Origin of the sequence: Pandoraea norimbergensis, assembly GCF_001465545.3 — a bacterium.
In the GTDB taxonomy this organism is placed as follows: Bacteria; Pseudomonadota; Gammaproteobacteria; order Burkholderiales; family Burkholderiaceae; genus Pandoraea; species Pandoraea norimbergensis.
Window position 1 is genome coordinate 860,504 of sequence record NZ_CP013480.3, and the last position, 57,671, is coordinate 918,174.

At 63.7% G+C, this 57,671-nt stretch carries 51 protein-coding genes (2 of these 51 running past the window's edge); 24 read left to right on the forward strand and 27 right to left on the reverse strand.

What is annotated here, in order from left to right:
- Together AT302_RS27920 and AT302_RS03900 are read right to left on the reverse strand one after the other, a co-directional pair.
- A protein-coding gene (locus AT302_RS27920) for a patatin-like phospholipase family protein (protein WP_058377301.1) crosses the window boundary here: on the reverse strand, positions 1-290 show its 5' end (the start). 763 nt of this gene lie to the left of the window's left edge; 290 of the gene's 1,053 nt are visible here — the first part of the coding sequence; it begins with the start codon at positions 288-290; the stop codon falls past the left edge of the window.
- Positions 291-529: 239 nt separating this feature from the next.
- The gene (locus tag AT302_RS03900; RefSeq protein WP_058377302.1) at positions 530-910 is read right to left on the reverse strand and encodes a winged helix-turn-helix transcriptional regulator; all 381 of its coding nucleotides are present in this window, start codon (positions 908-910) and stop codon (positions 530-532) included.
- Positions 911-1,069: 159 nt separating this feature from the next.
- Here AT302_RS03900 and AT302_RS03905 point away from each other — a divergent pair, with 159 nt between their 5' ends.
- Entirely contained in the window at positions 1,070-2,071 is a 1,002-nt protein-coding gene (locus AT302_RS03905; RefSeq protein ID WP_058377303.1) for an LLM class flavin-dependent oxidoreductase, read from the forward strand.
- A gap of 99 nt (positions 2,072-2,170) precedes the next feature.
- On the opposite strand, the gene AT302_RS03910 is transcribed toward AT302_RS03905, so the two are convergent.
- A complete protein-coding gene (locus AT302_RS03910) occupies positions 2,171-3,439 on the reverse strand; it encodes an NAD(P)/FAD-dependent oxidoreductase (RefSeq protein ID WP_058377304.1) in 1,269 nt (422 codons plus the stop codon).
- Between the two features lie 142 nt (positions 3,440-3,581).
- On the reverse strand, positions 3,582-4,415 hold the full coding sequence (locus tag AT302_RS03915; protein ID WP_058377305.1) for an aldo/keto reductase: 834 nt from the start codon (positions 4,413-4,415) through the stop codon (positions 3,582-3,584).
- Positions 4,416-5,038: 623 nt separating this feature from the next.
- Here AT302_RS03915 and AT302_RS03920 point away from each other — a divergent pair.
- Positions 5,039-5,608 carry a cytochrome b gene (locus AT302_RS03920; protein WP_064675174.1) on the forward strand — a complete coding sequence of 190 codons (570 nt, stop codon included), beginning with the start codon at positions 5,039-5,041 and terminating at the stop codon, positions 5,606-5,608.
- A 43-nt stretch (positions 5,609-5,651) separates the two neighbouring features.
- Here the strand turns inward: AT302_RS03920 and AT302_RS03925 are convergent, their stop codons facing one another.
- The 3 genes from AT302_RS03925 to AT302_RS03935 form a co-directional block, all read right to left on the reverse strand.
- Complete coding sequence (locus tag AT302_RS03925) at positions 5,652-7,745, reverse strand: TonB-dependent receptor family protein (protein ID WP_058377307.1); 2,094 nt, start codon at positions 7,743-7,745, stop codon at positions 5,652-5,654.
- Positions 7,746-8,040: 295 nt separating this feature from the next.
- The gene (locus AT302_RS03930) at positions 8,041-8,538 is read right to left on the reverse strand and encodes a DUF2946 family protein (protein ID WP_058377308.1); all 498 of its coding nucleotides are present in this window, start codon (positions 8,536-8,538) and stop codon (positions 8,041-8,043) included.
- A gap of 269 nt (positions 8,539-8,807) precedes the next feature.
- A complete protein-coding gene (locus AT302_RS03935; protein WP_058377309.1) occupies positions 8,808-9,515 on the reverse strand; it encodes an OmpW/AlkL family protein in 708 nt (235 codons plus the stop codon).
- Positions 9,516-9,788: 273 nt separating this feature from the next.
- Here AT302_RS03935 and AT302_RS03940 point away from each other — a divergent pair, with 273 nt between their 5' ends.
- Positions 9,789-12,320 carry a penicillin-binding protein 1A gene (locus tag AT302_RS03940; protein ID WP_407668840.1) on the forward strand — a complete coding sequence of 844 codons (2,532 nt, stop codon included), beginning with the start codon at positions 9,789-9,791 and terminating at the stop codon, positions 12,318-12,320.
- Positions 12,321-12,567: 247 nt separating this feature from the next.
- Positions 12,568-13,491, forward strand: a complete 924-nt coding sequence (locus AT302_RS03945; RefSeq protein ID WP_058377310.1) for a LysR family transcriptional regulator — start codon at positions 12,568-12,570, stop codon at positions 13,489-13,491.
- 13 nt (positions 13,492-13,504) lie between these two features.
- Here the strand turns inward: AT302_RS03945 and AT302_RS03950 are convergent, their stop codons facing one another.
- Positions 13,505-14,488, reverse strand: a complete 984-nt coding sequence (locus tag AT302_RS03950; protein ID WP_058377311.1) for a quinone oxidoreductase family protein — start codon at positions 14,486-14,488, stop codon at positions 13,505-13,507.
- A 102-nt stretch (positions 14,489-14,590) separates the two neighbouring features.
- On the opposite strand from AT302_RS03950, the gene AT302_RS03955 reads away from it, so the two are divergent.
- The 3 genes from AT302_RS03955 to AT302_RS03965 all read left to right on the forward strand — a co-directional run bounded on the left by AT302_RS03955 (position 14,591) and on the right by AT302_RS03965 (position 17,334).
- A complete protein-coding gene (locus AT302_RS03955) occupies positions 14,591-15,415 on the forward strand; it encodes an AraC family transcriptional regulator (RefSeq protein ID WP_407668821.1) in 825 nt (274 codons plus the stop codon).
- Positions 15,412-15,918, forward strand: coding sequence for a GNAT family N-acetyltransferase (locus AT302_RS03960; protein WP_058377312.1), 507 nt, complete (start codon positions 15,412-15,414; stop codon positions 15,916-15,918). The genes AT302_RS03955 and AT302_RS03960 overlap by 4 nt, the downstream gene beginning before the upstream one ends.
- 210 nt (positions 15,919-16,128) lie before the next feature.
- The gene (locus AT302_RS03965; protein WP_058377313.1) at positions 16,129-17,334 is read left to right on the forward strand and encodes an NAD-dependent formate dehydrogenase; all 1,206 of its coding nucleotides are present in this window, start codon (positions 16,129-16,131) and stop codon (positions 17,332-17,334) included.
- Between the two features lie 158 nt (positions 17,335-17,492).
- Here AT302_RS03965 and AT302_RS03970 read toward each other — a convergent pair whose 3' ends face one another.
- From AT302_RS03970 to hppD, 4 genes are all read right to left on the reverse strand, one after another.
- On the reverse strand, positions 17,493-18,212 hold the full coding sequence (locus AT302_RS03970) for a glutathione binding-like protein (RefSeq protein ID WP_058377314.1): 720 nt from the start codon (positions 18,210-18,212) through the stop codon (positions 17,493-17,495).
- Between the two features lie 195 nt (positions 18,213-18,407).
- On the reverse strand, positions 18,408-19,607 hold the full coding sequence (locus AT302_RS03975; RefSeq protein ID WP_058377315.1) for an amino acid aminotransferase: 1,200 nt from the start codon (positions 19,605-19,607) through the stop codon (positions 18,408-18,410).
- Between the two features lie 184 nt (positions 19,608-19,791).
- Positions 19,792-21,177: an amino acid permease gene (locus AT302_RS03980; RefSeq protein ID WP_058377316.1), complete on the reverse strand. Its 1,386-nt coding sequence runs from the start codon at positions 21,175-21,177 to the stop codon at positions 19,792-19,794.
- 187 nt (positions 21,178-21,364) lie between these two features.
- On the reverse strand, positions 21,365-22,438 hold the full coding sequence (hppD, locus tag AT302_RS03985; protein ID WP_058377317.1) for a 4-hydroxyphenylpyruvate dioxygenase: 1,074 nt from the start codon (positions 22,436-22,438) through the stop codon (positions 21,365-21,367).
- A 330-nt stretch (positions 22,439-22,768) separates the two neighbouring features.
- On the opposite strand from hppD, the gene AT302_RS03990 reads away from it, so the two are divergent.
- Positions 22,769-23,242, forward strand: coding sequence for an Lrp/AsnC family transcriptional regulator (locus AT302_RS03990; RefSeq protein WP_058377318.1), 474 nt, complete (start codon positions 22,769-22,771; stop codon positions 23,240-23,242).
- A gap of 22 nt (positions 23,243-23,264) precedes the next feature.
- Here the strand turns inward: AT302_RS03990 and AT302_RS03995 are convergent, their stop codons facing one another.
- Positions 23,265-24,560 carry an MFS transporter gene (locus tag AT302_RS03995; protein WP_407668822.1) on the reverse strand — a complete coding sequence of 432 codons (1,296 nt, stop codon included), beginning with the start codon at positions 24,558-24,560 and terminating at the stop codon, positions 23,265-23,267.
- Between the two features lie 449 nt (positions 24,561-25,009).
- On the opposite strand from AT302_RS03995, the gene leuA reads away from it, so the two are divergent.
- Positions 25,010-26,722, forward strand: coding sequence for a 2-isopropylmalate synthase (leuA, locus tag AT302_RS04000; RefSeq protein WP_058377319.1), 1,713 nt, complete (start codon positions 25,010-25,012; stop codon positions 26,720-26,722).
- 203 nt (positions 26,723-26,925) lie between these two features.
- Here leuA and pcaF read toward each other — a convergent pair whose 3' ends face one another.
- From pcaF to AT302_RS04015, 3 genes are all read right to left on the reverse strand, one after another.
- Positions 26,926-28,128 carry a 3-oxoadipyl-CoA thiolase gene (gene pcaF, locus AT302_RS04005; protein ID WP_058377320.1) on the reverse strand — a complete coding sequence of 401 codons (1,203 nt, stop codon included), beginning with the start codon at positions 28,126-28,128 and terminating at the stop codon, positions 26,926-26,928.
- A 99-nt stretch (positions 28,129-28,227) separates the two neighbouring features.
- A complete protein-coding gene (locus AT302_RS04010) occupies positions 28,228-28,878 on the reverse strand; it encodes a 3-oxoacid CoA-transferase subunit B (RefSeq protein WP_058377321.1) in 651 nt (216 codons plus the stop codon).
- 24 nt (positions 28,879-28,902) lie between these two features.
- On the reverse strand, positions 28,903-29,580 hold the full coding sequence (locus AT302_RS04015) for a 3-oxoacid CoA-transferase subunit A (protein WP_058377322.1): 678 nt from the start codon (positions 29,578-29,580) through the stop codon (positions 28,903-28,905).
- Positions 29,581-29,970: 390 nt separating this feature from the next.
- Between AT302_RS04015 and AT302_RS04020 the strand changes: the two genes are divergently transcribed.
- Positions 29,971-30,771 carry an IclR family transcriptional regulator gene (locus AT302_RS04020; protein WP_058377323.1) on the forward strand — a complete coding sequence of 267 codons (801 nt, stop codon included), beginning with the start codon at positions 29,971-29,973 and terminating at the stop codon, positions 30,769-30,771.
- Positions 30,772-30,843: 72 nt separating this feature from the next.
- On the opposite strand, the gene AT302_RS04025 is transcribed toward AT302_RS04020, so the two are convergent.
- The 3 genes from AT302_RS04025 to AT302_RS04035 all read right to left on the reverse strand — a co-directional run bounded on the left by AT302_RS04025 (position 30,844) and on the right by AT302_RS04035 (position 33,919).
- Positions 30,844-31,056 carry a DUF2783 domain-containing protein gene (locus AT302_RS04025; RefSeq protein ID WP_058377324.1) on the reverse strand — a complete coding sequence of 71 codons (213 nt, stop codon included), beginning with the start codon at positions 31,054-31,056 and terminating at the stop codon, positions 30,844-30,846.
- A gap of 57 nt (positions 31,057-31,113) precedes the next feature.
- Positions 31,114-32,862, reverse strand: a complete 1,749-nt coding sequence (locus AT302_RS04030; RefSeq protein WP_058377325.1) for an FAD-dependent oxidoreductase — start codon at positions 32,860-32,862, stop codon at positions 31,114-31,116.
- Between the two features lie 97 nt (positions 32,863-32,959).
- Positions 32,960-33,919, reverse strand: a complete 960-nt coding sequence (locus AT302_RS04035; RefSeq protein ID WP_058377326.1) for an MBL fold metallo-hydrolase — start codon at positions 33,917-33,919, stop codon at positions 32,960-32,962.
- 293 nt (positions 33,920-34,212) lie between these two features.
- Between AT302_RS04035 and AT302_RS04040 the strand changes: the two genes are divergently transcribed.
- The 8 genes from AT302_RS04040 (at position 34,213) to AT302_RS04075 (ending at position 41,410) form a co-directional block, all read left to right on the forward strand.
- On the forward strand, positions 34,213-35,043 hold the full coding sequence (locus AT302_RS04040; protein ID WP_407668823.1) for an IclR family transcriptional regulator: 831 nt from the start codon (positions 34,213-34,215) through the stop codon (positions 35,041-35,043).
- Positions 35,040-35,864 carry an IclR family transcriptional regulator gene (locus AT302_RS04045; protein ID WP_058377328.1) on the forward strand — a complete coding sequence of 275 codons (825 nt, stop codon included), beginning with the start codon at positions 35,040-35,042 and terminating at the stop codon, positions 35,862-35,864. The genes AT302_RS04040 and AT302_RS04045 overlap by 4 nt, the downstream gene beginning before the upstream one ends.
- Positions 35,865-36,109: 245 nt before the next feature.
- Entirely contained in the window at positions 36,110-37,462 is a 1,353-nt protein-coding gene (locus tag AT302_RS04050) for a histidine-type phosphatase (protein ID WP_407668841.1), read from the forward strand.
- Positions 37,463-37,536: 74 nt separating this feature from the next.
- Positions 37,537-37,962: a T3SS (YopN, CesT) and YbjN peptide-binding chaperone 1 gene (locus AT302_RS04055; protein WP_058377330.1), complete on the forward strand. Its 426-nt coding sequence runs from the start codon at positions 37,537-37,539 to the stop codon at positions 37,960-37,962.
- A gap of 106 nt (positions 37,963-38,068) precedes the next feature.
- Positions 38,069-38,818 (forward strand): RNA polymerase sigma factor, encoded by a 750-nt coding sequence (locus tag AT302_RS04060; protein ID WP_058377331.1) that lies wholly within the window; start codon positions 38,069-38,071, stop codon positions 38,816-38,818.
- Positions 38,815-39,504 (forward strand): hypothetical protein, encoded by a 690-nt coding sequence (locus AT302_RS04065; protein ID WP_058377332.1) that lies wholly within the window; start codon positions 38,815-38,817, stop codon positions 39,502-39,504. Before AT302_RS04060 ends, AT302_RS04065 begins: the two co-directional genes overlap by 4 nt.
- A 254-nt stretch (positions 39,505-39,758) precedes the next feature.
- Positions 39,759-40,544, forward strand: coding sequence for a hypothetical protein (locus AT302_RS04070; RefSeq protein ID WP_058377333.1), 786 nt, complete (start codon positions 39,759-39,761; stop codon positions 40,542-40,544).
- A 56-nt stretch (positions 40,545-40,600) separates the two neighbouring features.
- On the forward strand, positions 40,601-41,410 hold the full coding sequence (locus AT302_RS04075; RefSeq protein WP_058377334.1) for a DUF4852 domain-containing protein: 810 nt from the start codon (positions 40,601-40,603) through the stop codon (positions 41,408-41,410).
- Here AT302_RS04075 and AT302_RS04080 read toward each other — a convergent pair whose 3' ends face one another.
- Positions 41,411-41,887 carry a GNAT family N-acetyltransferase gene (locus AT302_RS04080; protein WP_058380085.1) on the reverse strand — a complete coding sequence of 159 codons (477 nt, stop codon included), beginning with the start codon at positions 41,885-41,887 and terminating at the stop codon, positions 41,411-41,413. It abuts the gene before it with no gap.
- 222 nt (positions 41,888-42,109) lie between these two features.
- Here AT302_RS04080 and AT302_RS04085 point away from each other — a divergent pair, with 222 nt between their 5' ends.
- Positions 42,110-43,072 carry an alpha/beta hydrolase family protein gene (locus AT302_RS04085; RefSeq protein ID WP_064675030.1) on the forward strand — a complete coding sequence of 321 codons (963 nt, stop codon included), beginning with the start codon at positions 42,110-42,112 and terminating at the stop codon, positions 43,070-43,072.
- A 192-nt stretch (positions 43,073-43,264) separates the two neighbouring features.
- On the forward strand, positions 43,265-43,627 hold the full coding sequence (locus AT302_RS04090) for a MarR family winged helix-turn-helix transcriptional regulator (protein ID WP_237172156.1): 363 nt from the start codon (positions 43,265-43,267) through the stop codon (positions 43,625-43,627).
- Positions 43,628-43,647: 20 nt separating this feature from the next.
- Here the strand turns inward: AT302_RS04090 and AT302_RS04095 are convergent, their stop codons facing one another.
- From AT302_RS04095 to AT302_RS04105, 3 genes are all read right to left on the reverse strand, one after another.
- Entirely contained in the window at positions 43,648-44,106 is a 459-nt protein-coding gene (locus AT302_RS04095; protein ID WP_058377335.1) for a hypothetical protein, read from the reverse strand.
- Between the two features lie 261 nt (positions 44,107-44,367).
- Complete coding sequence (locus tag AT302_RS04100; protein ID WP_058377336.1) at positions 44,368-45,747, reverse strand: MFS transporter; 1,380 nt, start codon at positions 45,745-45,747, stop codon at positions 44,368-44,370.
- A 369-nt stretch (positions 45,748-46,116) separates the two neighbouring features.
- A complete protein-coding gene (locus AT302_RS04105) occupies positions 46,117-47,661 on the reverse strand; it encodes a glucan biosynthesis protein G (protein ID WP_058380087.1) in 1,545 nt (514 codons plus the stop codon).
- 276 nt (positions 47,662-47,937) lie between these two features.
- On the opposite strand from AT302_RS04105, the gene bglX reads away from it, so the two are divergent.
- Positions 47,938-50,268 carry a beta-glucosidase BglX gene (gene bglX, locus AT302_RS04110; RefSeq protein ID WP_058377337.1) on the forward strand — a complete coding sequence of 777 codons (2,331 nt, stop codon included), beginning with the start codon at positions 47,938-47,940 and terminating at the stop codon, positions 50,266-50,268.
- An 11-nt stretch (positions 50,269-50,279) separates the two neighbouring features.
- On the opposite strand, the gene AT302_RS04115 is transcribed toward bglX, so the two are convergent.
- Positions 50,280-51,248 carry a LysR family transcriptional regulator gene (locus AT302_RS04115; protein ID WP_058377338.1) on the reverse strand — a complete coding sequence of 323 codons (969 nt, stop codon included), beginning with the start codon at positions 51,246-51,248 and terminating at the stop codon, positions 50,280-50,282.
- Between the two features lie 113 nt (positions 51,249-51,361).
- On the opposite strand from AT302_RS04115, the gene AT302_RS04120 reads away from it, so the two are divergent.
- Positions 51,362-52,462, forward strand: a complete 1,101-nt coding sequence (locus AT302_RS04120; protein WP_058377339.1) for a tartrate dehydrogenase — start codon at positions 51,362-51,364, stop codon at positions 52,460-52,462.
- On the opposite strand, the gene AT302_RS04125 is transcribed toward AT302_RS04120, so the two are convergent.
- Positions 52,429-53,817 carry an LLM class flavin-dependent oxidoreductase gene (locus AT302_RS04125; protein WP_058380088.1) on the reverse strand — a complete coding sequence of 463 codons (1,389 nt, stop codon included), beginning with the start codon at positions 53,815-53,817 and terminating at the stop codon, positions 52,429-52,431. The two genes, AT302_RS04120 and AT302_RS04125, sit on opposite strands and share 34 nt — an antisense overlap.
- A 219-nt stretch (positions 53,818-54,036) precedes the next feature.
- Here AT302_RS04125 and AT302_RS04130 point away from each other — a divergent pair, with 219 nt between their 5' ends.
- Both AT302_RS04130 and AT302_RS04135 read left to right on the forward strand, forming a co-directional pair.
- Complete coding sequence (locus AT302_RS04130) at positions 54,037-55,191, forward strand: ABC transporter substrate-binding protein (RefSeq protein ID WP_157125676.1); 1,155 nt, start codon at positions 54,037-54,039, stop codon at positions 55,189-55,191.
- A gap of 80 nt (positions 55,192-55,271) precedes the next feature.
- The gene (locus tag AT302_RS04135) at positions 55,272-56,291 is read left to right on the forward strand and encodes a GlxA family transcriptional regulator (protein ID WP_237172056.1); all 1,020 of its coding nucleotides are present in this window, start codon (positions 55,272-55,274) and stop codon (positions 56,289-56,291) included.
- Between the two features lie 9 nt (positions 56,292-56,300).
- Here AT302_RS04135 and AT302_RS04140 read toward each other — a convergent pair whose 3' ends face one another.
- Positions 56,301-57,419, reverse strand: coding sequence for a DJ-1/PfpI family protein (locus AT302_RS04140; protein ID WP_058377340.1), 1,119 nt, complete (start codon positions 57,417-57,419; stop codon positions 56,301-56,303).
- 90 nt (positions 57,420-57,509) lie between these two features.
- Positions 57,510-57,671 carry the final stretch of a LysR family transcriptional regulator gene (locus tag AT302_RS04145; RefSeq protein WP_058377341.1) on the reverse strand. Its footprint extends 762 nt past the window's final position, so 162 of the gene's 924 nt are visible here — the last part of the coding sequence; its start codon lies beyond the right edge, outside the window — the gene reads right to left on this strand; its stop codon occupies positions 57,510-57,512.

A 57,671-nucleotide genomic window follows, 5' to 3' on the forward strand; every position in this document is an offset into this window, starting at 1 on the left:
CGCAGCGGGCTGAAGCGGCCAGCGTGTGAAACGTCTCGCCAGAATTTCTCAAGCGCGCCGCGAGCGGCATCGGGGCCGCCGCGAGCGAAGCCTGTTGCGAGGACGGCCGCATTCATCGCCCCGGCGGATGTGCCGGAGATGCCTTCGATACGTAGTGATGCGGTGTGGGTGGTTTCTTCGAGCAACCGGTCGAGCACGCCCCAGGTGAACGCACCGTGGGCGCCTCCGCCTTGCAGCGCGAGGTCGATGGGAAGTGGCGACGGGGTACTGTCTCGTGGAGCGCGCGGCATGATCCCTCGGCGATGCGGCGCCGCGCTGACGGGCGCTGGCCGCGTGGGTCGGAACGAGAGTACGGTTGCAGACGCTACGTTGTTTGCGGTGCAACAAAGCCACTGTCTCAGATAACAGTGAAATCGGCAACCTTCCGGGTGGACACGTTGGGAAGGTCGGAAAGCGGCGGCTTGGGGGAGGCGCTTACTGCGAGGTGAGGGCTGGCGCGCCATGTGTGGCGCACGACGGTGCTGACGGGTTACGCCTCGTCGATCTGCGGTGGTTTGCCGCGGCGCAGGCTGAGTTGGGCCAGCACGTCGGCGTGCTGATTGCCCCAGCGGTAGAGCATCTCGATCGGTTCGATGAAAAGCTCGCCCAGCGGCGTGAGCGAGTATTCGACCTTTGGCGGCACGACGGCATAGACCTCGCGATGGATCAGCCCGTCACGCTCAAGCTCGCGCAAGGTCTGCGTGAGCATCTTCTTCGAAATACCCGGCAGGCGGCGCTGCAACTCGCCGGTGCGCGTCGTGCCGCACTGCAACGCGTACAGGACCATGCTCGTCCACTTGACGCTGAATAGCTCCAGCACGCGGCGCGGCACGCAGGTTTCTTCAAAAACGAAGGGTTCGGACTTGCCCATGGTAACCAAATGGTGACTATTCAACTGAAAGGTGCCTACTGGGGATTTCGGCCCTTCGTCACTATACTTTGAGCCGATAGTGCGTGTCACCCGTTGCGAAGCGCCGGGCATAGTGCTGGCGTCGCTGGCGTCCGACATGTCACCTGAATGGAGACCCTCATGAGCAGTTTGTCGAAAACGGCCCTCTCGATCCTCGATCTGGTGCCGGTGCGCGCCGGTGGCACGGTGGCCGAAGCCCTCAAGCAATCCGCCGAACTGGCACAGCACGTAGAGCGGCTGGGATTCAACCGGTTCTGGCTGGCCGAGCATCACAACATGGACGGCATTGCCAGCTCGGCGACCGCGTTGCTGATCGGCCACGTCGCGGGCAAGACGTCGCGCATTCGCGTTGGCTCGGGCGGCATCATGCTGCCGAATCACCCGCCGATGGTCGTTGCAGAGAATTTCGGCACGCTCGCGGCCTTGTACCCCGGACGTATCGATCTCGGACTGGGACGCGCGCCCGGTGCCGATCAGGCCACCATGCGCGCGTTGCGTCGCGACCGCTTGTCCAATGGCGACGATTTCCCGGAGCAGGTGGCCGAGTTGCGCGCTCTGCTCGCACCCGCCCAACCGGGGCAGCGTCTCGTGGCGACGCCCGGTGCTGGCAGCGATATTCCCGTGTGGTTGCTGGGTTCGTCATTGTTCTCGGCACAACTCGCCGCGCATCTGGGGCTGCCGTATGCGTTTGCATCGCACTTTGCGCCGCGCTTCCTCTTTGACGCACTGCGGCTGTATCGCGAACTGTTCCGTCCGTCGGCCGTGCTCGACAAGCCTTACGTGATGATCGGGGCGCCGGTGATCGCGGCCCCGACGGATGAGGAGGCCGCGTTCCTTGCAACGTCTTCGCAGCAGAAGATTCTGGCGCTCATGCGAGGGCAGAGCCTGAAGCTGCAACCGCCGGTGAACGACATGGATCAACGTTGGGACCCCGCCGAGCAGCATTCGGTCGAGGCATTCCTCGGCGTGTCGGTGGTTGGTGGCCCCGAGCGTGTGAAGGCCGGGCTCTCGGAGCTTGTCGAGCGCACGCAGGCTGACGAACTCATGCTCGTGACCGATATCTACGATCCGGCGTTGCGCCTGCGGTCGTGCGACATCGTGGCGTCGGTCTGGAAGGATTGATGATAGGAGAGGCGTGATGCGGGCCATGGCGTCAGCGTTACGGGTGACGTCGCCTGTTCGCGCAACGAGGATCGGCGGACGCCGATCCTCGCGAATGGTTCAGCGGAAGCGCGCGATCGAGAACGGCGAGAGGTCCAGCAATGGACGCTCGCCGGCCACCAGCGCCGCGACGGCGCGACCGGTCGACGCAGCAGCCGTCAGGCCGACGTGGCCGTGGCCAAACGCGTAGAAGGCGTTTGGTACTTTCGATGCGGCACCGAGTACGGGCAATGAGTCCGGCGTGCTGGGCCGAAACCCTTGCCACCGCGCGCCATCGACCGATTGCGTCGACTTTTCACCGGTCACCGCCCCCGGAAACATCTTGTGCAACTGGCGCAGCAACAGATCGGCGCGACGCCAGTTCGGCGGCGCTTGCAGGCCGGCCAATTCGACCGTGCCGGCACCGCGCAGGCGCCCATTCATCGGCGTGGCAAACAGCTTGCCCTCCGCCCACATCACCGGGCGCGACGGCATTTCTACTGGCGCCGGGATCTCCACGTGATAGCCACGCTCGGTGTCGAACACGATGCCATCACCCAACTGCCGGACGAAGGGCGCGGACCACGCGCCTGCTGCGACGACGACAGCGCGCGCTTGCTCGCGGCCTGCTTCGGTGTGAACGGCAACGACCTGCGACCCGTTGGTCTCGATGGCCTTGGCCGCCGAGTCGACGATGCGCCCGCCGCGTGCGACGACTTGCGCGGTCAGCCGGGCGAGCAACGCTCCCGGGTCCGACGTGTGGCCCGTCTCGCTGATGTAGCGAGCCCCCACAAAGTCATTCGATAGCGTGGGTTCGAACTCGCGCAATGCGGCGGCGTTCAATGTCTCGATCTGTACGCCATTCTCGCGGCGCAATGTCATGCCGCCTTCATCGCCTTGCATGCCGCTTTCGCTTGAGTAGGCGATGAGATACCCGCGTCGCGTGACCAGATCGTTTGCGTTGGCGTCATCGAGCAGCGGTTGATAGGCGTCGAGCGCCGGACCGAGCAACGCACGCAATGCACGCGCTTGTGCTGCCACCCGCGCGGGTTGACTGGCCGCCACAAACCGCATCAGCCAGGGGACCATGCGCGGCAAGTACGACCAGCGCAATACCAGCGGGCCGTCAGGTTGCAGCAACCAGCCGGGCACCTGCCAGAGCACACCGGGCATGGCGATGGGGACGACGGAGGAACCGTTGATGCAGCCCGCATTGCCGAGCGAAGCTGCCTGACGTGCCGACTGTCGGTCGACAATCACGACGGGGAGGCCCGCTCGCTGGAGATAGGCGGCGGTGCACACGCCGACCAGGCCGCCGCCGATGACGACAACCGGACGCGAATCATTCATGAAGCAGTCCTGCGAAAGCACGAAAGCGGCTAGTGTACTGCGTCGGATACGCGTGTCCGACGCCCGTCAAAAATAGCGTCCGGACGCATACCTGCATGGCCGGACGCCGAGCGGACACCGAGCGGACGCCGAGGTCGATGCCTCAGATCATCTCCAGCGGCCGCTTGCGCGAGGGCGCTTCGAAATGATGGTTGAGCGCCGAGAGTTCTTCCGGACTGAGTTCGAGATCGTGGGCAGCGCGATTCGCGCGAACGTGGGCTTCCGAACTCGCTTTGGGAATGGCGATGACACCCGGTCGGTGCAACACCCACGCCAACGCGACCTGAAGCGGTGCCACGTTGTGTGCGCGTGCAATGTCACCGAGTACGCCGCTGGTCGGCAGGCGCCCCTGCTCGATCGGCGAATACGCCATCACCGGCAAGTCACGCTCGGCAAGCCACGGAATCAGGTCGTATTCCGGCACGCGCCGCGACAGGTTGTACAACACCTGATTCGTCACGCACTCGTCGCCGCCCGGCGTATCGAACAATTCCTCCATGTCGTCGGTGTCGAAATTGCTCACGCCCCAATGGCGAATCTTGCCGGCGTCGCGCAACGCTTCGAAACCTTCGATTGTTTCTTCGAGCGGTACCGTACCGCGCCAGTGCAGCAGATAGAGATCGAGGCGATCGGTGCCCAGCCGTTCGAGACTGCGCTCACAAGCCGCGATCACGCCGCGTCGCGAACCATTGTGCGGATAGACCTTGCTCACGAGAAAGACCTGATCGCGCAGGCCGTCGAGCGCTTCGCCGACCAGACGCTCGGTGGCGCCTTCGCCATACATCTCGGCGGTGTCGACCAGCGTCATGCCGAGCGAGACGCCGTGGCGCAGTGCCGCAATTTCCTCGCGGCGGCGCTCCGGCTTCTCACCCATCATCCAGGTGCCCTGGCCCAGCACGGGCACTGCCTCTCCGTTCTGAAAAGTGACCGTTCGCATGTCGTGTCCTCCATGGTTTTGATGGTCATTATCGACCCGGAGGTCGAGGCATGACCAGCGCAATGAGGGGTTCTCGCAACACTTTGCGGCGCCGTCCGAGTGTTTTGCTCGGATAACTCCGAAACACGATACGGAAAACACCGCTATTCCCTTCGGTCGCCATTTCTCTCGGATAGTTCACAGACTTTTGGCAGCGCTGTCGGGATACGCTTGCCTCACCGATGTGCACGGCAAATGTTGCTACGCAGCGAGACGGCTCGGGAGTGGCTTTGGCTGTGTGCGTCGGACCTGAAGCGGAAGCCGGGAAAGGCGCCGGTGATCGGGCCAGCGCCAAAAAAGAAAGCCCCGCGAGCGGGGCTTAAGGCCGGCCGAGTGGAAGCCGGCCAAGGAGGGTTATTCGGTGCGATTGCGCGGGTAGTTCTGTGTGTCCGGAAGTGAGAGCAATGCGGTTGCCCAGTCGCGAGGCGTATTTTCGGCATGGATGGCCCAATGGTGAGCAGGAGGATTCTTAATATCGAGGAGAAACTTGAAGTAACAATTGCGAGCTTTTCGCGTCACAGGTGCGAAGCGATAATGGTTTTTGCCGTTGTCATAAAAGGAGTCCCCCAAACATGGATAAGGCGATGAAGTCCGCTCCGTCCCGCCAATCAGTCGCCGCGCTCGCGCCGTTTGACCGCTATACGCCGCCTGCCATCTTTTTTCACTGGGCGATTGCCTTGCTGATCGTGGTGGCGTACGCCGCCGTGATTGCCAAGGGCTATCTGCCGCGTGGCAGTGCGCCCCGGGCGTTGTCGATGGTGATTCATGAATGGGCAGGGGTGACAGCGCTGCTGCTGGCCGTACCGCGCTTGCTGTGGCGCCTGATGAAGGGCGCGCCGCCCGCGCTACCCGATCAGGGTTGGCTGGTGCGAACGGGGTCGGCCGTTGTGCATCTTGCGCTCTACCTTTTCATGTTCGCGCAGCCGATTCTGGGATACCTGACGCTCAACGCAGGCGGACATGTGCTGACGATTCCGGGGCTGGATATCGCGCTGCCGCAATTCATCGGCAAAGACGTGGAGGTGCGCCGTTCGATCAAGGAGATTCACGAGACGATCGGCACCGCGTTCTACTGGGTGATCGGCCTGCATGCACTGGCGGCGTTGTGGCATCACTACTTCCGCCGTGACAACACCCTGCGGCGCATGCTCTGAATCAGCGCGCGCCGCAGGGGCCAGGCGTCAGAAGATCAGAACATCAGAACGTGAAGCGAACGCCGGCGAAGACGCTTCGCCCGTCGCCCGGGTAGAACACGGCGGTGTTGGCCGTGCGCGCATCGGTCACGGTGCTGAAGTCGGACACGTAGCGCTTGTCGGTCAGATTGCGGGCGTCGACATAGAACGTGACGCCGCGTTGCACGAGGTACGACGCCTGCAAACCGATCAGCGTGTAGCCCGGCACTCGCATCGTATTCGCGTAATCGACCCACGCACCGGTCGGCACCCAGTCGAGTGACGCAGCAATCTGGAAGCGATTGGTCAGCGCATAACCTAACGTCGTGCGCAACACGTTGGTCGGCACACCGGCGATGTGATTGTTGCCGTACTGCGGGTCGTTGCGGAAGCGGAAGTCGCTGTAGTTCCAGATCTGCGACAGCGTGATGCGATCGCCGGTCGCGACGACGTCCTTGAACAGATCGAACGACGCGCCGACTTCCAGCCCTTGCAGCACCGTCTTGTTCGCGTTGAACGTCGAGGCGGGAATGTCGGGCGACGTCGTGTATTGCAGCAGTTGATCGCGCACCAGCGAGCGGTAGGCAGTGACGTCCCACGCAACGCCGCCGAGCTTGCCGCGCGTACCGGCTTCCACCGTCCACGCATGCTGCGCCGCCAGCGGCACGAAGCGTGAAGTCGCGCCGAAGGTCTGCGACAGGTCAGTGAAGTCGGGCACGTCGGCACTGCGCGTGATGTCAATGAACGCCTGCACATCCTTGCGCGGCTCCCACAGCAGACCGATCTTCGGATTCACGCCCGAGTAGGCGGCGCTCGTCGAGCGGTAGTTGGGATCACCGGGAAGGCCGCCGTAGTCGACATATTGCCGCACGTCGCGATACGCCTTGGCACCGATCATCAGGCCGACCGTCGGCAGGAAGAACAGGCGGTTCTCGAAGTACGCCTCGTAGTTGTACGCGCTCTGCCGTGAGTGGAGCGTTTGCGCGCCCCGATTGCCGTTCACGTTGACGTACTGATCGGCCTGCGTGTTGCCACCGAAGAAGCGGGCGCCGACGATCAGGTCGTTGCGCATGCCGGCGAGCGTGAGGTTAGCGGTATAGCGCGGTGCGATGCCATACGTCCAGCCGTCCTGATCCAGCGCCTGGAAGATCGGGTGGTACAGGCTCTTGTGAATCACCCACGAGGCGATGTCGAGTTGACCAACGTCGAGACGGATGGTCGTCAGGTTGCCGATCCGCTCGGTGCGCGTGTTGCGGGCCTGATCGCCCGAGACGGCCGATGCTGCGGCCTTGGTCGGGTTGTTCAGCGCGTCGAACAACGAGAGCGTGCCCGGCAGTTTCTGATCGACGATATAGGCACCGAAGAAGAAACGCGTTTCAACGCGCGGCGAGAACTTGTAGCCGATGTTGGCGTTGAACTGGGCATAGGTGCCCTTGTCGTGATCGCGATACCCGTCGGCACGGTTGACGGTAATGGTTGCGAGCGCATCGAGCGGCCCGAAGATGCGCGACATCTGGCCGCTGGCGCGCACGTTGCCGAAGCTGCCGCCATCGATGCGGAACTGGTTCGGCGCCTCGGCGGTATAGGCGGTAGGCGTGACGAAGTTCAGCGCGCCGCCGAGTGTGGTGGCGCCGTAGGCGAGGCCGTTGCCGCCCTTGTAGATCTCGGTCGAGCGCAGGCCCAGCGGGTCGATCTGGTAGTAGTCGCCGCTGCCGTCGGCGAGATTCGTCGGAATGCCGTCTTGCAAGATGTCGAGACCGCGCACATGGTAGCCACGCGCGATGCCCGAACCGCGAATCGACAGGCGCAGTTCCTGCCCGTAACGGCTTTGCACGTAGACGCCGGGGGTGTCTTTGAGCACGTCGCGCAGATTGAACGCGTAGGTGTTCTGGTATGAGTCGGCGTCGACGAAGGCGACCGAGCCCGCCGTCTGGAACAGGTTGGCCTTTTGTTCTTCGACGCTGGGGGACGTCAGCGATTCGGCGGGCGCATTGACCGTGGTTGTCGGCAGCGTGGCGACCGGCGCGCCGGACGTCTGGGCGAGTGCGTTGCCGCCCAGCGAGGCGAGGGCGAGCGCGATGGCCGTTTGCAACGGCTTCTGTGTGATGGGACGTAGCATGAGTGTCTCTCTGGCGACGGGTAAGCCGTCGCTCAATGATCAGGATTGCCGTGTGCCATGACGTAGGTCATGCATGTCGCGCACGAGTGCCGGCAGCTCGCGCAAGCAGCGCAGCGCGAGTGACGACGATCCTGCGCACCTTCACGTAACGAGTGAAAAGGGCGCGACGGATCGAGCGTCGTTGCCGGGGCACGACGTGTGACGACAGCAGTACGTCGACGACGATACGGCGGAAGCGGTCTGTCGCAAATCACCACTGACCGGCGGCAAGCCAGTGAGCGGGAAGACGACGTGATCAAAGGGTCAGAGAGGGTGGCGCGCGCGCCAGTGCTGCGGAGAAACGGGCGCGCGGATAGAACGGCACCAGCACGCGGGGGGCGTCGGCGATGCCTGTCGGCGCGGCAGTGGGGAGGGTGATGAAATCGGTGGTGACGAGCGTCTGGTGCGACCAGAGCGAGCAGTAGCCGCACTTTTCCCAGTGTTCGGCAGACGCCAGCGAGTGGTCCGGGCCGTCATGTGCACTGTGAAGTTGGGTCGCGTCGCCCGTCGCAGGCGGTGCCTGGGCGTCGTCGTGGCCAGAATGGCCATCGTGCACCGCAGCGCGCTGCGCGTCGGCGCGCGGGGTGCTGTTTGTCCCCAGCGCAGCCTGCGTGCCCTGTACCGTGCAGTAGACCGCGAACGGGTCCTTCTGCATGGCCGCACGCCATTGCGCGATCGCCGGCATGAGCGCTGCCAGCAGGATCGCCAGTAAGGCGATCCCGATGGCGACGCGATGCTGACGGAGCTTGCGCATGTCTGGGCCGAAGTTACGTAAAGTGTACGTTCAGGGAACCAGGCATTGTAGGGGCTGTCGTCACGGCACGTAAATGTTTTGCGTTCTCATGTAGGGAGGACGCGACAATTTGACGCATCGCCTCTCCCGGGGCTGCCAGCGCGAGGAGATTGCACGTTAACCGGCCCAAAAAAGAGGTGCCGCCTGCCCCCCGGCAGAAGCGGCACCCCACACCGGAAACCGGTCTCCTCATTCGTACGTCATTCGTCCAGCAGCGGTCCGGCAGCGCGTCAGAACTTCACGCCGACACCCACGCCGACGATGAGCGGATCGATGTGCAGCGTGCCGAGATCGGTGCCGGCCAGCGACGTATCGGTCTTCATCCAGATCTTCTTGATGTCGATGTTGAAGAACATGTTCTTCGTCATCTGAATATCCACGCCCGCTTGCAGGGCCGGGCCGACGCTATGGTTCTTGATCGAGATCGGTGTGCCGCCCGCGTTCAGGCTGCTGTTCCAGAAGCGCGTGTAGTTGATGCCGGCGCCGACATACGGGCGCACTTTGCCCGCGTGGTTGAAGTGGTATTGCAGCAGCAGCGTCGGCGGCAGCACGTTCACGCCGCCCAGATGGCCGAGGTTCGACGTGAGTTGGTGGCGCGACATGCCGAGAATCAGTTCGACCCCGACGTTGTCGAGAATCATGTACGTGAAGTCGAGCTCCGGCACGATGGCGTTGTTCACCGTGACGCCCAGCGTGGGCAGCACGCTGCCACTGGCATGCGAGTCCGGCAGGATGCCGATGGCGCGCACGCGCGCGAGGATGTCGCCGGCGTAGATGCCTTGCGAGCTGTCCTTGATGAAACCGAACGTCTTCGGCTGTGCGGCACCTGTGGTGGTGCTGGTGGTGTCGGTAGCCTGTGCCGTAGCGCTTGCGCTGAAGAACGCGGCACCGGCAACAACTGCGGCGGCGATGGCCGTGGTGCCGAGGGAGTGCTTCATGATGATTTCCAAAGTCGTGAGTGAGCACGACCGATGGTAGAAGCGCCTCCCTGCGGGGAACTTGACGCGCATCAAGCGCGCGAAAACCCTTCATGGCAGTGCGACAAACTGTCGCGCATTCGTGTGCGGTCAGTCGCGCGGCTGCAACATCGCCGTGAGCGATTGCACCGCTCGTGCGTCTCTTCGCCACTCGGCAACCGCGCCGTTCAAGCCCGCGAATGCCGGCCATCCTCCCTGTTTTGGTAGGATGCGGACTTTGCCACGCGTTCCCCCATCGTGAAGCGCCTGATTTCGTCGCTGTTGCATGCCATCGCCCAAGCGGGCCGGCATGGTATTCGTCTGCTGCAACCGCTGCTGCAACGCCTGCAACCGTTCGCTGCCCGCGCTTGGCACCATCTGCGCCACCCCACGCGTCGCGGCGTGCTGATCGCCGTTGCGGCGGTCCCGGCGCTGTTCGTCGCCTACACGCTGATCCTGATTCCGTTCACGCCCGGTATCCGCGACATTCGCCGTGCAAAGGTCGACCAGCCCGCGCAAGTGCTGTCCGCAGACGGGAAGCTGCTCGCCGAGTTCCGGCCGTCCAATCGGGAATGGGTCGCGCTCAAGGATGTGTCGCCCAATGTGATCAAGGCGTTGGTCTCGACCGAAGACCACCGCTTCTACGAACACCACGGTATCGACCTGAAGCGTACGGCGTCGGCGGCGCTGCATACGTTCTCGGGCGACCGGCAGGGCGGCTCCACCCTCACGCAGCAGCTTGCCCGCAATCTGTATCCGGATGCGATCGGCCGCGCGCCCACGCTGACACGCAAGCTCAAGGAAGCCATCACTGCGCTCAAGATCGAGGCGCTGTATACCAAGCCTGAGATTCTCGAGACGTATCTGAACACCGTGCCGTTCCTGTACAACGCGTACGGCATCGAGATGGCGGCGCGCACGTATTTCGACAAGTCGGCCGATCAACTGGATGTGGTCGAAGCGGCCACGCTCGTCGGCATGCTCAAGGGCAACAGCTATTACAACCCGGTGATCAATCCCGAGCGCGCGCTGCAACGTCGCAACACCGTGCTCGCGCAGATGGTGAAGTACGGCGACCTCGATGCGTCGAAGCTGGCGGCATTGCAGAAGCGCCCGCTGCGGATCAACTTCGAGCGACAGACGGAAGAGCCGGGGCCGGCGCCGCATTTCGCGCAGCAATTGCGCAAGTGGCTGATCGGCTGGGCGGATCGCAACGACTACAACATTTATTCCGACGGGCTGGTGGTGCACACCACCATTGACTCACGGCTTCAGACGATGGCCACGCAGGCACTGACGCGTCAGGCCAATCAGTTGCAGGGCATCGCGGACGCGAACTGGTCGGCACGCGGCGGCTGGCGCGACAGCACGGCGCTGGTGCAGTCGTTCGTGCGCGAGTCTGCCGAGTATCGCAACGCGGTGGCCGGTGGCGAAGCGCCCGAGGCCGCCATGAAGCGCCTGCTCGCCGACAAGACCTTCATGCAGAACCTGCGCGCGACCAAGACGCGCGTGCAGGCAGGCTTCCTCGCCATCGACCCGCGCTCGGGCTCGATTCGCGCATGGGTGGGCAGCCGCGACTTCACGATCGATCCTTTTGACCACGTGCAGCAGGCGCGTCGTCAACCGGGCTCGACGTTCAAACCTTTTGTGTACGGCGCGGCGTTCATCAAGGGCGCGAAGCCGGAGGACACCATCGTCGATCAGACGGTGGAAATTCCGCTGGCTGGCGGCGAAATCTGGCGTCCGAGCGACGATACCGCGCCGACGAACAAACCGATGGCATTGCGCGACGCGCTCGCGCAATCGCGCAACACCGTGACGGCGCAATTGATGCAGGAAGTCGGGCCGTCGCGCGTGGTCGGGCTGGCCCGTGCAATGGGCGTGCGTGAAAGCAAGCTCGATCCGGTGCCGTCGCTGGCGCTGGGCACGAGCCCGGTGTCGCTCAAGGAGATGGTGGTCTCCTACGGCACGATTGCCGATGGCGGTGAGTATCGCGAGCCGACCATGGTCACCGAGATCACCAATAGCGAAGGCGACGTGCTGGCTACCTTCTCTCCGGCGCGCCCCGAACGCGCGCTCTCCGAAGCCGACGACTACACGCTGCTAGACACCATGCGCGGTGTGATCAATCGCGGCACCGGGAATGCCATCCGCACGCGATTTGGCATTCGCGCGGACGTGGCGGGCAAGACCGGCACGACGCAAGACAACGCCGACGGCTGGTTCATCCTCATGCAGCCGCAGTTGGTGGCTGGGGCGTGGGTGGGCTTCAACGACAGCCGCATCACGTTGCGCAGCGACTACTGGGGGCAGGGTGCCCACAGTGCGCTGCCGATCGTGGGCGATGTGGTCTCGCGTGCGCTGCGCGCGAAGCTCATCGATCCGAACGCCCGCTTCGAAGCGCCGGACAATCATCACTGGTACAGCGACTGGTGGACAAGTGCGAGCGATTGGGTGACGGGGTTGTTCGCGAAGAAAGCGGCACCGGAGCCTAAGCCGAAAGCGCCAGTGAAGCGTCAGGCGGCGCCTGCCCCGGCGCCGTCCCCATCGGCACCCAGCGCGGCCAGTACAACCATCGACAGCGGCCCGCTGCCGGTGCCCGTGGCCTCGGCGGTGCTGGCACAGCCGGACGCCGCATCGGCTGCCATTGCACCGCGCAGCACGACGATCCCCGGTGTACCGGGCGAATGGGATGGCCCGGGCGCGACCTCGGGCGTTGCGCCGCCGACGTCGGTTCCGGTCATTCCGCAAACGCCGTCCGGCTCTGCGCCCGCCTCGGCCCAGTAAGAGGTTCAGTACGGGGCTCAGTACGGGGCTCGGTAGTGCGCCCAGTAGCGCGCCCAGTAGCGCGCTCAATACGGGGCTCAGTAATGGACTCGACAAGGCCACCGGGCTTGCTGCCCGGCCGGCCGAAATTGCCATAACAGTTATGCCAGATTCTCATGACTGCCACGTCATGGCATGCGCTATATTCATAACGATATAACGGGGATGAAACGAGCCTCCCCGGCCACATCGGGGGAGGACGTCAGCCATGTTTATCCGGCAGTTGAGTTATCTCGTCGCGCTTTCGCAAGCGCAGCATTTCCGTCGCGCGGCCGAATTGTGCAACGTGTCTCAGCCCACGTTGTCGGGCGCCATCCGCAGCATTGAAGAGGAGTTCGGCCTGCCCATCGTGCGGCGTGGCCGCCGCTTCGAAGGCTTCACGCCCGAAGGCGAGCGTGTGCTGGCTTGGGCGCGTCAGGTGCTGGCCGACTGTGAGGGGTTGCGGCAGGAGGCCAGTGCGAGCCGTCGCGAGGTGGCGGGTTGCCTGCGTATCGGTGCCATTCCCACGGCGTTGCCGCTCGTGCCGCTGCTCACCGATGCGTGCTTGCGGGAATTCCCCGGCATGCGCCATGAGGTCTACACGCTATCGGCAACGCAGGCGCTGCGTCAGCTCGCCGAACTCGATCTCGATGTCGGCCTCAGTTATCTCGACGATCCGCGATTGCGCGAGTTCGAGACCATTCCGCTGTTTCGCGAGCGCTATGTGTTGATCGCGCGCGATGAGACGGCGCTGGCAGGCCGTACGACGCTCTCATGGCATGAAGCCGCGAAACTGCCGCTTTGTCTGCTCACCAGCAATATGCAGTGCCGTCAGGGCATCGATGCGGCGCTGGCGCGCGCCGGGACATCGGCGTCGCCACGTGTCGAAACGGATTCGCTGATGGCGCTCTACGCCCATGTGCGTTGCGCCGGGTTGTACAGCATCGTGCCGCACAGCGTGTTGTGTCTGGCAGAGATGCGCGACGAATTGCACGCGGTGCCATTGCAGCCTGCGCTGCATCGCGAGATCGGTTTGATTCTGCGTGAGCGTCAGCCGCGCCCACCGCTGCTGGACGCGGCCATTACCGCGTTCCGCTCGGTGGATCTGCAATCGCGGCTCGATGCGTTGTTGCCCGCGCCAGCGCTTGTATAGCTATACGGCAACGTCAGCCCGCTGATGCGTCGAGCGTGAAGACGGTGCGAACCGGGCTATCGACCAGCGCCCAATGCTGACCCAGTTCGGCCAACGGAATCGCCGCTGTGGGAATCCGCAATCCAGCCGGGCGTGCCGCATGTAGCACTTCCTTCACGGCGTGCAACAGCCGTGGCAACGGCACGCTGCCGATACCACTGCCCATCAACGTGATCGCGCTGGCACGCAGCACGGCACCCGGCAACACGACGTCGTTACCGCCGACCGACCCAATCTGTACGAAGCGGACCGGTTGCCCCTCCGGCGAATGTTTGGCGGCGGCGATCAACAACGCCCGTGCGCTGGCACCCCACAGATAATCGAGCACGACGTCCACGCCTTGCGCGAAATGCGGCGCGAACGTATGACTCAAGCCGTCGTCGTCTTTCGCATCGTCGTCCTGAATCAGCGAAATCGTGATGTCGGCACCCGCTTGTTTGAGCGCGGCCAACGCGACCGGATTGCGCCCCGTCGCGATGATCTTCCCCGCGCCGAGATACCGGGCGATGCGCACCGCCAACTGGCCCGACGCGCCGGTCGCGCCGTTGATCAGCACCGTCTCGCCCGCGACGAACTTCGCACGCTCGGTGAGCGCGGCCCACGACGACATGCCGGGAATGGCGATGGCTGCTGCGGTCACGTCGTCCAGATCGTCGGGCAGTGCAATGCACTGCGACGCGCGGGCGAGGCTGCGTTCGGCCATGGCACCGTACGGCGCCGGTGGCCCGAAGAAGTACACCCGCTGGCCATCTTCGAGACGTCCTGTGCCATCGACGCCAGCGACAAACGGATAGCCGCCCGACGACGAGTAATGCGCACCGGCGGCGCGCGAGCGCGTGACACGGCTCAGTGCGGCGGCGCTGACGTCGATCAGGTGATGGTCGGGCAACGCCTGCGGTGCGCCGAAATCCGCGTAGACGGGCGGGTGACCGGTTTCTTTGACGACAGCGGCTTTCATGGCAGTTCCTTCATGGTGACGGAGGGGGATAACGGCCTCAGTCTAGGCGTGCAGACAAGACCCGACTCCGGTATAAATGTCATTCGATACGGAGTTTCGGCCATGCCCGCCGCTATGCCCGCCCCCATCCCCATTGTTCGCCCGGATCTGCTGACCTCACCTGCCGCGCCATTTCTGGCGGCCGGGGAATTGACGCAGCCGGAGGCGCGCGAGAAGTCGCCGCATCGACACGCACACGGGCAACTGATGGGTGCGCTCACCGGGCTGGTCTCGGTGGGGCTCGACAAGCACCAGTGGGTTGTCCCGGCGATTCACGCGATCTGGATTCCGCCGCACTACGTGCATTCGGTACGCTCTCACGGGCCGTTCTCGGGATGGAGTGTTTTCATTCGGGAGGCGCGCTGTGGTGAACTACCGCCAGAGCCCCGCGCCATCCGCACGTCTGCGCTGCTGCGAGAAGCGGTACGGCGCGCGGCGACATGGTCCGGCACATTGACGGACGATGGGCTCGACGCCGCACAGACTCGCATCGCGGAAGTGATTGTCGATGAGGTGAGAGTGGCGTCACCGGCATCGCTCGGGCTGCCGTTGCCCGAAGACCCGAGACTCGTGCGCATCACCGATGCACTGGCGGCCGACCTGTCGGATGCCCGGCGGCTGGAGGAATGGGCGGCGTGGGCTGGCTTAGCGCCGCGTACGCTGAGCCGGCATTTCATGGCGCAGACGGGCATGACGTTCGCGCAGTGGCGCCAGCAAGCGCGACTGCTGCGTGCGCTCGAACAACTCGCAGCGGGCGTGTCAGTCACGACGATTGCGCTCGATCTCGGCTACGAGAACGTCAGTGCATTCATCGACATGTTCCGCCGCGCGATGGGGACGACGCCGGGTCGGTATGCGAGCGACGAGCGTCTACAATCCAGCCCATGACACTTCATATTCGCAACGAAACGCCCGCCGACGTGACGGCCATCGAAGCGCTGACGACGGCAGCGTTTCTCAACGCACCGCATACCGATCACACCGAGCAGTTCATCGTCAACGCGCTGCGTCGTGCGCAGCAACTGTCGGTATCGCTGGTTGCGCAAGAAGACGGCGTCATCGTGGGGCACGTGGCCGTGTCGCCGGTGACGATCTCCGACGGCAGCGCGCGCTGGTACGGTCTGGGGCCGATTTCAGTGGCACCTGACCGGCAAGGTCAAGGTATCGGCAGCCGCTTGATGCACGCGGCACTCGACGCATTGCGGCAACTCGGCGCGGTCGGTTGCGTCGTGCTTGGCGATCCGCTGTACTACGGGCGCTTCGGCTTTGCTGCCAACCCTGGCGTGATCCTGCCAGACGTGCCGCCCGAGTATTTCCAGACGGTATCGTTCGACGGTTCGACGCCATCGGGCACCGTGCGCTATCACGACGCGTTCAACGCCACATCGTGACCCCATGACGGCTGCAAGATAGCCGCAAGATAGCCGCGCTCGCCAGTTCCCGCAGTTTCCCCTGAGTTTGATAGGCCGGACCGATCAACCGATCGGTCGGAACGATTTTCCATCGATGCGTCCTGCACCGATCATTGGCCTCAATGCAGCGACGACACCCAACGTTGGTTACGTCGCCTAAGCAGACAACAACCTCAGGAGCGAGACATCATGGCCAAGATTGTGTGTGTACTGTACGACGATCCCGTCACCGGATATCCCAAGACCTACGCCCGCGACGATCTGCCGAAGATCGAATGCTATCCGGACGGTCAGACCCTGCCGACGCCCAAGGGCATCGACTTCCAGCCGGGCGCTTTGCTCGGCAGCGTGTCGGGCGAACTGGGCCTGCGCAAGTATCTCGAATCGAATGGTCACCAACTGGTGGTGACGTCGAGCAAAGACGGCGACAACAGCGTGCTCGACCGTGAACTGGCCGATGCGGAAATCGTGATCTCGCAGCCGTTCTGGCCCGCGTACATGACCGCCGAGCGCATCAAGCGCGCCAAGAAACTCAAGATGATCGTGACGGCCGGCATCGGCTCGGACCACACCGATCTGCAAGCCGCCATGGAACACGGCATCACGGTCGCGGAAGTGACCTACTGCAACAGCAACAGCGTTGCCGAGCACGTGCTGATGACCACGCTAGCACTCGTGCGCAACTATCTCCCGTCGTATCAGTGGGTGCTCAAGGGCGGCTGGAACATCGCCGATTGCGTCGAGCGTTCGTACGATCTGGAAGGCATGCACGTGGGGACGGTGGCCGCGGGCCGTATTGGGCTGCGCGTACTGCGCCTGATGAAGCCGTTCGGCACGCATCTGCACTATCTCGACCGTCACCGTCTGCCGGAATCGGTTGAGAAGGAACTGAACCTCACGCACCACACGAGTCTGGAAAGCCTCGCGAAGGCATGCGACGTCGTGACGCTGAACTGCCCGCTGCACCCGGAAACGGAACACATGATCAACGCCGACAGCCTGAAGCACTTCAAGCGCGGCGCGTACCTGATCAACACCGCACGCGGCAAGCTGTGCGACCGCGACGCTGTGGCCGCCGCGCTGGAAAGCGGCCAACTCGCGGGCTACGGCGGCGACGTGTGGTTCCCGCAACCGGCGCCGGCCGATCACCCGTGGCGCCACATGCCGCACCACGGCATGACGCCGCACATCTCGGGTACGAGCTTGTCGGCACAAACGCGCTACGCCGCAGGCACGCGTGAAATTCTGGAGTGCTATTTCGAGAACCGTCCGATCCGCAACGAGTACCTGATCGTGCAGGGCGGCAAGCTCGCCGGTGTCGGTGCGCACTCGTACAGCGCAGGCAACGCCACGGGCGGCTCGGAAGAGGCGGCTCGCTTCAAGAAGTCGGCGTAATCCTTCATCGCTTCCTGTAGTTCCTGCTGTTCCGCTGTTCCGCAGTACCCGCCGGGTCGTCGGTCGACGTCCGGCGGTGGCAGTATCTCCTCGAGCTCAGTCTCGTTCCAAGGCCGGCCATCTTCGCGATGCACCGGCCTTTTTTTCGCTGTGCTGGTTCAGGCGGGGCGCTTAGGAATATCGAGTCCGCGCACCACAGCCGGACGCGCGACGAAGGCGTCGAGCACGCGCTTCACGTTCCTGAACTGCGCGAAGTCGACCAGATCGCCAGCCTCGTAGAAACCGACCAGATTGCGAATCCACGGGAACGTGGCGATATCGGCAATCGTGTACTCGTCGCCGAGAATCCACGTGCGATTGGCCAGATGCGTGTCGAGCACAGCAAGCAGACGCTTGGCTTCATTCACGTAGCGATCGCGCGGGCGCTTGTCTTCGAAGTCCTTACCCGCGAACTTGTGGAAGAAGCCCACCTGCCCGAACATCGGGCCGATGCCGCCCATCTGGAACATCAGCCATTGCAGCGTTTCGTAGCGCGCGGCCGGGTCGGCGGGCAGCAGCTTGCCGGTCTTCTCGGCCAGATACCAGAGGATCGCACCCGACTCGAACAGCGGCAGCGGCTTGCCGTCGGGGCCGTTCGGATCGAGGATCGCGGGAATCTTGTTGTTCGGGTTCAGCGAGAGAAACTCGGGCGTGAGCTGATCGTCGGTCTGGAAGCTGACCAGATGCACCTCGTAGGGCAGGCCGATCTCTTCGAGCATGATCGAGACCTTCACGCCATTGGGTGTGGGCAGCGAATACAGTTGCAGACGCTCGGGGTGTGCGGCGGGCCACTTGCGCGTGATCGGGAACTGGGACAAATCGGCGGACTGGTCGGTCATGGAGTCGAGGCGTTCGAAGGCGTGCTGGATGGGCGGCGGATGTCACCGCAGGACAGCCAATATAACGCCAAGTGAAAAGGCTTGCAGACGGCGGAATATCACCTGGGCAGCTTTATCCCCTCCGCGGTGGAAACGACAAAGGGACGGCAGTTGCCGTCCCTTTGTCGTTTGCAGCGGTAAAGCGCTGACGCATGATTACGCGTTGTTCAGCACCTTGGCGATGCTCTCGGCCACGACGCCGACGTTCTTCTCGTTCAGACCGGCAACACACATACGGCCCGAGCGAATCAGATACACGCCGTGTTCGTCGCGCAGCACGTCGACTTGCGCCGCCGACAGGCCCGTGTACGTGAACATGCCGCGTTGTTCCAGATAACGCGAGAGCATGTTGTCCGGCACGTGACCGCGCAGACCTTCATGGATCGCGCCGCGCATGCGCGTGATGCGCTGGCACATCTGCGTGAGTTCGTCTTCCCACGACTTGCGCAGTTCCGGCGTGCTCAGCACCTTGGCGACGATCTTCGCGCCATGCGTCGGCGGGTTGCTGTAGTTCGAACGCACGGCGCTCGTCAGTTGACCCAGCACGCGCTCGGCGGCTTCGCCCGATTCGCAGATCACCGACAGGCCACCGCAACGCTCGCCGTACAGCGAGAAGTTCTTCGAGAACGAATTGGCCACGAAGGCCGGCACGCCTTGACGGGCCAGTTCGCGAATCACGAAGGCATCGGCGTCCAGACCCGAGCCGAAGCCCTGATAGGCCATGTCGACGAAGGGCAGCAGTTCGCGCTTCTTGAGCACCTCGATCACCTGCACCCACTGCGCGTCGTTCAGATCGACACCGGTCGGGTTATGGCAGCAAGCGTGCAGCAGCACGACGCTGCGTGCCGGCAGCTTGTCGATGGCGTCGACCATCGCTTCGAATTGCAGGCCGCCCGTGGCTTCGTCGTAGTACGGGTACGTATTCACGGTGAAACCGGCGCGCTCGAAGATGAAGCGGTGGTTGTCCCACGTGGGGTCGCTCACCCAGACCTGCGCACCCGGGAAGTAACGCTTGATGAAGTCGGCGCCCACTTTCAGCGCGCCCGAGCCGCCGAGCGTCTGCACCGTGGCGATGCGGCCTTCGGTGCGGGCCGGCGAATCGTCGCCGAACACGAGGGCCTGCACGGCGTCGCGATAGTTGGCGAAGCCTGCCATCGGCAGATACGGCTTCGGACCCACTTCGGCCAGCAGCAGGGCTTCGGCCTGACGCACCGCTTGCATGACCGGCAGACGGCCATCGTCGTCGTAATAGATGCCGATGCTCAGGTTGACCTTGTCGGTACGCGGATCCTTCGCAAAATTCTCGTTGAGCGAGAGGATCGGGTCACCGGGATAGGCATCGATATGTTCGAACATGGCAGGTCCTGGAATAACGGAGATAACGAGAGAGATTCGGTAAAACGGGAAACAGGCCGGCGCGCGAGCGCAAACGTCGATGATACCGCTAGTGCGGTGCCCCCGTGTGTGTCCGGGGTCCGGGACATGCCCCGCGCGGCGTGCGCGCGGGGTGGGCTTTCGTTTGTGTGGGTGACGCTTCGCGTCAGCGGGCCGCCGTGGCCGGTACGCCGGCGGCTGCACGCTTCTGGCGCAGGCGGTAGCCGAGCGTGAGCACGACCAGCCAGACCGGAATCAGATAGACCGAGATGCGCAGGTCGGGGATCAGGTACATCACGACCAGAATGCCGGCGAGGAAGACGAGGCACAGGTAGTTCGTGAACGGGTACCACAGGCTCTTGAAGACCGTGGTTTCACCGGCACGCGCCTTGGCCCGGCGGAACACCAGATGGATCACGCTGATCATGGCCCAGTTGATGATGAGGGCCGAGACGACCAGACCCATCAGCAGTTCGAACGCCTTGCCGGGCATGAAGTAGTTGATCACTACGCACAGCGCGGTAGCGGCGGCCGACACGCCGAGCGCGGCGAGCGGAATGCCACGGGCGTTGACCTTGAGCAGCGCGCGCGGCGCGTTGCCCTGACCGGCCAGACCGTAGAGCATGCGGCTGTTGCAATACACGCCGCTGTTATAGACGGACAGGGCGGCGGTCAGCACCACGGCGTTGAGCACGTTGGCGACGAAGTTGCTGTTCAGTTCATGGAAGATCAGCACGAACGGGCTGCCGCCGGAGACGACTTTCTCCCACGGATACAGCGAGAGCAGCACGCCGAGAGCGCCGACGTAGAAAATCAGAATGCGGTAGATCACCTGATTGGTCGCACGCGGAATGGTGCGCGACGGATCGTCGGCCTCGGCCGCAGTGATGCCCACCAGTTCGAGCCCGCCGAACGAGAACATGATCACGGCCATCGCCATGACAAGGCCGGACACACCGTTCGGGAAGAACCCGCCGTGTTGCCAGAGGTTGGCCACGCTGGCATCGGGGCCAGCATTGCCCGAGAAGAGCAGATAGCCGCCAAACCCGATCATGCCGACGATGGCGGCGACCTTGATGATGGCGAACCAGAACTCCATCTCGCCGTACGACTTTACGCTCGACAGGTTGATGGCGTTGATGATGCCGAAGCACACGAGTGCCGAGACCCACGTGGGGATCGCCGGCCACCAGTACTGCACGTAAATGCCCACGGCCGAGAGTTCGGCCATCGACACGAGGATGTACAGCACCCAGTAGTTCCAGCCCGAGACGAAGCCCGCGAACTGGCCGCAATACTTGTTGGCGAAGTAACTGAACGAGCCGGCGACGGGCTCGTCGACGACCATTTCACCCAGTTGCCGCATGATGAAGAACGCGACGATACCGGCAATGGCGTAGCCAAGCAGTACGGAGGGTCCAGCGGTCTTGATGGTTTGGGCGATGCCGAGAAAGAGGCCGGTGCCGATCGCGCCACCGAGGGCGATCAATTGAATGTGACGATTCTTCAGGCCGCGGTGGAGCGAGCCTTCTTGTGCTGCATTGGCGGACATGTCTGTTCCTTACCCTACCTTCGATGCCATGCGGCGCGCCTCTCTGTCTCCGTTCGGTAGGAACGGACTGGAAGCGTTGAGCCGCCACGGCGCGGTGCTTATGACACCGTCGCCGTGTTCTTGGTGGCCACCCCCCGAGAGGTGACCGTCATCCCGGCGCACGGGGCGCCGGTTGTCTCCCCTGGACTCAGACCTTGAGCGTGCCGCGCGCGATCTGGTCGCGTTCGAGCGATTCGAACAGCGCCTTGAAGTTGCCTTCGCCGAAGCCGTCGTCGCCACGACGCTGAATGAACTCGAAGAACACCGGACCCAGCAGGGTCTTCGAGAAGATCTGGAGCAGCAGACGCGGCTTGCCGCCTTCGGTCGTGCCGTCGAGCAGAATGCCGCGCGACTTCAGCTCACCGACCGGCTGGCCGTGACCCGGCAGGCGCGTTTCCAGCGCCTGATAGTAGAAGTCGTTCGGTGCCGTCATGAGCGGTACGCCGGCCATTTGCAGATTGTCGATAACCTGAATCAGGTCGTCGGTCAGGAATGCAATGTGCTGAATGCCTTCACCGTTGAAGGCCATCAGGAATTCCTCAATCTGGCCGCTGCCCTTGGCGGATTCTTCGTTCAGGGGAATGCGGATTTTACCATCGGGCGCGGTCATCGCCTTCGACGCCAGACCGGTGTACTCGCCCGAGATATCGAAGTAACGAATTTCGCGGAAGTTGAACAGCTTCTCGTAGAAGTTGGCCCAGAAGGACATGCGGCCGCGATAGACGTTGTGCGTCAGGTGGTCGATCAGGCGCAGGCCATGGCCGACCGGATGACGATCGACGCCTTCGATGAATTCGAAGTCGATGTCATAGATCGACTTGCCTTCTTCGAAGCGGTCGATCAGGTACAGCGGCGCGCCGCCGATGCCCTTGATGGCCGGCAGACGCAGTTCCATCGGGCCGGTAGCGATCTCGACCGGCTGGGCGCCGAGTTCCAGCGCGCGGGCGTAGGCCTGATGCGAATCTTTCACGCGGAAGGCCATGCCGCAGGCGCTCGGGCCGTGCTCGGCGGCGAAGTAGGCTGCCGGGCTGTTCGGCTCGCGATTGACGATGAAGTTGACCTCGCCCTGACGATAGAGCACCACGTCTTTCGAGCGATGGCGGGCCACGAGCGTGAAGCCCATCTGCTCGAAGATCGGCTCAAGCAGGTTCGGGGTGGGCGACGCGAATTCCACGAATTCGAAGCCCATCAATTGCATCGGGTTGTCAAACAGGTCGGCCATGATCGTCTCGGCTTTGTGAGGTAGATGTTTCGTTGGACGCGTGCCCGGCCCGGTGGTTGTGCGCCCGGCTTCGGAAGACGGATTTTTTGAACCGTCGCGATGCACAATTTACGCAATAAAATTGTGAATCACTGACCGCCCGGTCGGGATTTTGTCCCCTGCCGTTTTAATTCCCGAAACCTGCGTAGTGCCAGCCATCGTGCGTGCACTGCATCGATTTGAGGGGCCCAGTGTAAGTGCGTCACCGCAAAATAGGATTTCGTAAAAGGCACAGGGAAACCCTATGTTATGCATTAATATTTCGAAATTGACCGGTTGGAGGAGAGGAAAGTGCATAACATCGAGATCGATCGGATCGATGTCCGGCTGCTGGCGATTTTGCAGTCGCACGGACGGATTTCGAATCTGGAACTGGCCGAGGCCATCAAGCTGTCGCCGGCGCAGACATTGCGCCGCCATCGCCGCCTCGAAGAGCTGGGGGTGATCAAGGGTTACGACACCCGGCTGGACGCGCAGCGGCTCGGTTTCAGCGTCGTGGCGTTCGTCCATGTGACGATGGAGCGCGGGCATATTCGCGACCTGTCGAACTTCAAGGGACTGGTCGCGGAGCTGGCGCAGATACAGGAGTGCTTTTCCGTGACCGGCGATATCGACTACGTACTCAAGGTGGTGGCGCGCGATCTGAAGGGGTTGTCCGAATTCTTGCTCGATACGCTGATGCGGATTCCGGGCGTGAGCGCCGTCAAATCGAGCGTCTGTCTCGACGAAATCAAGTGTACGTCGGCGGTGCCGCTGGCGTCCTGAGCGCCCCCTGACCTTGCTACCCCTATCGCCGCGCCCGCACGGCGAATGCCGCGAGCGCCACGGCCACGGCGACGAGCGCGCATCCGGCCCATGGGGTGAGCATCAACGCGTTCGCATCGACGAGCGCACCGCCTGCGCCCGCCCCGAGCGCCACACCCACATGCATGGCCGCCACGTTCACGCCCACATTGGCGTCGGCTTGCTGTGGCGCGCTGCGAATCAGGAAGTTCTGTACCACGGGCGAAATCGACCACGACAAACAGCCCCAGACCATCATCGCGACGACGAAGATCGCTACGGGCCACGCGCTATCCACACCCGTGACACCCATCGCGGCCAGCGGCACACCGGCCATTGCCACGAGAAACAGCAGCGGACACCCGAGCAGCGCCCGCGAGGCACCTGCCCGGTCCGAGCCCAAGCCACCAAGCCACGCACCGGCCACACCCGCCACCCCGAACGCGACGAACAACAAGCTCAGGCCATCGGGTGATGGCGCGAGGGTCTTCTGGAGATACGGCGCGAGATACGCGAATAGCGTGAAGTGCCCGCCAAGCATGGCAATCGACACCCCTTGTGCGGCAAGCAGGCGAGGCTGCGCCAGCGCTTTCACATACGCCCGCAGCGTCGGCGCGGTGGCGGGCTGCGTAAGCGGTAATGCGCGCCAGAGCACGAGCATGAGCGGCGCACTGACCAGACCGATGACGGCGAACACGGCACGCCATCCCGCCCAGTGTTCGAGCGTCATGCCGAGCGGCACGCCGAGTACCAGCGACCCGCTGATGCCCATGAAGATGATGCCCACGGCGCGCCCGTGAAACTCGGGCGGCGTGATTTCGGTGGCTAGCCGCGAGCAAAGCAGCACGATGGTGGCGCAACTGGCGGCCATGGCCATGCGCGCCACGAACAGCGCGGCGTACCCCGGGGCGGCTGCGGCGGCAAGGTTGCTGAGCGTGAAGACCAGCAGCGCGACGATCAGCGCGGGGCGCCGGGCATGCCGGGAGAGCCACGCGGCCATCGTGAAGGCCCACAGCGCGAAGACCGCAGAGAAGATGGTGGTGAGTTGGCCGGCCGAGGCCATCGAGACACCGAGCCCTTGCGAGATCGCGGGCAGGATGCCGATGCAGATGTTTTCGTCGATCCCGACGAGAAAGACCGTGAGCGCGAGCAGCCAGACCTTGGCGGCGCTATGCGGCGTTGCCGCCGTGGGCGAGGGTGACGACGTTGGTGACGTTGGTGACGTTGGTGACGTTGGTGACGTTGGTGACGTTGGTGACGTTGGTGACGTCGATGACGTTGATGAAGTAGGGGAGGCCAATGAAGACTCCGATGTCATGACACGCACCGTGCGACACCGGGATTGGCGCGACGGTTGAGCGTATCGATCCGTCGGGTTTCGAGGCTAGGCTTCGGTTATCCCATCGCCGGAACATTATCGGAATCGACGCAAAGCGGCAACCGGGGGCCGCCGACGTGGCCGCTGGGGATTATCGCAAGGCGACACACGATAGTTGACAGCCCGGGAATATCTGTGATCTCATGCAGCACATGATCACCGCGCAATTCTCCCTCTCGCTACGACTACTAGCCCGCTCCACCGGGCTTGGTCCGTTGCTGCGCGCGTGCATCGTCTGAATTTCCTCTGAAGCACCGCTGATTTTCCCCAGTTACGCCGATCTGAGCCCCGGTTCATCCAACCGGAGGTCGTAGCTTTTTTGCGCTCAAGCGTCGTCCGGTTGCCACTTTTTCCGACAATCGAGACACGCCATGTTGAACAACCCCGCTACCAAATACCGCGCCTTCACTCCGGTCAACATTCCGGACCGACAGTGGCCGAGCCGCACCATCACGCGTGCGCCGATCTGGATGAGCACCGACCTGCGCGACGGCAATCAGGCCTTGTTCGAGCCGATGGACGCACAGCGCAAGATGCGCATGTTCAAGATGCTGGTCGCGATCGGTTTCAAGGAAATCGAAGTCGCGTTCCCGTCCGCCTCCGAAACCGATTTCAACTTCGTGCGTGAATTGATCGAAGGCGGTCACATCCCCGACGACGTCACCATCGAAGTGCTCACGCAGGCACGTGACGATCTCATCGAGCGCACCTTCGCCGCCCTCAAGGGCGCACCGCGCGCCATCGTTCACCTGTACAACGCCACGGCCCCGGAATTCCGCCGCATCGTCTTCAACCTCGACCAGCCGGGCGTGAAAGCGCTGGCCGTCGCGGCCGCCAAGACCATCAAGCGTTGCGCCGACGCTGCCCCCGATACCCGCTGGACCCTGCAATACAGCCCCGAAACGTTCACGGGCACCGAACTCGACTTCGCCAAAGAAGTCTGTGACGCGGTCTTCGATGTATGGCAGCCGACGCCGGACCACAAGTGCATCGTCAACCTGCCCGCCACCGTTGAAATCGGTACGCCGAACTACTACGCCGACCAGATCGAGTGGATGCACCGCAACCTCAAGCATCGCGATTCGCTGGTTCTCTCGGTGCACCCGCACAACGACCGTGGCACGGCAGTGGCCGCTGCCGAGCTGGCCGTGATGGCCGGTGCCGATCGCATCGAAGGGTGCTTGTTCGGTAATGGCGAGCGCACCGGTAACGTTGATCTCGTCACGCTCGCGTTGAATCTCTACACGCAAGGCGTGGACCCGGGCCTCGACTTCTCGAACATCAATGAAGTCGCCCGCACGTCGGAAGAATGCACGCAATTGCCGGTGCATCCGCGCCACCCGTACGTGGGCGATCTCGTGTTCACCGCGTTCTCGGGCTCGCATCAGGACGCCATCAAGAAGGGCTTCGCCGCACAAAAGCCGGACACCTTCTGGGAAGTGCCGTACATGCCGATCGATCCGAGCGATCTGGGCCGCACTTACGACTCGATCATTCGTGTGAACAGCCAGTCGGGCAAGGGCGGCATTGCCTTTCTGCTCGAACAGTCGTACGGGGTGCAAATGCCGCGCCGTCTGCAAGTCGACTTCAGCTCGGCTGTGCAGCGCTACACCGACGAGACCGGTGCCGAAGTTACGGCAGCACAGATCTGGCAATTGTTCCAGAAGGAATATGTGGAAGCGGCCGAACCGGTGGCTTATGTCGGCCACACGCTCTCGGAGCGCGACGGCCGTCAGCAGATTGCTGTGACCATCGACATCCACGGGCAACGCACGACGGTGTCGGGTGCCGGTAACGGTCCGCTCGACGCGCTGATGAACGCCATGCGCACGCCGGTACGTGTGCAGCACTACGAAGAGCGCGCGTTGACGCAAGGTGCCGATGCCCGTGCTATCGCGATTGCTGAAATGGCGGGCGAAACGATTGTCGGCAGCGCGTTCGGCGTGGGTATCGATGCGAATCTCACGACGGCCTCGATCCGTGCGGTCATCAGCGGTATCAACCGCGCTTACGACCGCAGCGAAGCCGATGCGAAGGCCACGTTCTTCGACGCCGTGATGCGCGATGTCGCCAAGGCCGTCTGAGGCTTTTGCAAACAGAAAACTCAGGCAGGAACTGAGGAGACACGTAGTCCAGCAGGGAATTTGAGGCAGACGTGTACCGCTGAGCGCTGATCGTGCGAGCGGGACACCGGTGCGGCGCGACGACACTTACCCAGTGTCGTGCGACCGCCCCGGCCACAGAAATCAAGCGGTGTGACAGGGTAGGGGGAACAAGCCCTACCCGGTCAGATCGCTTCGATGGCGATAGCGATGCCTTGGCCGACCCCAATGCACATCGTACACAGCGCGAAGCGGCCACCTGAACGCTTTAGCTGGTACATCGCCGTCGTCACCAGACGTGCGCCGCTCATACCGAGCGGATGGCCTAGCGCGATGGCGCCGCCGTTCGGATTGACGCGCAGGTCGTCGTCAGCGACACCCAGCTGACGCAGCACGGCCAGGCCTTGGCTCGCAAACGCTTCGTTGAGTTCGATCACATCGAACTGATCGAGCGACATCCCGAGCCGTGCCAACAGTTTGATCGTTGCGGGCGCCGGACCGATGCCCATGATGCGCGGTGCTACCCCTGCCGTCGCCATGCCCAGAATCCTGGCGCGCGGCGTCAGGCCAAAACGCGCCGCGCTCGCCTCGTCTGCTAACAGCAGCGCACAGGCGCCGTCGTTGACGCCAGAAGCGTTACCGGCGGTCACGGTCCCATCAGGGCGTACCACGCCCTTCAGTCTGGCAAGCGCTTCCATGCTGGTGGCACGCGGATGTTCGTCGCGGTCCACCACAATGGCTTCCCCCTTCTTCTGAGCAATCGACACCGGCGTAATTTCTTCCGCCAGCGTGCCGTTAGCCTGTGCACGCGCCGCTTTTTCTTGCGAGCGCACCGCGAAGCGATCCTGATCTTCGCGGCTGATGCCGAATTCCGTCGCCACGTTCTCGCCCGTCTCGGGCATCGAATCCACGCCGTATTGCGCCTTCATCAGCGGATTGACGAAACGCCAGCCGATGGTCGTGTCGTAAATCTCTGCCTGACGTGAAAACGCACTGGCGGCCTTGCCCATCACGAACGGCGCACGGCTCATGCTTTCCACGCCACCGGCGATCATCAGACCGGCTTCGCCTGCCTTGATCGCGCGCGCAGCGGTGCCGATGGCATCCATGCCCGAACCGCACAGACGGTTGACGGTGCCACCTGGCACGTCTTGCGGCAGTCCGGCGAGCAGCGCCGACATGCGGGCCACGTTGCGGTTGTCTTCGCCGGCCTGATTCGCGCAGCCGTAGATCACATCGTCAACCAGCGTCCAGTCGACGTTGCCGTTGCGCGCCATCAGCGCCTTGATCGGAATTGCGCCCAGATCGTCGGCACGTACCGACGACAGTGCGCCGCCGTAGCGGCCGATAGGGGTGCGGATCGCGTCGCAGATAAAGACTTCACTCATTTGTCTACCTCACCGAATGGGGGATTTCGAATTCACTCAATGCATGCCGGACAATGCAAATCGCCGGGAATCTCCCGGCGATGGTGTGCAATGCAGATATCAGGCGACGGCCGGCGAGGGCAGTAGCGTCACGCCGCTCAGACGTTGCAATTCGTCGAACGTCAGCCCTTCGACCATATCGCGCACGCGCAGGCCTTCGGGCGTCACGTCGATGACCGCGAGGTCCGTGTAGATGCGCGTCACGCAGCCCACGCCCGTCAGCGGATACGTGCACGCGTCGACGATCTTGCTTTCGCCCTGCTTGGTCTGATGTTCCATCATCACGAACACTTGCTTGGCGCCGGTCGCGAGATCCATCGCGCCACCCACCGCAGGGATGGCGTCGGGCGCGCCCGTGTGCCAGTTGGCGAGATCGCCGGTCTTCGAGACTTGGAACGCACCCAGCACGCAGAAGTCGAGGTGGCCGCCGCGCATCATCGCGAACGAGTCGGCGTGATGGAAATACGCGCCGCCCGGTTTGAGCGTGACAGGCTGCTTGCCAGCGTTGATGAGGTCTTCATCTTCTTCGCCCTTGGCGGGGGCCGGGCCCATCCCGATCACGCCGTTCTCGCTTTGCAGAATGATTTCTTTCTCGGCCGGCAGGTGATTGGCCACTGCCGTGGGCAGGCCGATACCGAGGTTCACATAGGCGCCGTCGGGAATATCCTGGGCGACGCGGGCGGCCATCTGGTCGCGGGTCAGTCGGTTCATGTCGTAGCTCCGGAATAGGGGACGTCAGGCGCTCGCGGTGCCGGGCACCGCGACGATACGTTGTACGAAGATGCCGGGGGTGACCACGGCTTCCGGATCGAGCTCGCCCAGTTCCACGACTTCGCTGACCTGAACGATGGCGCACTTCGCAGCGGTCGCCATGATGGGGCCGAAGTTGCGGGCAGTTTTGCGATACACCAGATTGCCCCAGCGGTCGCCCTTGAGTGCCTTGATCAGTGCGAAATCGGCGTGGATCGGCGATTCGAGCACGTACGGCTTGCCGTCGATCACGCGGGTTTCCTTGCCTTCGGCGAGCAGCGTGCCGTAGCCGGTCGGCGTGAAGAAACCGCCGATGCCCGCACCGGCCGCGCGAATGCGTTCGGCCAGATTGCCTTGCGGCACCAGTTCCAGCTCGATTTTGCCGGCGCGATAGAGCGCGTCGAACACCTGCGAATCGGTCTGACGCGGGAACGAGCAAATGATCTTGCGCACGCGCCCGGCCTTGAGCAGCGCCGCGAGACCGGTCTCGCCGTTACCGGCATTGTTGTTGACGATGGTCAGATCGCGCGCGCCTTGTTCGATCAGGGCGTCGATGAGCGCAGAGGGCATACCGGCGTTGCCAAAGCCGCCAATCATGATCGTGGCGCCGTCATGGACGTCGGCGACCGCGCTGGCGAGCGATTCGTAAATCTTGTTGATCACACGTGCCTCCTGGGCAGTTCCGTCGAACGAGCCTGCGGTCTCCGGCTGACTAGCCAGAGCCTGCGCGCCGTCCGGTGCGGTTGTCTCGCGGCGATGACGTCTTGTCCGGCGGCATCGTCTGGTTCACAATGTTCTTATAACGAACAAATATTCGCTATAAGAACAGCGTAAGCTTTCCGATGTCGGGCGTCAAGACAGGGGGTGCGTCAGACGCATTCGGTGAGACTGTGTGTCCCGCACGGTGGAACCGCTGGCGCAAATCCATTACGCTTGCCGTCTGCGCGATCGTGGTGCACCGCCGGAATGTCCGGTGGTCCGTTCACTCGTGCTTGAGAAGAAGTCACCCAACAAAGCGCCCTGCAACCCGCCAGACCTGCCGATACCGACCCAATGACACCTGTGCCGAACGACTCCCGCGATCCGACCGAGAAGAAGCCGGGCGACTCTTATGTGCAGTCGTTTGCGCGCGGGCTTGCGGTGGTCAAGGCGTTCAATGCGGCGCGACCGGCCCAGACGCTGTCTGAAGTGGCGCAGGCGTCCGGCCTGACCCGCGCAGGCGCCCGGCGCATTCTGCTGACGCTAGAGGCGCTCGGTTACGTGCGCAGCGAGGGACGGTTGTTCCGCCTGACGCCGCGTATTCTCGATCTGGGCTTTTCGTATCTGACGTCGATGCCGCTGTGGAATCTGGCCGAGCCGTTCATGGAGGCGCTAGTCCAGCAGGTGCAGGAGAGCAGTTCGGCATCCGTGCTCGACGGCGACGACATCGTCTATGTGCTGCGCGTGCCCGTGCGCAAGGTGATGTCGATCAACCTGTCGATCGGCAGCCGCCTCCCGGCGTGGTGTACGTCGATGGGGCGTGTGATGTTGTCCGCACTTCCCGACGACGAGCTCGACGCCGCATTGCGCCGCGCCGACATTCGTCAACACACACGCCGCACGCTCACGGATGTGGACGCGCTGCGCGAACGTATCCTGCAAGTGCGGGCGCAAGGCTGGGCCGTCGTCGATCAGGAACTGGAAGAGGGCTTGATCTCGATTGCTGCGCCGATTCGCAACCGGGCCGGGCAGGTCATCGCCGCGATGAACGTGAGCGGTCAGGCGAACCGGACGTCGGCGGCAGAGATGGAGTCGAAGTTTCTGGCGCCGCTGCAACAAGCGGCGCAGAAGATCTCACAGATGGTGGTCGTGTAAGCCAATCACCGCTGAAAAACAAACGGGGCGTCGCTATGCGAACGCCCCGTTTTCATTGGTCCCGCGTATCGATCAGGCGCGGGCGGCCCCGCCTAATGCCCCGGCGCGCGCCAACTGCATGGCCGAGAGCAGCGTCTCGTGATCGCCAATCTGATTGGCGAGCAGCAGAATCAATTGCGCATTGGCGGCCTGACTCTGCGCGTCGTCGAGATCGCGGTGCATGTCGATGAGTGCTTCGTAGAAATCGTCGGGGCGCGTCAGGCGCGGTTGTGTATCGAGTGCCATGGGTGTCTCCTCCCGGCTGAATTCGTGTGTGTTGTTGAGAACAGTGTCAGCGATGGCTCACGCCGCGCACGGCATCGACGCCTGCGCTGACGATACGCGTCCGAGTGCTCGGTCTCGCGCTTGCGCAATCGCAGCGGTATCGAGGGTGCGCCAGCGTGCACAGACATGCTGATCCGGGCGAACGAGATAGACCGTGCCGGGCGTGGCGTCGTAACGCTGCGCGGCGAGCCCTTGCGCGTCGTGCCAAACGTTCTCTTCACCTTGCGCTTGCGAGGCATCGCTCGTGACGAACACCGGCATGACGGGCACACGGTCATTCGCCATCGCCTGCAACGCAGCCAGTGCCGCAGCATCCAGCGAGGCGGGCGAGCCGAACACCAGCGCGACAAAACGCCCGCCCAGACGCGGCAACAGCCAGCCGCCCTGTGCGTTGCGCGAGAGCGGCGCATCGAGGCAAGTCGCCCCCGGCACCATGCGTCCCACGAACGCGTCGCGATCGGCGGTATTCAGCGTAGAGTCGTGCAACACCGCAGGCACCGACAGGCGGCCGCTGTTCACCAACTGACGGGCGAACGCATGATCGCGTGCCAGCGTCAGCACAGCGTCGCGAAACACGCGCGACACCGGGCTCTTGGGCGTGATGAAGTCCGTCGCGCGCGTCGAGTTGAGAATGTTTTCGTCCGCCGCGAATTCGCGCTCGCGGGCATAGGTATCGAGCAACGTATCGGGCGCACGATCATCCAGCACCATGGCCAGTTTCCACGCGAGATTCTCGGCGTCCTGCACGCCGCTGTTCGCGCCGCGTGCACCGAACGGCGACACGCCGTGCGCCGAGTCACCCGCGAAGAGCACATTGCCGTGGCGGAAGCTGTCCATGCGCAGGCACGAGAACGTGTAGACGCTCACCCATTCCAGCGTGAATTTGGCATCGGGGCCAAGCAGCGCCTGCACGCGCGGAATCACGCGCTCGGGTGTCTTCTCCGTTTCGGGATCGGCGTCCCAGCCCAATTGGAAATCGATGCGCCAGACGTCGTCCGGCTGACGGTGCAGCAACACCGACTGATTCGGATGGAACGGCGGATCGAACCAGAACCAGCGCTCCGCGGGGAAGTTCGCCGTCATCTTCACGTCGGCGATCAGAAAACGATCTTTGAACGTGCGGCCATGGCTGTCCACACCGATCAGCTTGCGCACCGGGCTGCGCGAACCGTCGGCCGCAACAACGTAGCGCGCCGTCGTTTGATACGCGCCATCGGGCGTGTCGACCGTGAGTGTCACGCACGCATCGGCGGCGCCGGGCGTGCCGTGCTGCACGAGCCCCGAGACCTTGTTCTTCCAGCGGATTTCGATGTTCGGCAGCTCGCTGGCGCGCTCGAACAGATAGCCTTCGACGTAGTACTGCTGCAAGTTGATGAACGCGGGACGATGGTGTCCGGCGTCCGGCAGCAGATCGAAGTTGTAGACCTCCTGATCGCGCAGGAACACACGGCCGACATTCCAGCAAACGCCTTTTTGCACCATACGATCGCCGCAGCCCAGCCGGTCGAAGATGTCGAGCGTGCGCTTGGCGAAGCAGATGGCACGCGAGCCGGTGGAAAGCGTGCAGTCGTCGTCGAGCACGATCACGTGCACGCCCTGATGGGCGAGATCGATGGCGGTCGCGAGCCCAACCGGGCCTGCGCCAACGACGATGACCGGGTGCGGTGCGGCGGTTCGGCCGCTGCCACTCGTGCCATTCGTAGGCGCCGACTGTTCGGCACAAGGCTGGTACGTGAACGTGAGGCGCTGGTAATCGATGCTGCTCATGCAATGTCTCCGTCGCCGGTGCCTCACCCGCGCGCCATGTCAGCGTCGCGCGGGCGGGCACCGTTTCTACTTTTGATTTGCTACCGGGTCAGTGGGCTCAGTCTTGCAGTGCGGCCCACATTTCCTTGTCGCGCTGCGCCGTCCAGATGCGCGGGTGCGTGATGCCGCTGGCCTCGTCGAAGGCGCGCGTCACATCGAACGGCAGGCAGTGTTCGTAGATGAAAACGTGACCGAACTTCGGATCCATCTGGCTGCGCGTGAGTGCCATCGCGCCCTTCAGATCGAGCTTCTGTTCGACGGCTTGCTTGCCCGCTTCGAACAGCGTCGTCACGAAATCCTTCGTATAGGCGAGGCCCTTCGCGACTTCAGCGGGCGTCGTGAGCGCCGGACCACGGCCCGGGACGAGCTTCTCGGCGCCGAGTGCTGCCAGCGCGTCGAGCGTGGCGGGCCATTCGGCGAGTTGCGCGTCGCCGGTGTAGCAGGCAGCGTCGTACTCCACCAGATCGCCCGAGAACAGCACCTTATCCGACGGCAGCCACACGACCGTGTCGCCCTTCGTATGGCCCGAGCCCAGATGCGCAATCTTCACTTCGAGCTTGCCGAGGAACAGCGTCATTTCCTTCTCGAACACCAGCGTCGGCCACGTCAGGCCGGGCACGGTCTCGACACCGGCGAACAGACGCGGGAAGCGTTCGATCTCCGACTTCATGTCGGCTTCGCCGCGCTCCTGAATCATCTCAAAAGTGCCGCGGCTCGCGATGATCTGCTGCGCGCCTTCTTCGAAGTAAGCCGACGCGCCCAGCACGCGCACGGCGTGATAGTGCGAGAGCACCACGTACTTGATCGGCTTGTCGGTGACCGTGCGGATCTTGGCGATCAGGTCTTGCGCCATGGCGGGCGTAGCCGTCGTGTCGACGATCATCACGCCGTCGTCGCCGATGATGACGCCCGAGTTCGGGTCGCCTTCGGCCGTGTAGGCCCAGGCGTGTTCCGACAGTTGGGTGAAGGTGACCTTTTTCGCTTCCAGGTCGGCTTGCGAGGCAAATGCTTTAGCCATGCTGTCTCTCTCTCGTGTCTTGTCTGTGGGGATGAACCGACGACGGGTGGCAGCTCGCACGTCATGAAAGCATGCTCTGTCGGCCGATCGGCGTCAGGGTGCAGCCATCTTACGAAATGGGCTGAATTTTTGTCAATGACAAATATAGTTGTTATTTGCTAATGTTGCGGCAAGCTCATCGCAGACAGTAAAAAGATCCGGGAGAACCCTGAGACGCCCGTTTCCGGGCATGCTGCGGCGACTTGTTTAGAATCTAGGCCACTTTTTCTCCGGGAGTCCGCTCCCGCTTCTGCATGAACCGAATTCCAAAGGGCGACATGGCGCGTGCCTCCGACAGCCTCGACGACAGCGCCCAGCCCACACCCGCCTCACGTGTCTCTCGCGGCGTGCAAAGCGTGGACGTTGCCGCCCGCGTGTTGCAGGCGCTCGCGCAGGCGCGGCGTCCGCTGGCACCGGGCGATCTGGCGGCGCTGGCCGGTCTGCCGCCCGCGCAGGCGCACCCTTATCTGGTGAGTCTCACGCGGCTGGGGTTGCTCAAACGCGACCCCATGTCAGGCAGCTATGCGCCGGGGCCGATGCTGTTGCGGCTGGCGTTGCTCCATCTGGAAAACGATCCCGCGTATCGCGCCGCCGTCCCGCGCGTGGTGGCGCTCGCGCGCGAAACCGGTTTCTGTGTGGCGATCTCTACCCCGGCACCGCAAGGCCCGCTCGTCGTGCACTTCGAGCGCGCGGCTTTCCCGCTGCATGTGAACCTGCACGTGGGCTCGGTGATGTCGCTCACGACGACGTCCACCGGCCGTGCGTTCTGCGCCTTCACGCCGACGGCCGACTGGCCGCTCGCGTGGCATGAACAAATGCCGGGCGCGGCAGAAGAACAACGTCATTTCGCCGAACTGCTCGACGAGACGCGTACCCACGGTATGGCGCGCAGCGTGAATACGCCCAGCCCGTCGGTCAGCAGCCTGTGCGTGCCCGTGTTCGATGCCAGCGGCCGCTTGCGACTCGCACTGACCGCCATCGGTCCGACGGCGGCACTTGATGTGGATTGGCAGGGGGCCGCCGCGACGGCATTGCGCGAGACGGCGAACGCCATCGCGAGACAAGTCAACGAGGAGTGGGCATGAGCGAGCCGACGAAGCCACAACGCGGCATTCAGGCACTGGAGAGCACCGGCGCACTGCTAGAGGCGCTGGTCGCGGCGGCGCGTCCGCTGCCGCTCAATGGTCTGGCACGCGACGCGGGTATGGCCCCGGCCAAGGCGCATCCGCATCTGGTGAGTCTTCAGCGCGCCGGGCTGCTCAGCCGCGACGCGAGCGGCAACTTCGAAGCTGGCGCGCTCAGTCTTGAATTAGGCCTGATGGCCTTGCAACGCCTCTCGCCGACGGGGGAAGCCGAGCCCGAAATTCTGGCGCTTGCGCAGGCCACGGGTCTTTCGGCGGCGATGGCTGTGCTGGGTCCTGTGGGGCCGACCGTTGTCCGGCTGGAGGAGGCGACGCGCCCGCAACACGTGAGCCTGCGCATCGGCACCGTGCTGTCGCTCGTGAACACGGCCATCGGGCGGACGTTTGCCGCGTTTCTGCCGCCGGCGGTGCTCGACGGCATGCTGGCGCAAGAGGGTGTGCGCATGGCCGGTCTGGGTGCGGACGGCCGTGCCGCCAAGCCGCCGAAGGACTACGCCGGCCGGCTGGCCGACATTCGCACGCATCGTCGCGATACCGCGTTGAGCAACCCGGTGCCCGGTATCGATACGGTCGCGGTGCCTGTGTTCGATCACACCGGCGAAGTCACGCTGGTGCTGGCGCTGATGGGGTCGTCCGGCAGCTTCGACACCACGCCCGACGGCGAGCCGGCCCGTGCACTGATTGCCGCCGCGCATCGGCTGTCGTGGCGCTTTGGCGCAGTCGGCCGCTTGTTGGACGACAGCTCGCCCGATTCGGGGGCATAGCCCGCAAATCCTCGCAATGCGGTAACACATCGGGACCGCGAATTTGCGGCCCCGACAGCAAAATTCACTGGCCGTCGCGCGGGCACGACGGGGCAATCGCGACAATGCGCGATGTCATGGCGGCAAGGTTAAGATGGGCGCCAACGCCATCCATGTCATTCCGACACACTGCCGCCATGACTCGCATGCCCGTCGAATCCCGTGGGAAAACTGCTGCGCTGGCTCGGACGCTGCCCTTGACGCTGATGATCGCCGCGTTGCTGAGCGCGTGCGCATCCGCACCGCAACAGCAGCCGGGCCCCGCCCGTCCGACCGAGTCGGCAGCGCAAGTTGACGGCATGCCGGCTGACTGGACGCTGGTGTCGACCGTGATCGTGAGCCGTCATGGGGTTCGGTCTCCGACGCATGCGCATCCGCCGCTCGACAAGCTGAGTCCCGACGCGTGGCCGGGCTGGGTGGTCCCCGCCGGTTATCTGACGGCGCGTGGCGGCTCGCTCGCTGAGCGCATGGGCCGCTACTACGGCGACTGGCTGCGCGCGCGCCGTGTCTTGCCCGAGAACACCTGCCCGGCACCGGGCACCCTCTACGGCTGGGCCGATATCGATCAACGTACGCGAGAGACCGGCAGCGCCTTGTTGCAGGGCATCGCGCCGGGTTGCGATATGCGCACGGCCCATCAATCCGATCTCACCACCTACGACGCCGTGTTCCATCCGGTGGCCGCCGGTGACTGCCCGTTGGACCCGGGGGCGGCGCGCGGTGCGATTGAAGCGCGTCTCGCGCCGGACGGTGTTGCGGGACTCAACAAACGTTATGCCGCCACGATTGCCCGCATGGGCGAAGTCCTTGGCTATTCGCGCAGTCCCGCGTGCGGTGCACAGGGCGGCTGCAAGCTCGAAGACGTGCCGACGCGCTTGCGTGTCGAGGGCGACGGCAGCGGCGTGACGCTGCGCGGTGCCCTTGGCAGCGCGGCCACCGCATCGGAGGTTTTCCTTCTGCAATACGGCGAGGGCTTCCCCGACAACGACGTGGCATGGGGACGTATTCGCGACGAGAGCGACTGGGCCCGCCTGCTTGAAGCGCACAACGCCCAGCGCGATCTGCTGGACCGCACCCCGTATCTCGCCGCGACCAACGGCACGCCGCTGCTCGCGGTCGTGCTCGATGCACTGACCCGCTCGGCCACCGATGCCGCAGCACCACCGCCCGCGCCCGTGCGTGGGCCGGTATTACCGGCCGGCAACCGGGTGTACGTGCTCACTGGCCACGACACCAACGTGGCGAATCTGGCCGGCATGCTCAAGTTCGACTGGCAGCTTCCCGATCAGCCCGACAACACCCCGCCCGACGGTGCGCTGGTGTTCTCGCTCTGGCGCAATCCGGCCGGCGAGCCGTTTGTGCGTGTCGAATTCATCTATCAATCGATGCAGCAGTTGCGTCAACTCACGGCGCTCTCGCTCGACGAGCCGGCCAAGCGCGTGACGTTACCGCTGGCCGATTGCGCCGACGGTCCGGACGGCCGCGCTTGTCGCTGGCCGGTCTTTGCGCAGCGGGCGAAAGCGGCCCTGACGCCGGCGTGTCTTGAGGCTGTGCGGTAAATTTCCCAAATAAACGACCGGTTTCTGCGTGTCACTCCGAATAGGGTAGTGTCGGTTACCCCTCGGAGTCCGTTATGCAAGACCACATCCAGACCCTGCTCGCCCACCTTCAGGACGAAGGTTTTTCAGCGCATCTTGATGCTGACGGCGATATCGCCTTCAAGCGCGAAGGCCTGCAATACGTGCTGTGTTTCGACGAGAGCGATCCGGGCTACGGCAAGCTGCTGCTGCCCAACGTCTGCCAGATCGAAACGCAGGAAGAACTCTCCCGCGCATTGATTGCCATGGACGAGATCAACCGCCAGATGAAGGTGGTGAAGATTTACACCGTGCGCGATCAGGTCTGGCTGACCGTCGAGTTGTGGTTCGCCGACCAGACGTGCTGGTGCCCGCTGCTGGTGCGGTCGATGCGGGCACTCAGTCACGCGCTGATGAAGTTTGCCGAGGCGATCAATGCGCACGCACCTGCGACAACACCTGCCCGGCGGCTGAACGCCTGACACAGCCTCACCGCGGCCTCGCGCAAGCGCAAGGAAACGTAAAATTCGTGCGGCGCCACGGCGGCCAAACTCACGTAGAATTCGCGGCTGGACTACGTGAGCCCGCATGAAACGCGACGATATCGAAAACGAAGAACTCACGCGCTTGTTGCGCAAGTTCGGCCAACCGGGGGACGGCAGCGCTGCCGTCAAGCTGGCCCATCGCGAGTTTTACAATCGCATGGCCGGTGCGCTCGACCGGCAGGCGCTTCAGTCGACCGGTTTCAACGACGACCTCGCCCGCCAGACCGTTCAGGAGGCGTGGTGCAAGATCGTGACGGGCGCGCAGGACTACGATCCGTCGCGCGCCTCCGTCAAGACCTGGGCCAACATGATCACCCGGTACTGCGCGCTCGATGTGCTGCGCGTGCACTACAAACACTCCCGCTTTACCCACGATGACGACGAGGATGCCAAGCCATCCGGCGACCCGGCCGACACGCGCAACTTCGGTCAGATCGCGGGCGATGCGCCGATGGAAGATCCGGACGACATCGCGTGCGAGTGGCCGAGTGCCGCCGACGGCATCTACGGCAATCAGGTCCAGAACGCGGTGCGCAAGTGCCTCGACACGTTGCCCGCCGGCACGAATCCCAACTACCGCTTGGCCATGGAACTGGCGCTCGACGAGGACCTCTCGTACGCGGACATGACCGTGGAGCTGCAACGCACGTTGCCCCCCGACGTCCTGATCAACAGCGAGCAGGTGCGCGGCTGGGTCAAGAAAGCGCGCGAGCGCATGCGCGGATGTGTGTCGCGCAAACTGGGCTTGGGCAAGGCAAGCCCTTCAGGCAATTCAAAGGAGACGGGCGAGTGAATCACGACGAACTGGAACGTTTCCGCTCACTGGCATTTCTCTACGCGTGCGACAAGCTCGACGCGGGCGAACGGGCGTGGATGGACGCGCAGCTCGCAGCGCATCCCGATTGGCAATCGATCGTGCGCGAGGAGCGCGAGTTTGCCAGCGCCACGCGTGAAGCCATCGAAACGAGTTACGCCGAGCGTGCGCCGCTGGTGGCGTTCGACGATCTGCCCGATACGCAAACGATTGCCGCGCGTGCGAAGCCATCGAACGGCACAGCCAAAAGCCAGCGAAAACCAGCTTCGCTGACCGATCGTCTGCGCAGTTGGTGGCGTGCGCCGGTGGGCCGGGGTTGGGCGTTTGCCTCGGTGGCGGCGCTGGCATTGCTCACGGGGTTGCAAACCGTGCGTCTCGCCGGGCTGGAGAAGCTAGCCGTGCCGACCGAAGGCACGAGCACCCTGCGCGGTGGCGCGTCGCCTGCACCGGGTGTGCCACTGTTGCAGGTGATCTTTGTCGAGACGACGACCATCGCGCAGGTTCGCAAGACGCTTGGCGATCTGCAACTCGATATCGTGCGCGGGCCGGACGACGACGGCATGCTCTGGCTGGCAGTGCCTGCGGGCGACCCCAAAAAGGCGCTGGCCGAGCTCAAGGCGACCGGGCTCATCGTTTATGGCGACGTTGCGAGCGACGGCAAATAGCCTTCGCCGCTGAGGCATCGGTGTGTCGACAACGGGGACTTCGGTCCCCGTTTTTCATGGCGACGGGCCGCACAAAAAAATCCGAAAAAAGTCTTCCGGTTTTCCAACCGGGCTCCGAATAGGGGAGTAACTGCTGCGACGCACGCCACCTGTCAGGGAGGCGCCAGCCGAACAGCGGATCAACGAACGCCGAAACGGTGAAACGGTGAAACGGTGAAACCGTGGAATGGCGACCCTATTGCGGAGAAAGCGACATGAAGCAACGTGGAAAGATTTTGCGCGACACGAGCGCGGGCCCCGGTCTGGTGATGATCGGTTCGCGTCAGCACCCGTTCGACCTGGAAGGCGTGTGGCAATCGTCGCAGGCCCCGGCGGTGAACATGACCGTTGAGGCGTTGCTCGACGACGCTGGCAACGTGGTCACTTTGAGCGTTGTCGCCGAGAGCCAACTGGCGCGTGAAGCGGCTGACGAGGCGATGGCGGCGGTCAAGCAGAAGGGCAACGCGCTCGTCGCCCGCTTTGGTCCGCGCACACTGGGGGCGATGGCCTTGCTTGCCATTGGCTGGTTCATGCTCAACGTGGTGTCGGTGCAAGTCTCGGCGGACTACCGCGTCGGTATCTCGTTCTGGAAGCTGCTGGGCCTGATCAACTCGCCGGGCGGCGTCATCAACGCGATGGGCGGCAACGGGGGCAGCGCAGGTATGTACGGGCTGGTGGCCGTGCTGGCGATCGTCGCGCCATTGGCCCCTTACTTCGTCAAAGACCGTCGCGCACATTTGGCCAATCTCCTGCCGCTGATCTTCATGGTCGCGATCGGCATTGCCATCTATCTGAACATCAGCGACGGCCTGTCGCAGGCCAAGACGGCAGCGTCGTACTTCGGCGGACGCGATGCCGGGCGCATGGCGTCGGACTTCGCGTCGCAGATGGTGCGTGAAGCCCTCAAGGCGATTTCGCTGGGCCTGGGGGCCTACTTGTCGCTGATCGTCAGCGTGTATCTCGCCGGCACCGGCCTGCGTGGCTTCCTCGCCGGGCGCTAAGCAAGCGCCTCGATTGCCGCGATACCTCCACGACAACCCATCAGGATTCGACCATCATGACCACGCTCAACCACTCGACCAAGATCGCTAAATCCCTCCGCCCCGCCAAGCCCGTCAAGCGTCTGCTGTTCGCTGCACTCATCGCCTCCTGCGCGGTGGGGCTGGCGGCCTGTGGCGACAAGGGCGGTGATGCACCGACGGACAAGGCCGCGGCGGCACCCGCCAATCTCAACGACGTCAAGTCGCCGCAGGCCGCCCAGCAGTTGCAAAAACAGATGGTGCAGGACAGTCTGCCGAAAGCCGACCCCGCCACGCCCGACGCCAGCTACGCCGAACTGAACAGCGGCAATCAGTTGATGTTCTCGTATCTGGCGCTGGCCGACCTGCCCGTCGATTACGATCAGGTGGCCCGGCGCATGTCGCGGGATTATGCGAATTCGAACGACGAGTTCCGCAAGCACGATCTGCTCGATGCGCTCAAACCGAAGATCGACGCCTCGGTGTCGCAAGCCAAGACGCAGCGCTACTTCCGCATGACGATCAACAACGGCATCCGCCAGTACGCGTTCGACAAGAAGGCGTTCCCGCTGGATAGCTCGCTTGCCGAGGCCGGGTCATACCGCTACTTTTTGGACAACGGCGACTACCGTCTGAGCTTCAGCAACGGAGAACGCTTTCGCGATCTGCGCGTGCAGGACGAGAACGCGGCGCGCAAGATCGAGTCGATGCGCGCCCGTGGTGAAGCGCCGAATCTGGTGGTCTATGCGTTTGCACAGTCCGCCGATATCGCGAACAAGGCGGTGAGCGCGCAGATCGTCAAGGTGACGCTGGTCGACCGCCAGGGGAACGTGCTGGCGTCGCAGTAATCACTCGGGGAGATCGAGCTTCATGCCTTCGTGAGTGGCATGAAAGCCGAGACTTTCGTAAAAACGCCGTGCATCGTCACGGCGTTTGTCCGTGGTGAGTTGCACGAGCGTGCAGCCGGCAGCGCGCGCTCGCGCAATCGCCTGCTCGAAGAACCAGCGGCCAACACCCTGGCCACGACAGGCGCTCGATACGCGCACCCCTTCCAACATCGCGCGTGTTCGCCCGCGCCGCGATAGCCCGGGAATCACCGTGAACTGCATCACGGCCAGCAACTGAGCGTCGCGCTCGGCCACCAGATATTCATTGCCGCCCTGTGCGGTCATCGCATCGAACGCGCGCTCGTAGATCGGCAGGTCTTGCGGGTCGGTGCTTTCGCGGGACGTTCCGAGCACGTCGTCGGCGAGCAGCGCGACGATCGCGGGCAAGTCGGCACGTGTTGCGCTGCGCACCTGTGCGGTCGCGAGGAAATCGGTCATAGCAGTCATCCGGACAATGAGGGGCGGTCGTCAGCTTACTCCTCGATGATGTGCCGCTCGATGCAAAGCCCTGATCGCGTCGTGGCTTTCTTCTAATTTACTTCGCAAGCGAAATAAATTTCAACATATACTTCGTGTGCGAAATAAATGAAAAAATCACCGTTTTAGTCAGAGGCGCGCCCCCAAAGCCCCCCGAATCATGACGCGCCGAGGAGTGAAGTCATGTCATCCCTTGCTTTGGAAATACAAGCCGTCGACGGGTATCCGCTCGGCGCGCATGCGTGGTATCCGCAGACGCTGCCGGCGCGCGGCGTGGTGCTGGTGCATCCGGCAACGGCGGTCCCCGAGCGGTTGTACTTCGCTTTTGCGCAGTACGTGGCGCAACGGGGTCTGATTGCCATTACCTACAGCTATCGCGGCATCGATGGCTCGCGGCCATCACGCTTGCGTGGTTTCGAGACGCGCATGCGCGACTGGGCCGATCTCGATGTGGAAGGCGTCACCCGCTGGGCCCATCAGCAATATCCGTCGCTGCCGCTTTACGCCGTCGGCCATAGCTTCGGCGGTCACGCCATCGGACTGTGCGAGACCACGAATCTGCTGCGCGCGGCCGTGCAAGTTGCCTCACATGCCGGGTCGATGCGCGTTGTGACCAACCTCGGCGAGCGCAGACGCATCACGTTGTTGATGCATTGGATCGGCCCATCTCTGACGCGCGCGTTGGGCTATATGCCGGGCAGCCGGCTGGGTCTCGGCGAGGATTTGCCTGCGGGGGTATTCCTCGAATGGAGCGATTGGACGAGGCTGGAAAATTACTTCTTCGACGATCCGACCCTGCATGCCGAAGCGCGTTTTGCACGCGTGCGCACGCCGATTCTGTCGTTGGGGTTCGATGACGATCTCTGGGCGACGCCCGTCGGCATCGAAGCGCTGGTCTCGCGTTTGCGTCACACCACCGTGGTGCGCCGCACCATCGAAGCTATTTGTTCGGATACCGGAACGATCGGCCATATGGGATACTTTCGCCAGCGTGCCGGCGCGTTCCTGTGGCCCGAGACTATCGATTGGCTGTTGTCGACAGGCGAGGCAGACGAGGTAGTGAAAGCAGGACAAGCGGGGCAGGGCGTGATGGCGCGAGCGACTGCGCCGGCGCCACTCTCATCGGTCTTCACTCACCTTGCCTGAATGCCCAAAGCGAAACCTCCGGTCACTCCACCTACCCCGCCTACCCCGGCTGCCAAGACGTCTCATCGCGCCCCCAACAAGTCTGCCAAATCCAGCGAGGCCACTGAGGCCACTGAGGCCACCGAGACCATTGATCGACGGTTGCTGTTTCTGCTCAACGTCGGGCAACGCCACGTGCAGCGCTGGATCGACATGCGCGCGGACGACAGCGCTGGCGTGAGCGCGGCGCAGGCGGGCGTGCTCTTCTACCTGCTGCATCACGACGACGCGCTGGTTGGCGAAGTGGGGGCGGCATTGCATCTGTCGCCCTCGTCGATGACGGGGCTCGCCAACCGCATGGTGAACGCTGGCCTGCTGGCACGCCACGCCGATGCCGTGGATGGCCGCGCCACGCGCCTGAGCGTGACGGCCGCCGGTCGCAAAGCGATTACCCGAGCCCGCGAGGTGCTGGCCGAACTCAACGCGCGTCTGCACGCCGATTTCAGCGAAGCCGAGCTCACCGTGGTCGCGCGCTGGCTGGGCAATCTGCAAACACAATTCCCGACTGACGAATAACGCTAGCCGCGCGTGCTCGCTTAGTGAATGGCGAGTGCGTTCGACTGGACGTTGGCGACGCCTGCGGCTACGTTCACACCGATGTTGCCCGAGGCGCCCATCAATGCGCGCTCACCCAGCGAAGCATTCGTCGCGGCGTTGACCGTGGCGGCGTTGCGAATGTCCTGATGCGAGTTGATCAGCACATTCGACGCGCTGGCGAGCACCAGTTGATTCGATTGCGTGTTGAGCGCACCTGCGGCAACGTTCACGCCGAAGTTGCCATGCGCGTCACGCAAGGCGTCGGCCCCGAGCGTGGCCACCGCAGCGCCGGAAAACACGGCGTCGCTGGTAATGCTCTGGCGGTTGGAAATCTGCACGACGTTGGTCGCAACGGCACCGGTCGTATCGGCAGGCGGGGCCGCGAGGGCCGGGGCGCTGACGAATGGCACGACGGCCAGCGCGATAGTGCTGAAGACAGCAGATACGGAACGCAACATGTCGTTTTTCCCCAGACCATCCGACGGGACGGATATCTGGTTATCGGCACCTGAGGTGCTCGGGTTGAATGATCTTCCACATGTCGGCATCCGCCTCGGGCTATTGTTGTTTTGCCCCTGCACCAAGGTGTAGCACGTCATCGGAAAACGACCGGCATTCCCGTGACGGTCGCGGCGCGATTCTCGCATGGCAACGCGCGTACGCGCTGCCATGCAACGTGAGCAAGCGCCATTGAGTTTCAGCACCCTTGACGCGCGTGATTACGCCAGTTCCCCCGCGCCATTCGCCAATCCCCGCACATCGCCGCGCGCCGTTGCCGCCGCTTGCTGCTGCACCGTTGCCGATTTGCTGTGGTCGATGAGCAACACCGCAATGACAGCCACCACGGCGGGAATGGCGATCGCCATAAAGTTTTGCTGCAACGGCAGCGACATGCTCACCAGCACCCCGATCACGATCGGCGCAAGAATCGCACCGCTGCGACCAACGCCCGAGGCCCAGCCGATACCGGTGCCGCGCGCCGCCATCGGGTAGAACTGCCCCGCATAGGCGTACGTCACGATCTGCGTGCCGATGGTCGAAGCACCCGCCAGACCGACGAGAACGAACAAGACCGGCGTCGGTACTTTCACCCCCAGCAGCGTGATCGAGACCGCCGCCAGTGCGTACATGCCGACGAGCACATACTTGATGTTGAAGCGGTCAGCGAGCCAGCCGCCGCCAATCGCGCCGAGCATGGCGCCGAAGTTCAGTACGAGCACGAATGTGAGGGCCGAGCCGAGGCTGTAGCCAGCGCTGGCCATCAGTTTGGTCAGCCACGAGCTGAGCGCATACACCATGAACAGGCACATGAAGAACGCGACCCACAGCATGGCCGTGCTGAAACCCCGGCCGTCTTGAAACAGGCGCGAGAGCGGCGCAGCCGATTTGCGATCGCTCCCCGGCAAGGCGAACTGGTCACCGGCTTGTGCAACGTAGGCGGGCGACAGTCGGGCGAGCACTTGCTTGAGCGCATCGTGACGGCCGGTGCGGATCAGGAAAGGCATCGATTCCGGCAGCGCGCGCATCGCGAACGGCACCAGCAGCGCAGGCACCCCAGCGGCGAAGAACACCGACTGCCAGCCGTACGATTCGATGAGCCCTTTGCCGAGCAGTGCGGCGAGCATGCCGCCGACCGAGTAGCCCGAGAACATCAGCGTCACGAGCGTGCCGCGCAGCTTGCGCGGCGAGTACTCGGTCATCTGGGCCACGACAATCGGCATCACGCCGCCGATACCGACACCGGCGAGAAAGCGCGTGATTGAGAAGCTGATCGGTTCGTGCGTGAGGCCCGCCGCGGCGGTAAAGAGCGAGAACATCAGCACGCAGATGGCGATGGCCTTACGCCGCCCGATGCTGTCTGCGACCATGCCCATCACGATGGCGCCGAACATCATGCCGAACAGCGCAGAACTGACCATGAAGCCGGCGCTGGTCGCATCCACGCCCATCGATTTCATGATCGACGGCAGGGCGATGCCCGCGACGGCAAGGTCGTAGCCGTCAAAGATGATGATGAGGGCGCACCAGATCAGAATGCGGCCGTGATAGCCGTTGAAGCGGGCTTCGTCAGCTAGGTGATGAACGTCGATGTGTCGCATGCGGGTGTCTCCATAACAAATCGCTCTCCGTCGAAGTGCGGAGAGTCTTTCAGGATTTTTTTGACCGACGCAAGCGGCACTGGGCCGGGCTTCACAGGCGTGTTGCGTGTCGCGGGCCGAGAACAGCCAATGACATTGCCGATGAAGCAAACCACCTTTCCGAATGCCGGAAGGTGGCTATTTATGCAATATTGTGCATGCAGTAAACGCGAAAAGTCGCATCGCTGCAAGCCATATATTGCCGTTTAAGGGTTTTACATGACAGAACATTGCACTTAAGTGCATGTTTAATCGAGGGGCCGCGAAGGCAGGAGAGGGGTGGCGACCGGCCCGAAGGCCGGTCGCGGCAGTGCACTTACGACGTTCTGCTTACTGCTTGGCCACCGAGAACGGCGGCAACTGATAGCTCCACGTCTCGCTCACGGCCTTGCCGCCGGAGACGAGGGCGGCGCGCAGCTCGGTGACCTTGGCCGGGTCTTTGACCATCACGCGCAGGTTCAGGCGCATGCCACGCGTCACCGGGTTCGGTTGCAGCGTCTGTTCGATGATCGTGGCGTTGTCGCTCACGCTCACCTGCGGCGTGACGGCGCCTGCGGGCAGCGACGCGAGCGGTCCACCGTCGAAGTCCACCACGAGGCCCGTGCTGCCGTCGAAATGACGAATCAGGTTGGCCTGCGTGATTTCACCGGCCGTGCGCAGCGTCTGCTTCACCCACGCGACATTGCGATCGATGATGCCGCGCTCGTTCATCGTCCAGTGGATCGTGTAATCGGCTTGCAGCGGCTGGCCCTTGGGCGGCAACTGATCGGGCGTCCAGAACGCGACGATGTTGTCGTTGGTTTCGTCGGCGGTCGGAATCTCGACCAGTTCGACGTGCCCCTTGCCCCAGTCGCCCTGCGGCTCGATCCACGCACTCGGGCGCAGGTCGTAACGATCCTTCAGGTCTTCGTACTGCGAGAAGTCGCGGCCGCGCTGCAACAGGCCGAAGCCACGCGGGTTGGTGACCTGAAACTGGCTGATGGCGAGATGGCGCGGGTTGTTGAGCGGGCGCCAGATCCATTCACCGTTACCGGCATGAATCGCCAGACCGTTCGAATCGTGCAGTGCCGGACGGAAGTTGTACGGGTCGCGCTGCTGGTTCGGGCCGAACAGGAACATGCTCGTGAGCGGGGCAACGCCCAGCTTGGTGACGGGCCCGCGCATGAACACGCGCGCCTGCACCTTCAGCACCGAGTCTTCGCCCGGCGAGAGTTCGAAGCGGTATGCCCCGGTGGCGCGCTTCGAATCGAGCAGTGCATAGAACACCAGACGCTTCTCATCACCGGTCGGGCGCACGATCCAGAACTCGCGAAACGCGGGGAATTCCTCCGCGATGGGCAAACCGGTATCAATAGCGAGTCCGCGCGCGGAGAGTCCGTAGACCTGCCCTTTGCCGATCACGCGGAAATAGCTCGCGCCGAGCACGCTCATGATCTCGTCGAGCTTGCCGGGTTCATTGATCGGGTACAGCACGCGAAAGCCCGCGTAGCCGAGGTTATGCGTGGCGCTGCGGTCGAGCTTCAGATCGCCGAAGTCGAAACGGCTGCTGTCGTACTTGATCTCGCTGACCTTATCGGCGCCGTTGCTCCCGACAATCTCGTTGATCTTCACCGGCGAGCTGAACTGCATGCCCTGGTGATAGAAGCCCAGACGAAACGGCGTGGATTGATCTTTCCACTCGAAGTTCTCGCGCTTGGGCTGGATCTTGATGTAGTCGCCGAACTGCATCTGCGCGAAGGCAGGCGTGAGATTGCTGGTGGGGGCGGTGTAGGGGGTATCGGCCAGCGTTTTGGCGCGGGCGGTGACGTCATCGAGCGAGAACGCCTGCGCGTGTGCTGCACCCAGCAGGGCGGCCACAGCCGAGAGCGCGGGCACGAAGGTACGTGCGCGATGGCGCCAGAACACAGCGAAGGGGGACAAAAGCACGAAACTCTCCGGGAAAATTGAGCAAAATCACGCCTGATCGCTCGCGTCGAGACACGAAACGCGAAAGGCGTCGCACCACATTGTGGCAAAGTATCGGACTTCATGTCGCGCACACGGTTCAAATCAATATGGCGGTGCGCGACTTCTGACGACAAGACGGGCGATGTTACCGGGCGGTTCAGTGCCGTAGCCACGCCCCGTCGAGCTTCATTGGGACGCTATCAGATGAGAATATTCACCACGCTGGCGCTCGCGGCCGGCTTCGTGATGACGTCGGCATTTGCCGATGCACCTGCCACCCCGCAAAACGTGCCCGCTGCGGCGCTGGCCATGCCATCGGCGGCAGCCAAGAAAGCGTTCATCGATGACCTCATCGCTCGCATGACGCTTGACGAGAAGATCGGTCAGTTGCGCCTGATCAGCATCGGCAGCGACATGCCGCAAGCCAAGTTCATCGAGGAGATTGCCGCCGGTCGCGTGGGCGGCACGTTCAACTCGGTGACGCGTTCGGAAAACCGTCCGTTGCAGGATGCCGCCGTCAAACGAAGCCGTCTGAAGATCCCCATCTTCTTTGCCTACGACATCGTGCACGGGCATCGCACTGTATTTCCGATCAGTCTGGGGCTTGCGTCCAGCTGGGATATGTCCGTCGTCAAACAGGCCGCTCGCGTGGCCGCTGTCGAAGCGAGCGCCGATGGTGTCGATGCCACGTTCGCTCCGATGGTCGACATCTCGCGCGACCCGCGCTGGGGACGCACGTCGGAAGGCTTTGGCGAAGACCCGTATCTGGTTTCGCAGAGTGCGCGCGCCAGCGTGGAGGGTTTTCAAGGCACGTCACCGGCCAACCCCGACAGTCTCATGGCGTTTGTGAAGCATTTCGCGCTGTATGGTGCTGTGGAAGGCGGGCGCGACTACAACGTCGTCGACATGAGCCTGATGCGCATGTATCAGGACTATCTGCCGCCGTATCGCGCCGGTCTCGACGCGGGCGCGGGCGGCGTGATGATCGCGCTCAATTCGATCAACGGCACCCCGGCCTCGTCGAACAAATGGCTGCTGCGTGATCTGCTGCGCGATGAGTGGGGTTTCAAGGGCGTGACCGTGAGCGATCACGGGGCTATTGACGAGTTGTTGCGTCATGGTGTGGCGAAGGATGGCCGCGAAGCCGCCAAGCTCGCCATCGAAGCCGGCGTCGACATGAGCATGGCTGACACGCAGTACCTCAAGAACCTGCCCGATCTCGTGAAGTCGGGCGACGTGCCGATGCGCGACATCGACAGCGCCGTGCGCGAAGTGCTCGGCGCGAAGTACGACATGGGTCTCTTCGCCGATCCGTATCGCCGTATCGGCGACGCGGCGCACGATCCGAAAGATGTGAATGCCCCGGTGCGCCTGCACCGTGAAGCGGCGCGCGACGCGGCCCGCAAGTCCATCGTGTTGCTGGAGAACCAGCACGACACGCTGCCCTTGCGAAAGGCGGGCAAGGTTGCCGTCATCGGCCCGCTGGCTGATGCGAAGATCGACATCATGGGCAGTTGGTCGGCGGCGGGCAAAGCCGATCAGGCCGTCACGCTGCTTCAGGGCGTGCGCGACGCGCTGGGTACGAACGCGCGGGTGACTTATGCACGCGGCGCGAACATTACCGACGACAAGCGTGTGGTCGAATACCTCAACTTCCTCGATTGGGACAACCCCGAAGTCGTGCAGGACAAGCGCACGCCGAAGCAGATGATCGACGAAGCCGTGAAGGTGGCACGCGGTGCCGACACGCTGATCGTGGCCGTAGGGGAGTCGCGCGGCATGTCGCACGAGGCATCGAGCCGCACGAGTCTGTCGCTGCCGGGCAGCCAGTTGGCGCTGTTGCAGGCGCTCAAGGCCACCGGCAAGCCGCTGGTCGTGGTGCTGATGAACGGGCGTCCGCTCGATCTGAACTGGCCGAAGGCAAACGCCGACGCCATGATCGAGACTTGGTACAGCGGCACCGAAGGCGGCCACGCCATCGCCGATGTGCTGTTCGGGGACTACAACCCGTCGGCCAAGCTGCCGATCTCGTTCCCGCGCTCGATTGGGCAGATCCCGACGTACTACAACCAGTTGCGCATTGGCCGTCCGTTCACCCCGGGCAAGCCGGCCAACTACACGTCGCAGTACTTCGAAGAAGACTCTGGCCCGCTGTACGCCTTCGGCTACGGTTTGAGCTACACCACGTTCGACGTGTCCGACGTGACGCTCTCGGCCAAGACGCTTGCGCCGGGCGGTAAGCTCGACGCCAGCGTCACCGTGCGTAATACGGGCAAGCGTGAAGGCGAGACCGTCGTGCAGTTGTATTTGCAGGATGTGGCGGCGTCGATCGTGCGTCCGGTGAAGGAACTGAAGGGCTTCCAGAAGGTGGCGTTGAAGCCGGGCGAATCGCGCACGGTGCACTTCGACATCGACGAGAGCCTGCTCAAGTTCTACAACGCGAAGCTGCAATACGTCGCCGAACCGGGGGACTTCAACGTGCAGATCGGCCTCGATTCGCAGAACGTGAAACAGGCGGGCTTCGTCCTTCAGTAATCCTCAAGCGCTTAATCGTCGGTCGTTCGCACTTCCGGCGACGACATCAAACGGGCCTGTGGCTGGAACTCCTCGGTGAGGAATTCCACACAGGCCCGAACTTTTGCCGACGACGCCACGCGCGACGGATACACCGCCCACACATTGGCAGGCTGCATCACGTCGGGCAGCACCTGCACCAGCGCGCCACGTTCGATGAGCGTGCTCACATCCCACATCGAGCGCAGCAGAATGCCTTGCCCGTCGAGCGCCCATTGCACCGCCACCTCGCCGTGATTGGTCGATAGCGGCCCGGTCACTTTCAGCGACACCGCCTCGCCTCGCTGCTGCAACCGCCACATGCCGAATGGGTGATCGCGTTCCTTGATGACGATGCATGCGTGGCCGGTGAGGTCGCTCAATTGCCGGGGCGTGCCGTGCTGCTCCAGATACGCGGGCGATGCGCACAACACGCGATGGTTATCCGCGAGCTTGCGCGCGATCAGGTGCGGGGCAATCTCGTCGCCGATGCGCACGTCGAGGTCGTAGCCTTCGGCGGCCACGTCGACGATGCGGTCGAACAGATCGAGCCGCACATTCAGTTGCGGATGCCGGGCGCGCAACCGCGACATCGCGGGCGCGACCACGTGCCGGCCGAAGCCGAAGCTGCTCGACACCCGCAGCGTGCCGCGCGGCACCTGACGCGTGCTCGAGACGTCTTCGATCAGGTGATTCACGTCATCCAGAATCTTCTCGGCCCACGCATAGACACGCTCTCCGGCGTCGGTGATGGCGACGCGCCGGGTCGAGCGGTGCAGCAGCCGGGTGCCAAGATCGGCTTCCAGCATGCCGACGCGCTTGCTCACATAGGCGGGCGAGACACCCAGCGCCTCGGCGGCGGCCGAAAAGCTCGCCCGGCGCGCCACCTGACAGAACACGCGCAGGTCGTCGAGATTGGGGTGACTCGGATGATTAGGATGGGGGCTGACGGGTTTATTCACGATTCGTGGATAGTGGATTAACCGATTGGGGGATTCTATCCGGACCGGAATGGAATAACCTAGCGGCATTCGTCCATCGCCCGGACGTTGCCCAACCCTCAGGAGAGACCCCCATGACCGACAAGTCCCAACGCCCCCTGCGCATCGCCGTGATCCCCGGCGACGGTATCGGCAAGGAAGTGATGCCCGAAGGCCTGCGCGTGCTCGACGCGGCGGCCAAGCGCTTCGGCATTGCGCTGGAGTACCAGCACATTGAATGGGCGAGCTGCGACTACTACGTCGAACATGGCCAGATGATGCCGGACGACTGGAAGCAGCAACTCGAAGGGGCGGACGCCATTCTGTTCGGCGCCGTGGGCTGGCCGGAGACCGTGCCCGACCATATTTCGCTGTGGGGTTCGCTGCTGAAATTCCGTCGCGAGTTCGATCAGTACATCAACCTGCGTCCGGCGCGCCTGTTCGACGGCGTGCCCTCGCCGCTGGCTGGCCGCAAGGCGGGCGACATCGATTTCATGATCGTGCGCGAGAACACCGAGGGCGAGTATTCGTCGATCGGCGGCGTGATGTTCGAAGGCACCGAGCGTGAGTTCGTGGTGCAGGAGTCGGTGTTCACGCGCCACGGCACCGAGCGCGTACTCAAGTTTGCCTTCGATCTGGCACAGCAACGCCAGCGTAAGCACGTGACGGTCGCGACCAAGAGCAACGGTATCTCGATCTCGATGCCGTGGTGGGACAAGCGTGCGGCGGAAGCCGCCGAACAGTACCCTGACGTGACGTGGGACAAGCAGCACATCGACATCCTGTGCGCGCGCTTCGTGCTCAACCCGGATCGCTTCGATGTGGTGGTGGCGTCCAATTTGTTTGGCGACATCCTGTCGGACTTGGGCCCGGCATGCACGGGCACGATTGGCATCGCGCCGTCGGGCAACTTGAATCCGGAAGGCAAATTCCCGTCGCTGTTCGAGCCGGTGCACGGCTCGGCACCGGACATTGCGGGCAAGAACATCGCCAACCCGATCGGCATGATCTGGACGGCGGCGATGATGCTCGACTTCCTCGGAAAGGGCGAAGGCCGCGCACGTGAGGCACACGACGCAATCCTCGCCGCTGTGACGCAGGTCATCAAGGATGGCCCGCGCACTGGCGACATGGGCGGCAAAGCCAATACGACCGAAGTCGGTCAGGCGATTGCGGCGGTGGTCTGCGCAGGCTGATCCACCGACTGTGCATCGCGTGGGGCGAAGTGCCGGTTCGGGACGGTCGGCACGCCGAGATTCTCGCGGAACGTGCGGCCTTCGTAACGCGTGCGGAACAGGCCGCGCCGCTGAAGCTCGGGCACCACGAGATCGACGAACGACGTGATGCCTGCCGGCGCGCTCGGGAACATGATGTTGAAGCCGTCGGCAGCGCCTGTCTCGAACCAGTGCTGGAAGTCGTCGGCAATGGATTCGGGCGTACCGACAAGCACGCGATGGCCTCCTGCCGTGAAGCGCGTGTACAACTGCCGCACAGTTGGCTGTTCGCGCCGGATCCAGTCGACCAGCAGCTTCTGCCGGCTCTTGTGCGAGTTGGTCTCGGGCACATGTTCCGGCAGCGGCACTTTGGCATCGAACGGCAGACTGCCGAGATCGATGCCAAGACTCGCGTAGTTGGCGAGGGCATGCAAGGCGACAGCCGGATCGCGATGTTCGAGCAACGCGTCGTAAATCTCCTCGGCTTCGGCCTGCGTACGCCCGACGATGGGCGCAACGCCCGGCAGAATGAAAATATGCTCGGGGCGGCGTCCGTACTTGAGCGCCCGCGCTTTCACATCGGTGTAGAAGGCGCGCGCGTCTTCAATGTCCTGCGCGGCGGTGTAAAGCAATTCACCCGCACGTGCGGCCAGTTCGCGTCCTGCTTCACTTGACCCCGCTTGTGCAATCACCGGCCAGCCTTGCACCGGACGCGGCGCACTCAACGGCCCCCGCACCCGGAAGTGCTTGCCGCGATGATCCAGTTTGCGCACGCGTGCCGGGTCGGCCCATTGGCCGGTTGCCTTGTCGCGCGGAAAAGCATCGTCGGCATGGCTATCCCATAGCCCCGTCACGACATCGTAGAACTCGTTAGCACGCTCGTAACGCAGCGCGTGATCAACGTGATCGTCGCGATTGAAGTTTTCGCCACCGCCCGTCGACGTCACCAGATTCCATCCCGCGCGCCCGCCAGAGAGATGATCGAGCGAGGCAAACGCACGGGCCACGTTATAGGGCTCGCTGTAGGTCGTGCTTACCGACGCCACGAGGCCAATGTGTTGGGTCGCACCCGCCAGACCGGCGAGCAGGACGACCGGGTCCCAGCGCGGCGCCCCCGGGCTGTGCGCGAGCGAGACCGGATCCGTCGGCATAAAGAGGTTGTCGAAGAAGAACAGCGCATCGAAGCAACCACGCTCCAGTTCTTGCGCGTAGTGCCGGTAGCGCGCGAATTGCAGGTGCGCGTCGGTGTCGGTATCGGGATGGCGCCAGCTGTCGCCTTGCACGCCGGAACCCGACATGTAGGCGCCCAGCCGGAGCTTGCGGGCAGGTTGGCTCATGACGATCAGCGTCTCACGCTCGGGGCGTTGGAAACGACCAAGATACTGAGCGCGGCGCGACGGCACAAACAACGAAATCCGATAAGCAAACCCGCATAAGCAAACGCGTTGCGTACGCACTAATCATCGCAAGAATCGATGGTTGGGCGGCACTCGCCGTCTGCATAGACTGGCCGGTCCGTCCACTCTCATCGCTGCGCTCGCGCGTGGTGCTATGTCATGACGTACTCGCCTTCTCACCTCGCTTACACCGCCCAAATCGCGCCCGTCGTCCCGTCCCTCGAGCGTCACACGCCTGCGCCGGATATCTCCGCGCCAATGCTGTCCCGTGCCGCGCTGATACGCGCGACGCTTGCGCAGTCGGCGCGCAGCGATCTGCTGACGACGTTGCGCAACCGATGGCCCGCATGGCGTTCGCGCCTGCGCCGTGCGCTGGTGATCGGGTTGAGTGTGGCTGCGATTTTGCCGTTCACTGCTGTAGACGCGCAGGAGAAGCCGGTGCTCGTCGTGGGCGATCAGGCCTTCAATGCGCAGAGCCTGTTCGAAGCCTCAGGCGTGCTTCGCGATGCGCCATACACCGTGGCATGGAAGCAGTTTCCGGCGGGCACACCGGTGATCGAAGCCGTCAACGCGGGGGCGCTGGACATCGGCTTGCAAGGTGATGGCCCGGTGTTGTTCCTCGCCGCGCAGGGGGCGCCGATCAAGGTCATCGGCATCTATCGCGACAGTCCCGACAGCGTCGTGCTGCTCGCGGGCCCGCACACGCAGATCAAGACGGTGGAGGATCTCAAGGGCAAGACGGTGGCCATCACGCGCGGTGGCTGGTCGCAGCAACTGGTGCAGGCGGCGCTCACATCGGCAGGGTTGCCGCTCGATGCGGTGAAGTATTCGTATCTGGCGTCGGTCGATTCGGCCGCAGCATTGCAGGCGGGCAAGGTGGATGCCACGGCCACATGGGAGCCGTACGTGTCGCGTCTGCGGCAAGCGGGGGCTCGCACAGTGGTGACGGCACGCGGGCTGATCGCAGCGCAGAGTTATCTGTCGACCACGGAGAAGGTCATCGAGACGAAGCGCGAGTTGCTGGGTGACTTCGTGCAGCGCTATCAACGCGCACGAGATTGGTCGCTTGCCGATGCGCGCCACATCGATCGCTATGCCGACGTGTGGGCGGCCAAGTCGCGCATCGATCCCAAGCTTGCGCATCAGTGGTTCAGCACGTCGCGCGTCCGGTACGAGCCGCTCACGGAGGCATCGATTGCGGAGGCGCAGAAGAGCGTCGACGATTTCGTGAAGACCGGCACGCTTGCCAAGGGCTTCGATGTGCGAGGGCTGTTCGATCCGTCATTCAACAAGTTCACGCAGGCGGCACGCTAAGGTCCGCATCGTTCTCGTGCGCTCGCTACAATGCTCGCCTGCGTGCGGGCATTGTCGCTCGCGTGCTCACGGGGAAATGCGTGATAGCCAAGGTTCGTTCCAACCACACGGCCGCCGAACCATCCGGTCTTTGCCGCCACGTCGTCATCATTGCCTTTGAAGGCGTGGAAGCCATTGACGTTGCCGGGCCGGCCAGCGCCTTCGCCAAGGCATCGCTCGCGGTGCCGGGCGCCTATCGCATCTCCATCGCATCGCCCCACGGCGGCAATGTGCACACCAGTGCCGGGTTGTCGCTTGCCGACACGCTCGCGCTGTCGACGCTTGGCGGCCCCCTCCGTTCTGACGATCCGATCGACACGATCATCGTCGCCGGTGGCGAAGAGGCCGCGCTACGCCGTGCGATTCTTGACGATGGTGCTGCTGAATGGATGGCGCGGGCAGCGCAACAGGCGCGTCGCGTGGCGAGCGTGTGCACCGGGGCATTCGTGCTGATGGCGGCGGGGCTGCTCGACGCGCGGCAATCGACGACGCACTGGCGCGCTTGCGATCGTCTCGAATCCATGTGCGCGGGCACGCAGGTGCAGCGCGACCGCGTGTTCGTGCGCGATGGCAATGTCTGGACGTCAGGCGGCGTGACGACCGGGATCGATATGGCGTTGGGCATGATCGAAGCCGATCTCGGCCGGGCGGTGGCGATGGATATCGCCCGCGACCTTGCGCTGTTTGTGGTGCGAGGCGGTGCCGAGTCGCAGGTGAGCCGGTCGTTGACGCTGCAAAGCGGTGCGTCGTCGCCGGTGCGCGATGTGATCGCGTGGATTGAAAGCCACCTCGACGGCGACCTGTCCGTCGATGCGCTCGCCGCCGTCGCCCGCATGAGTCCGCGTAATTTCTCGCGAGCGTTTTCAAGAGAAGCGGGCACGTCGCCCGCGCGTTACGTCACACGTTCGCGCGTGGACTTCGCGGCGTCGTTGCTGCGTCAGACGACGTGGACGCAGGAGCGGATCGCACAGCGCAGTGGATTCCAAAGCGTCGATGCCTTGCAACGGGCGTTTCGCACAACGTTCGGCACATCGATGGCGGACTATCGCCGGGAGGCATAACGGGGGTGGCTAGCGCGACGGCGGGACATACTCCATCGCGAGTTCCACGATATCGCGCTCGGCAGCGCCGTAGCGTTGCGCAATGTCATGCAGTGATTGCACGAACTGCATCATTGCGTTGCGGTTCGGCGGCAATGCCAGCGGGCGCGCGGCACTGGGGCGTGACGCCGTCGTCACGAGCGTGAGACCGCTGGCCAGTCGCACCCGGTCAGCGCTGGCCGCTGAGACGGGCGTCGCAATGACGGTTGTGCGCCAAGTGCGCGACCACGCATCAGCGGTCAGCGCGAGCGCGATATCGTCGACCCCGTCAGCGACCGGAATGGCGAGCGTGTCATGTCGCCACACACTCACGGCGTTGCTTGCCACCGTCCACAAACGTCGGGTGTTCAGTTGAAAACCCGCGCTCCTATGTTGTGCCGACCAGTCGGTTGCGCCGAGCGATCGAGCAACGTCGAGCGCGCGGTCGCGGCCGACGATTCCTTCGACGAGCGCAAGCGCTAGCGGGACGGACGCACTAACCCCGGTTGTCGTGACGATGCCGTTGTCATGCAGATACCGCACGTCGGGCACATAGCGCGCCGTAGGGTTGGCATCGCGCAGGTCGCTGCGATCGTACCAATGGCCGGTGAAACGACGCCCTTTCAGCAGCCCTGCCTGACTCAATACACGCGCGCCGGAGCAGACGCCCACGATCAACGCGCCGTGTGCTGCCTGCTGTTGCAGCCAACGGAGAATGCGCGGGTCGTTGTCGGCATGCACGGCGGGCACGATCACGATATCGGCCCCTTCGGGATGCCGGGCGTCGAAGTCGGCGAAGGTGATGTCGGGCACGACACGCAATGCAGGCATCAACGTGACATCGCCATCATCGACGGCCACCGCCTGCACGTGCTTGATTCCGGCCCGTTTGAGTACGCCGTAGGGGATGAGGAAATCGGTGGTTTCCGTGCCCTCGTTCAGTGCGATGACGGCAATGACCGGATCGCGCGGGCGCTTTGACAGGGCGTCTTGAAGATCGCGCTGTGCGACGAAACTGGCGCTCTGATCTGCCGCATCCGGGGCGGCGAGGGCCGGGGGCGAGACGACCAGCGTGAGTAGTGCGAAGAAGATTACGGCAAAGCGGGGCATCGAGGCGTCACGCGAAAGAAAGACGCCTAGCGTAGCGACGCGTTGATCTTCCCCGCAATGACAGCGATGCCGCAGATTGTGCCAACCCGGCTACGCGCTCGCCCGCTTTGCCGTGGTCAATGCGCCGAACGCACGCGGACGCGGCGCATCCACCCGTTCACGCAACAACGCCACGGCGCGTTGCGCGCGTGCCGATAGTGCCCACTCTGCACGATGAATCAGCCATAGCGTATCGACCACCGGCGGCCCGCA

Coding starts and splice junctions, on each gene's coding strand:
- AT302_RS03925 (WP_058377307.1), bottom strand. CDS start 7,745: ATGCTACGTCCCATCACACAGAAGCCGTTGCAAACGGCCATCGCGCTC.
- AT302_RS04030 (WP_058377325.1), bottom strand. CDS start 32,862: ATGAGCAGCATCGATTACCAGCGCCTCACGTTCACGTACCAGCCTTGT.
- AT302_RS03920 (WP_064675174.1), top strand. CDS start 5,039: ATGAAGTCCGCTCCGTCCCGCCAATCAGTCGCCGCGCTCGCGCCGTTT.
- AT302_RS03935 (WP_058377309.1), bottom strand. CDS start 9,515: ATGAAGCACTCCCTCGGCACCACGGCCATCGCCGCCGCAGTTGTTGCC.
- AT302_RS03910 (WP_058377304.1), bottom strand. CDS start 3,439: ATGAATGATTCGCGTCCGGTTGTCGTCATCGGCGGCGGCCTGGTCGGC.
- AT302_RS04140 (WP_058377340.1), bottom strand. CDS start 57,419: ATGCCCCGCTTTGCCGTAATCTTCTTCGCACTACTCACGCTGGTCGTC.
- AT302_RS04085 (WP_064675030.1), top strand. CDS start 42,110: ATGTCATCCCTTGCTTTGGAAATACAAGCCGTCGACGGGTATCCGCTC.
- AT302_RS04020 (WP_058377323.1), top strand. CDS start 29,971: ATGACACCTGTGCCGAACGACTCCCGCGATCCGACCGAGAAGAAGCCG.
- AT302_RS04050 (WP_407668841.1), top strand. CDS start 36,110: ATGATCGCCGCGTTGCTGAGCGCGTGCGCATCCGCACCGCAACAGCAG.
- AT302_RS03950 (WP_058377311.1), bottom strand. CDS start 14,488: ATGAAAGCCGCTGTCGTCAAAGAAACCGGTCACCCGCCCGTCTACGCG.
- AT302_RS03970 (WP_058377314.1), bottom strand. CDS start 18,212: ATGACCGACCAGTCCGCCGATTTGTCCCAGTTCCCGATCACGCGCAAG.
- AT302_RS03905 (WP_058377303.1), top strand. CDS start 1,070: ATGAGCAGTTTGTCGAAAACGGCCCTCTCGATCCTCGATCTGGTGCCG.
- AT302_RS03955 (WP_407668821.1), top strand. CDS start 14,591: ATGCCCGCCGCTATGCCCGCCCCCATCCCCATTGTTCGCCCGGATCTG.
- AT302_RS04040 (WP_407668823.1), top strand. CDS start 34,213: ATGAACCGAATTCCAAAGGGCGACATGGCGCGTGCCTCCGACAGCCTC.
- bglX (WP_058377337.1), top strand. CDS start 47,938: ATGAGAATATTCACCACGCTGGCGCTCGCGGCCGGCTTCGTGATGACG.
- AT302_RS04125 (WP_058380088.1), bottom strand. CDS start 53,817: ATGAGCCAACCTGCCCGCAAGCTCCGGCTGGGCGCCTACATGTCGGGT.
- AT302_RS04120 (WP_058377339.1), top strand. CDS start 51,362: ATGACCGACAAGTCCCAACGCCCCCTGCGCATCGCCGTGATCCCCGGC.
- AT302_RS04090 (WP_237172156.1), top strand. CDS start 43,265: ATGCGCGCGGACGACAGCGCTGGCGTGAGCGCGGCGCAGGCGGGCGTG.
- AT302_RS03945 (WP_058377310.1), top strand. CDS start 12,568: ATGTTTATCCGGCAGTTGAGTTATCTCGTCGCGCTTTCGCAAGCGCAG.
- hppD (WP_058377317.1), bottom strand. CDS start 22,438: ATGGCCGACCTGTTTGACAACCCGATGCAATTGATGGGCTTCGAATTC.
- AT302_RS04035 (WP_058377326.1), bottom strand. CDS start 33,919: ATGGCTAAAGCATTTGCCTCGCAAGCCGACCTGGAAGCGAAAAAGGTC.
- AT302_RS04070 (WP_058377333.1), top strand. CDS start 39,759: ATGAAGCAACGTGGAAAGATTTTGCGCGACACGAGCGCGGGCCCCGGT.
- AT302_RS04010 (WP_058377321.1), bottom strand. CDS start 28,878: ATGAACCGACTGACCCGCGACCAGATGGCCGCCCGCGTCGCCCAGGAT.
- AT302_RS04130 (WP_157125676.1), top strand. CDS start 54,037: ATGACGTACTCGCCTTCTCACCTCGCTTACACCGCCCAAATCGCGCCC.
- AT302_RS04080 (WP_058380085.1), bottom strand. CDS start 41,887: ATGACCGATTTCCTCGCGACCGCACAGGTGCGCAGCGCAACACGTGCC.
- AT302_RS03980 (WP_058377316.1), bottom strand. CDS start 21,177: ATGTCCGCCAATGCAGCACAAGAAGGCTCGCTCCACCGCGGCCTGAAG.
- AT302_RS03900 (WP_058377302.1), bottom strand. CDS start 910: ATGGGCAAGTCCGAACCCTTCGTTTTTGAAGAAACCTGCGTGCCGCGC.
- AT302_RS04025 (WP_058377324.1), bottom strand. CDS start 31,056: ATGGCACTCGATACACAACCGCGCCTGACGCGCCCCGACGATTTCTAC.
- AT302_RS03965 (WP_058377313.1), top strand. CDS start 16,129: ATGGCCAAGATTGTGTGTGTACTGTACGACGATCCCGTCACCGGATAT.
- AT302_RS04100 (WP_058377336.1), bottom strand. CDS start 45,747: ATGCGACACATCGACGTTCATCACCTAGCTGACGAAGCCCGCTTCAAC.
- AT302_RS03915 (WP_058377305.1), bottom strand. CDS start 4,415: ATGCGAACGGTCACTTTTCAGAACGGAGAGGCAGTGCCCGTGCTGGGC.
- AT302_RS04075 (WP_058377334.1), top strand. CDS start 40,601: ATGACCACGCTCAACCACTCGACCAAGATCGCTAAATCCCTCCGCCCC.
- AT302_RS03975 (WP_058377315.1), bottom strand. CDS start 19,607: ATGTTCGAACATATCGATGCCTATCCCGGTGACCCGATCCTCTCGCTC.
- AT302_RS04060 (WP_058377331.1), top strand. CDS start 38,069: ATGAAACGCGACGATATCGAAAACGAAGAACTCACGCGCTTGTTGCGC.
- AT302_RS04095 (WP_058377335.1), bottom strand. CDS start 44,106: ATGTTGCGTTCCGTATCTGCTGTCTTCAGCACTATCGCGCTGGCCGTC.
- AT302_RS04045 (WP_058377328.1), top strand. CDS start 35,040: ATGAGCGAGCCGACGAAGCCACAACGCGGCATTCAGGCACTGGAGAGC.
- AT302_RS03960 (WP_058377312.1), top strand. CDS start 15,412: ATGACACTTCATATTCGCAACGAAACGCCCGCCGACGTGACGGCCATC.
- AT302_RS03930 (WP_058377308.1), bottom strand. CDS start 8,538: ATGCGCAAGCTCCGTCAGCATCGCGTCGCCATCGGGATCGCCTTACTG.
- leuA (WP_058377319.1), top strand. CDS start 25,010: ATGTTGAACAACCCCGCTACCAAATACCGCGCCTTCACTCCGGTCAAC.
- pcaF (WP_058377320.1), bottom strand. CDS start 28,128: ATGAGTGAAGTCTTTATCTGCGACGCGATCCGCACCCCTATCGGCCGC.
- AT302_RS04055 (WP_058377330.1), top strand. CDS start 37,537: ATGCAAGACCACATCCAGACCCTGCTCGCCCACCTTCAGGACGAAGGT.